We start from the raw sequence: 56,497 nt of genomic DNA, 5'->3' as shown, positions 1-56,497 counted from the left end.
TTCTCTATAGAGATGAGGTTTAAATGCTATATTTCAATGAGTTACCGTTTGGAAACTATATAATTAAGTAACATAATATCATAAGGTTTACAAAAGTAACTAGCGATCTTACCTCTGTTGTCATCAACAACAATTCTTTGAGGTAAGATCTTATGAAACTCTATTACAAAACTGGCGCCTGTTCCCTTGCATCTCATATCGTATTACACGAATTGGGCCATGATTTTGATATTGAGCAGGTTGATTCGGAGGCACAGAAAACGGAAAGTGGTGAAGACTTTTCACTCGTAAATCCGAATGGTTATGTGCCTGCCTTGAAATTAGCTGATGGCGAGATCTTAACCGAGGGGGCTGCGATCCTCCAGTATCTGGCCGATCAAAAGCCGGAATCAGGTCTGGCTCCATCTGCTGGGTCCATTGATCGTGCCAGATTGCAAGAACACCTAAACTTCATTTCATCAGAACTTCATAAAGCCTTTGGCCCCTTCTTCTCGGGCAAGGCAGAAGGCGATGCGCGCCAACCTGCGGAAGAGAATGTTGCCAAGAAACTGGCTCACTTTGAAAAAATTCTGTCTGATGGCAGAGACTATCTTCTGGGTGATCGCTTTACCGTGGCAGATGCCTATCTCTTCGTTGTGACAAATTGGTCAAATTTCGTTGGTATCAGTCTGGATAAGGTACCAAATCTGTCGGCTTACGTTGGACGTGTTGCTGCGCGTGAAAAAACACAAGTTGCCCTGGGTGCCGAAGGCCTCTTGAACTAATTCCTTGGATATTGCCCGCTATGATCCTACGGGTTCAAAGCGGGCATATCTTGTTACCCACTAGATGAGGAACCTAAAGCATGTCATCGGCTTACCTAGCAGTAGAAGAAGCCATTGGTCTCTATTTTGATGGTCTCTATCACTGTGATCTCGATCTTTTGGCAAAAGTGTTCCATCCAAAGGCGCATTATGTCTGCGCTACAGAAGAATTCCTGATGTATCTGACAATGGAAGAATACTTTCCAATCGTCAGTCGCCGACAATCGCCTGCCAGTCGGGGAGAGTTGCGGAGAGATAAAATTCTGTCCATTAGCTTTGCCGGACCCAATACCGCCCAGGTTACTTTGAACTGTGCAATTGGCGAGAAATTCTTCACAGATTTTCTGTCTCTCATCCTTGTGGATGGCCGTTGGCAGATTATATCAAAAGTATTCCATTTCGACCTTTGAGGTCGAGCCACTCATCGAGCCACTCGTTCTGAGTGGAATTCCCATCCCTAGGAGTAATAAATGCCATTCGTGAATATCAAAGTCACCAAAGAAGGTGTTACACGTGAGCAAAAATTAAAATTAATCAAAGGTGTAACGGACCTTCTTCAGGAAGTACTTAATAAGGATCCGCAAACAACTCACATTGTTATTGACGAAGTAGAGTTGGAAAATTGGGGATTTGCTGGCATGCAAACAGATGATTACAGAAAGTTGAAGTCAACCTAATTGACGCATTAAAATGTATAAGCGAGGAGGGAAGTTTCCTCGCTTTTCTATGCATGTTCATCCCAATAAGGTTCAGGGCCAAAGCTTTTGTGCAGGAAATCAATGAAAGTTCTTACCTTTGGTGGCAGGAGCCTGCTTTGGGGAAAGACGGCAAAGATACCGAGATCATCGACTTTGTAATCCGATAAGATAATTTTGAGCGCACCTGTTTTCAAATAGGGCTCTAAGACGAAACTGGGCAGTAATACGAGCCCGAGGCCCTCAACTGCGGCTGATGCCAGGGCTTCTCCGTAATTGGCATGCAGTGATCCCGTCACTTTAACCGCGTATTTTTTATCCTCTTTGCTAAAGTTCCACTCATCCCCATAGGACGAATAACTGTATTGCAGGCAATTGTGCTGCTTGAGGTCACTGGGCGAGGTGGGGATCCCGCGGTCTGCTAGATAGCTTGGGGCAGCGCAGAGGTGAATTCTACAGGGTGCGAGTTTGCGTGCAATCAGACTTGAATCAGCCAGGACACCAATCCGTATTGCCAAGTCATAGCCTTCATCGACCAAATTGACCACACGGTCGTTTAAGATCAGATCAACGGAAACATCCGGATAAGACTTTTGATAGTTTGCAATTGCTGGGGCTACGTGTCGTTTGCCAAAGGCGTGTGGGGCATTGATGCGGAGCAGGCCTTGCGGGTGGACCTGCAGGTTGCTTGCTTCACGGATTGCCTCATCTACTTGAGGGAGGATTTCCTGACAGCGGATGTAAAACGATCTTCCGGCTTCAGTAAGAGAAACCCGACGGGTGGTGCGATTGAGCAAACGCACCCCGAGTTCGTCTTCCAGGCGTTGAACCTGTTTACTGATCATGGGCCGAGAAATGTTCAGGGCCTCACCTGCCGCAACAAACGACCCGGTTTCAACAACCCGGGCAAAAGCTTCCATAAGGGTAAAGCGATCCAATATACGTTCCTTTAAAGAACTAAATATGTTCATTGTTATGTAATTGTTTCTTTTTGGATACTAACTATTTTCCTTGTAGGCCCGCAACACATAACAGGATAAAACCCGTTATTGGGGCAATTTTAAACATCGACAGGGGCAAGTCCTGTCTCTTTGTATATGATCTTAAAGGAGAAACTTAATGTTGGACCAAAAAACGGCCCCCTATGCCGCACTGTTACTCAGAGTGACCCTTGCCATCGCTTTTCTGGCCCATGCTGGGCTTAAACTCTTTGTTTTCACCCCTGCGGGCACAGCAGGATTTTTTGATTCTGTAGGCCTGCCGAGTTTTCTAGCCTATATCGTGATTTCTGCTGAAATCATCGGCGCAATCGCTTTATTACTTGGCTATAAAACCCGGGTGGTCGCTGTTGTCCTTGCGCCAGTTCTTTTGGGAGCAACAATCTTTGTTCATGGGGCAAACGGTTGGTTGTTCACTAATCAGGGCGGCGGATGGGAGTTCCCCGTATTCTGGCTAGCGGCCCTTATTTCAATGGGATTACTCGGCGATGGCGCCTATTCCCTGTCTGCAAAATTCCAGACGAGGCTAAATCCAGAACAGACTGTTTCGCGTATATAAAACCATTTTTTGGTTATAACCTAACAGTTAGTATCGGAGATATCAGTGACCAAAAATCACCCTGTATCCTATCCCAGCCTTTTTGTCTCTCACGGGGCGCCAACATTAGCACTGGAAGACAATACGGTTACACGCTTTTTAACAAACCTGGGGCAAAATTTTACCAAGCCGAAAGCCATTGTAATCGTCTCAGCGCATTTTGATCAAAGGCGCCCGACGATCGCCGCAGCATCCGAGTTTGACACTATCTACGATTTTGGTGGTTTTCCAGCAGCGTTGTATGACATTCGCTATCCGGCAAAGGGGTCTTCTGAAATCGCCTTAAGGGTGAGAGAGCTTTTGTTGGAAGCAGGGCTTGATCCAGTTATGGATGATAGCAGGGGATTGGATCATGGTACATGGGTGCCACTGGTGCATATGTATCCTAATGCGGATGTGCCAGTCGTACAGCTTTCCATTTCCATGGGGCAGAGCCCAAAATGGCATTTTGAATTAGGGCAGGCTCTATCTGGTCTGAGGGGCGAAGGTGTACTCATTATTGGATCTGGTAGTGCATCTCATAATTTACGGGAACTTATGATGGGGGGCCATGATCAAGGGGACACAGTTGTACCTTGGGTAAGTGACTTTACCGACTGGGTGACCGAAAAAATAGAAACAGGAGATTATCAGTCCGTGCTGGCGGCAATTACGGATGCTCCTGAAGGAAAGAAAAACCATCCAACTATGGATCATATTCATCCCCTGTTTTTTGCCCTGGGGGCAGGTGGTTCCAACGTTGAGGTTGGTGCACGTGGAAAACGGATACACGCCAGTACAACCTACGGCGTTCTGGCGATGGATATCTATGCCTTTGGCAACGAAGAGGAGGTATCCTCTGCGACTTAAGCCATGGTGTTTTAGGGCATAGGGTGGAACAGGCGGAGCGAACTATAGTAAGGCAGTATATTGTTCGCTCCGTTTTGATTTTTGAACTGTTTAGTTCGCGTATTCAGTACGATAAATTTCACCGATTACTGGTTGCTCAAACATATGTTTCTTGTAACGTGCGATGTTCTTGTAAGTGCCTGTGATAGACTTGCTCAGAACACCTTCCCAATGGATGCAAACCATTAGGTATAGATCAGCGAGGCTCAGTTCTTTGCCGTTGATGAAATCATTATTCCCAAGCTGGGCATCAACCATTTCAAACAGGTTGTGCAGCGCGACCTCTGCCTTTGTTTTTACATCTGCTTCGTCATCACCATAGCGGCCGGGGACAAAAGCACGGGCATAATGGGGATGAATGTTAGAATACATAAACATGAGCCATTTATAAGCTTCTGCCCGGGCCAGAGATCCTTCTTCAGGAAGAAGCTTGGCATTGGGTGCACGTTCGGCTAGGTGGAGCAGGATAGCAGCACCCTCGGTTAGAAATTCGCCGCCAACTTCAATCGCAGGCACCTTGCCCAAAGGGTTGATTTTTTTGAACTCGTCGCTGAGATGTTCTCCCTCGCCAAGATTGACCTTTGTAACCTGATAATCTGTATCGGTAAGTGCGAGAGCGGCTTTAACGGCAAGTGAACAGCTGCCTTGTCCGTGGAATAGCGTAATCATCAATTTTCCTTTCAACTTGATGTCTGGTGTAAAGATAGAGCCAAAGGCCTCGATTGATAATTCTCGACTTTTGCGGAATGTCCGTGCAAAAATGCACGGATGATAAATTGGGATGACATAAAATATTTTCTCGAAGTTGCCAGGTCCGGTAATATTACTGCTGCTGCGAAAAAGCTTGGCGTTAATCACTCAACGGTTTCTCGGCGTATTCAGGCGTTGGAAGAACAAAACGGCGTGCGGTTGTTTGAACGTATTCCAACGGGCTACGAAATGACCGAGGCCGCGAGTAATATCTATGAGTACGCCCTAGAGATAGAAGCGCGTAACCACGATATCGCCCGGGGTTTGGTCGGCCAGGACAGTCGATTACAGGGGGATATCAATGTAACCATGCCCCATGATCTCCTGGATTATTGCCTTATGGAGGAGGTGAAGCGATTTAAAGTACAGCATCCGCTAATTCGATTGAACCTTGTTGTTGCCAAGGGGGTAAAGAACCTGGCGGCAAGAGAAGCGGATGTGGCGATTAGGCTTACCCCAAATCCGCCGGATTATCTTATTGGTAAAGAGATCACAAAAATACAGCACGGCATCTATGCCAACAAACACCTAGAAATTAACTCTCATACCCCTGTTATTGTTTGGTGCGATGAAACGAACCCGCCATCCTGGGTCCAAGAACAATTTCCAAATGCGGAAATTGCTCTGCGGGTTGATGATTTATACAGCATGTATGCCGCCGTAAAAGCAGGTATCGGCGTCGCTAAAATGCCTTGTTATGTTCCCGATACAATTGCTGATGATGAGGTGAGAAGAGTAGCTATTGATATTCCACCCTCAAGCTGGGGGATCTGGATCCTCAGCCATATTGACCTTCGTCATACCGCTAGAGTTAGAGAGTGTCGATTATTTCTAGGGCAGTGCTTAGAGGTGAGAAAGGCATTGTTTGAAGGGAGGGACTCAGCTTATAAATAAAATTAAAAGTGATCCCTTATGCATTGATACTAAACAAATATAATATTTGTTATGTTGCGGAAATTGTTATTTTTACTCTAACCTGCAATGGTCTTTCTGATCTTCTGCAAGGTGCTTTCCTGTGCTAAAGAGCCGCGTAACTGTTTTAAGTATCCCTTAACTTGAGAGCCCATAGCGACAATACCATCGTTCATAAATTGCTCGTGGTTTTGCTCAATTTTACTCAGATCATATTTGTAATTCACCATGATACCAACGGCCTGAGAAATGCCTTTGTCAGAGATATCTCCCATCCAGTTTAGTTGGTGGAGCTCGGCGCCATTTTTTAAGTGAAAGCGAGCTACAGGATCCAAGGCACGCCCCCGGGGATCTTTTTCAAGGAAGTACGCAGTACAGAGCCGAAGAAGGGGGCCGTGAAGCAATTCGGTTAATTCAGTATTCTCAAACCAATTGTCTTGGTGAATACAAAAAAGAATAGCGTCCTTGGCTTCTTCTTGGTCTGTGAGTTGCCTCAGGGCCTTCAATTCTTCTCGGGTGATGGCATCTTCGATCACAGAACTATCTAGCCCTTCAAACCATTTCCTAAAGCCGGGCACGGGAGAGAGGGTTGAGAAGTTTTGAACTCGGGGAAGCTCTTTTGAAAGGTGTGGGACCACTTTCTTGATCAAGTGCTCGCCAAAACTGATGCCGCGCAGCCCTGTTTGGGTATTGGTTATGGAATAGAATATTGCGGTATCGGCATCCCTGGGGTCTCCCAGGGGGGCTGTTGTATCCAGTATATCCTGAACATTATCGGCGAGGCCTTTAACCAAGGCCACTTCGACAAAGGCGAGGGGTTCATCAGGCATTCTGGGATGAAATAGGGCGTAACAACGCCTATCTGAATCGAGTCTGTTTCTCAAATCATCCCAAGAGGTGATTTGATGCACGGCTTCATAGGTGATGAGCTTTTCCAATAGAGCTGCTGGGGTGCGCCAGGTCATCTCTACGAAGTCGAGGAACCCAATGTCGAACCAGGAGCTTAGAAGCTGCTGTAAGTCACTGTCCAGAGCTTGGAGATAGGGATCCTTGCCTTTGAAGGCGAGTAAATCTGTTCTCATATCGACCAAGAACTTTACGCCGTTAGGCAGGGCATTAAATTGCGTGAGCAGCTTAAGCCGCTCTGGAGTAGATGATTTGTGGAGCTTGTTGGCCGCAACAACCCGTTCGGCGTCAGATGTTGCGTTCAGATAATTATCCACAGATTGGCGTAATTTTCCTTCATCAGGAGAGAAGTCTTGGGCAAGGCAGGTTAAAAAGCCCTGTCGCCCTTGAGTGTTGAGATCTAGATAAGTTCGGCCCAGATCAGCTGTGCGCATGCGTTGTGAAACGTCTCCACCCGGTCCATTGATGCAACCGTCCATGAGTTGTTTCATGGCGTTTTGAGAAGTATCGGAGTGTACCAGTTTGCCCAAGCCAAGAGTACGTGCCGCAGTTTGCGCAATGTCACGCCAAGATCCGGAGATCTGCGATAAGCCCGAACCAGAGGGGAGATCTGATGGGCGTTCAAGAGGGAGTATTGTATCAGCCATAGGTAAGCTCCTAAAAAATAGGATTAAATTGCTGTTATAAATTGCAGTTATCTTGCGGCCTCAATGGAGGGTCGTGCTCAATCAAGGCCGAAAGTGTAAATGCTTAGGAATACCACTACGTCTCAAAGAGATAATTGTATTCTTGCCTGAGGATGTTTTTTTGAACCTTTCCCATGGTGTTACGGGGCAGTTCATTGATAAAGATCACCGCCTTGGGTTGTTTGAAACGCGCAAGCTGATCTTTTAGGCCTGATTTGATATCGTCTTCATGGAGCTCTTTTGTGCCATCACAAATGACGACGGCAACAACCGCTTCGCCAAAATCAGGGTGCTGAGTTCCAATAACCGCAGTCTCTTTTACGCCATCAATATCATCTATCACCAACTCGATTTCTTTTGGATAAACGTTATATCCGCCGCTGATGATCAGGTCTTTTGCACGGCCAACAATGGCAATGCGATTGTCATTAGAAATGGTTGCGATGTCTCCGGTAATAAAGAATCCATCGTCGGTAAACTCTTCAGCTGTTTTCTCAGGCATGTTCCAGTAGCCTTTGAAAACATTAGGACCTTTTATTTCTAAAACGCCGGCTTCACCTTGTTCTGTACCTCGAGGTAATCGCGCCTCTACTCCTGGCAAAGGGTATCCAACGGTACCTGCAATACGGGCGCCAGAAAGGGGATTGGAAGTGATCATGCCTGCTTCGGTCATGCCATACCGTTCCAAAATTGGCATGCCTGTACGGTCCGCGAATTGGGTAAAGGTATCTTCAAGCAGAGGGGCGGAACCTGAAATAAAGACCCGCATATTTTCACAGAGATCGTGACCAAACTCTTCTTGATCTAACAGGCGGGTGTAAAATGTGGGCACGCCCATCATAACCGTACTTTGAGGGATAAGGTCCATGACGATCTGCGCATCGAATTTTGGCAGGAACCACATCGCTGACCCGTTCATCAAAACACAATTGATCGCAACGAAGAGGCCGTGAACATGAAAGATCGGCAAAGCATGTAAGAGGACGTCGCCCTCTCTCCAGCCCCAGTACTCATGGAGTACCTGAGCATTACTGGACAGATTGTCGTGGGTCAGCATCGCGCCTTTGGATCGTCCAGTGGTGCCGGATGTGTACAAAAAAGCAGCAATGGCATCACCGGGGACATCGACAATTTCGGTGACGGGGATCGCCTCTTTATAGGCACGCATCAAACTTCCGGTTTTATCCGTATCAAGGGTGAGCAGGTGCGGAACCGAATTTTTCTCTGCAATCGGGGTGAGTTTTTCCAAGCTTTTGGGGCTGCAAACCATAATATGAGGGGTCGCGTCGCCCAGGAAATAATCTAATTCATCGGCTGTATAAGCCGTGTTGAGTGGAAGATAGATCGCGCCGATCCTCAAGCAGGCAAGGTACAAGACAACGGCCTCGGCAGTTTTCTCTACTTGTACGGCGACACGTTCGCCTGTTTTCGTGCCTAAAGAAATGAGTGCGCCGGCCATTTTCGAAGTCTGCAATTCCAACTCACCGTAACTCAGACCCTCGCCATCAGGTGACATAATGAAAGGTTGGGTTAAATCGGCTGGAAAGCGTGATTGGAAAAGAGCGTAAACATTTTTAGACATAAACAAGTCCAACTCTAGGTTAGTGTGATGAATACTTTGGGGCGATATTGGGATGATTTAGATAAGCGTTAGGCCGTTTGATCGATAATATCCATTGGTAAACTGGCAAGGAAATCATTGAAAGAGCCTCTTTGTACTGTGACGTGGGTACTTAAGAGCTGCTCTGCCAAGGTTTTATCGCCACTTATGATGGCTTCGGTTATCTCACCATGTTCGTTAAAGGAATTGGTCAGGCGATTGCTTTGCCTTAGTTGCAGGCGGCGATAGGGGGTGAGGCGGTTCCGTAAGTTTTTTGTCTGCTCACTTAAAAACTCGTTGTGGCTGCCTTTGTAAATGGCCTCATGAAAGGCAACGTTGGCCCGGTAATAACCATCGTAATCGCGCTCTTTGACCATGATCTCAGAGGCCAAGTGAAGTTCTCTCAGAGTATCGCGTTCTTCGTCCGTCATACGGTCTGCAGCCAACCTGCCGCACGTCCCTTCTAACTCAGCCATGACTTCAAACATGTCAACCAGCTCGCGCAGGCTCATTTTTTTCACAAAAGCGCCACGGCGCGGGCGAATTTCAACCAATTGCATCATACTTAGCTGTTGCAGAGCTTCACGCACGGGGGTTCTGGATACACCAAAGCGTTCAGTTAACGTGACTTCGTCCAGACGTGTTCCAGGGGTGAGTTCACCCAGCACGATTTCATGCTCAAGTTGCCTTCTCAAATCACGCGATGACATGTTTGTGGCTGATGTCTTTGGAGACGACTTATCTGGCAAATTCTGAACTCCCACCTCTTGTTTCTTAATCCGGCTGCCTATGAAAAGCAGTTATCCCTTAATTTCTCAGGGAATGAAAATCATAATACAGATTACAATGTATATTTAAAGAAGATTCTTGTATACAAAAAAGATTGACTTGTATTCTCAAGTAAGATTATTGTGTTTTCATCAAAAAATTGAGTTGTCATAAAAATAAAAAGGCCAAGCTCCCTAACATGGGGTGCGATCGTGCCTGAATAGGGAGAATACAATGAAGTTTTCTAAAAAAGCTCTCGGGCTGATGCTTGGTGGAATGGTTATGACAGGCGGCTTGCTTGCTGAAACAGCAATGGCCGCAAGCCTGAAGGCATCGCATCAATGGCCTGGTGGAAAAGGCGATGTGCGTGATGAAATGGTGCAAATCATTGCCCGCGAAGTTAACGCTGCAAATGTTGGTCTTGATATCAAGGTGTATCCTGGTAAGGCGCTGTTCAAACCTAAAGAACAATGGGGTGCCATGGTTAAGGGGCAGCTTGATATCTCAGCCTTCCCGCTCGCTTACGCTGCTGGTCGCCATCCAGAATTTAACGCGACTAACATGCCGGGTCTGGTGAAAAACCATGATCATGCAACTCGTTTGAATACCTCACCCTTTATGGATGACATCAAAAAGATCATTGATGATGCTGGCGTCGTGGTCCTTGCTGATGCCTGGCTTGCCGGTGGTTTTGCTTCCAAGAAACAGTGCATTCTTGGTCCAGACAGCATGAAGGGGCAGGTAACGCGTGCAGCTGGTAAATCGTTTGAGCAAATGCTGGTTGGGGCAGGGGCTTCCATTGCTTCTATGCCGAGTTCAGAAATCTATTCCGCGATGCAAACTGGCGTTCTAGATGCAGCGAACACATCTTCAGGAAGCTTTGTATCTTACCGTATTTATGAACAGGTGAAATGTCTAACCGCACCTGGAGATAATGCACTTTGGTTCATGTACGAACCATTGCTCATGTCTAAAAAGAGCTGGAACAAACTCAATGAAGAACAGCAAGCGGCTTTGATGGCTGCGGGCAAAAAATCAGAAGAGTTCTTTGCTGATGCTGCCAAAGGCCTTGATAGTAAATTGGTTGAAGCCTACGAGGGCGCGGGTGTTGAGGTTGTTACCATGAGTAACGATCAGGCCGCAGCTTGGTTGGCGATTGCCAAAGAGACTTCCTACAAGTCTTTTGCTGAAAAGGTGAAGGGTGGAGAAGAGTTGATTAACAAAGCTCTTGCCGTCGAATAACTGAAATTGAACATGCCCTGCCTGACGTCTTTAAAGGATTGATAGCAGGGCATTTTCTTTAAGTTTTCTTGTTCATTTCAGCTCTTATCTGGTTAGAACAACATGAATTTTTTCATTGATACCGTACGCCTGCTTTCGCGTGTATGTGGCGTATTTGCTTCTATTTTGATTGCCTCTGCAATTGTTGTCGTTTGTCAAATGGTGGTACTTCGCTATTTCCTCCAGGAATCAACAATCTGGCAAACGGACTACGTTACCTTTGCACTGGTCGCAGCAACCCTTATCGGAAGCCCCTACGTGCTTTTGATCAAGGGGCATGTAAATGTTGATTTGCTTCCACACTATTTAAGTCTACCAGCGCGGAGAATTCTTGCTCTTCTCGCGAGTATTGGGGGTTTACTCTTTACGCTGCTTCTTGCCTGGAAAGGTTTTGAGCTTTTCGAAGAAGCATTCGAAGGAGGCTGGGTAACAGATACTATTTGGGAACTCCCACTTTGGATCCCTTACTTGTCATTGCCTGTCGGGATTGGCTTATTATCGTTGCAATACGTTGCGGATATCCTGGCAATACTCAATGGCCGGGAAATGCCCTTTGCCATGGACAGCCACAGTGCGTTTGAAGGGGAATAACCATGGATCCATTATATATTGGCCTCTTGGTCGCCCTTGTTACCATCCTTGTTCTTTCCTCAGGCATTCCGGTTGCTTTTGGCCTTGGTCTGGTCGCCATGGGCTTTCTGTTTGCTTTTGAGGGCTTTGGCTCGCTTGATGTCGTCGCCGAAACTTTCTTTTCCGGTCTATCTGAATTTGCACTGGTTTCGATCCCGATGTTTATCGTTATGGGTGCCGCCGTTGCATCGTCACCCGCGGGCAAAGATCTCTATGCTGCCCTTGATCGTTGGCTGAACCGGGTACCGGGCGGGCTGATTATTTCCAACATTGGCGCGTGCTCCATTTTTGCTGCGCTCAGCGGATCTTCTCCGGCGACCTGTGCGGCGATCGGCAAGATGGGCATCCCCGAGATGCGTAAGCGTGGCTATCCAGATGGTTTGGCTACGGGTTCCATTGCAGCGGGCGGTACACTTGGTATTCTAATCCCACCTTCGATCACTATGATCGTTTATGGTATTGCGACGGAAACCTCCATTGGCCGTTTGTTCCTTGCCGGTCTGTTGCCGGGACTGCTGTTGACCTCCCTTTTCATGTGCTGGTCGCTTTATACCGCTTGGCGTAACGGTTATAGCTTTAAAGATCAGATCAATAGTTATAGCTGGAAAGAGAAGTTTGAGGTTCTGCCTCGTGTTTTCCCCTTCCTGCTCATTATCGTTGGTGTGCTTTATGTACTTTACGGCGGTGTTGCGACCCCATCAGAAGCCGCAGGAGTTGGCGCCTTGTTCTGCCTGATCCTTGTGGTCGTGATCTACCGGATGTGGCAGCCGCGAAAAATCTGGGGCATTCTTTCTGATTCCATGAAAGAGTCCGTGATGATCTTGATGATCATCGGGGCATCAGCATTGTTTAGCTACACGCTTTCTTCGCTCTATGTCACTCAATCCGTTGCAGAATATATTGCGGCACTCGATATCAACAAGTGGCAACTGCTGATCATCATCAACCTCTTTCTATTGGTTGCAGGTTTCTTTCTGCCGCCTGTCGCTGTGATCTTAATGACGGCGCCAATTCTGTTGCCGATCATTATTCAAGCGGGTTTTGATCCTTATTGGTTTGCTGTGGTTTTCACCATCAATATGGAAATCGGGCTGATCACACCACCGGTTGGGCTCAACCTCTATGTCATTAATGGCATCGTGCCCGACGTATCGCTACCCACCATCCTTAAAGGGGCGCTTCCCTTTATGCTCTGTATGGTTCTCGCCATCGCCATTCTTTGTGTCTTCCCTGAGATTGCAACTTGGCTGCCCACATACATGATGGGCGGAGGATAAAGCGAAACTCAGTTCATAGGACGTGTTGCGTGAGGAAGCCGGTTGGTCAAGAAATTGATCAGCCGGTTTTCTTTTGCTTATAGGAATAAACAAGTTGCCATGAAACCTATCTTCTATATTAAATCTTTGGAGCAGGTCTTGTAATTCTCGGATTTTATGAGGGCTATATTGCTTCAGGGTAGAGGAAATAATGGTATCTAATGGCTGAGAACTCAGTTGATTTTCAGGGTGTGCTGGCAGAAATTCAGGATGAAATCGATCCTTTTTTTGGCCAGGGAAAAAACGCCGGCTATATTCCTGCTTTGTCTGACGTACCCGGCGATAAATTTGGCATGGCAGTACATACGGTTGAAGGCGAAGAGTTTCTTATCGGAGATGCTCAAGACGACTTCTCCATTCAATCCATTTCCAAGCTTTTTACCCTTATGCAGGTGCTGGGTTTTGACGACATAGATATTTGGTCGCGGGTGGGGCGCGAACCCTCTGGAACCGCCTTTAATTCTCTGGTCCAGTTGGAGTATGAAAAGGGCATTCCCCGCAACCCCTTTATCAATGCCGGGGCTATCGTTGTCACGGATATACTGGCCAGTAGATCTGCCGATGCTTCAAGGCGTATCGGGGATTATTACCGGATGCTTTCGGGCAACCTGTCTAACCGGGTGGATGAAGAAGTTGCTTTGTCTGAACAAGATCACGGCTATCGGAATGCGGCCTTAGCGAACCTGATGCGTAGCTTTGACAATATACAAACCCCAATACCGGATCTTCTGGATATTTATTTCCGTCAATGCGCTCTAACAACGTCCTGTGCAGACCTTGCCAAAGCAGCCTTGCCATTGGCGTGCGGTGGTTATTCACCGATTGCTCAAAAACAAGTCTTGAGCACGAGAGATACCAAGCGGATAAATGCGCTACTTTTGACATGTGGCCTTTATGATGCGGTGGGCTCCTTTGCCTATAAGGTCGGGTTGCCTGCTAAATCGGGTGTTGGGGGTGGGATTGTCGCGGTACTGCCCAATAAGTTTTCTGTTGCGGTATGGTCTCCTGAATTAGACTCTTACGGAAACTCTTTGGTTGGCAGTAAGGCTCTGGAGCTTTTTACCACCAAAACCGATCTTTCTATTTTTTAAACTGCGTAAGGAGTCAATTTTTGTTGACAATATTACTTTTGTAAATAAAGATGTATAAATAATACATGTTATTAAAAGGAGAAACGTTATGACCCTATTACACTGGCTTGAAACTGGTTTTCTATATCCTGGGGATATCGTTGTTCAGAAACTTGGCGTAAGTGTTGAAGAAGATGGTGGTATCTTGCGTTCTTTCATTAACATGTGCGTCTGGGGCATCGTGACCGGGACCATCGCCTTTTATACCCTTTAATGCTGTATCGGCCGGTTCTGCCCACACTCACCAGAGAGCTATCCGGCGATAACACGCATGATGCTTTCGATCGGGCCGCGTGTGAAGAACTTGGTATATGCCCAGACATAAATTGTTGCCAGCAGACAGAACAGGATAGAAGCAAGTACTGCTTTATCTGTGGTCCCAACTGTATTTTGCCCTTCAAGTAGGCCTAAAGCTTCGAGCGTACCCATGCCAAGCAAGATATGAGCGACATAAAGAGTAAGCGTCTGACGTCCGATTTGATTACAGAGCTTTAAAATAGCGTGGCCCTTTAACCACTGGCTAAGCCAAAGGCTGATAGCCAGAACCATACAAGCGGTACTCATCCCTGCGATCATATAGAACGGCATCGGTGGGATCGGTTCAGTTGTTGCGATATCACGCAGGTCCTGTTCTGCACCGCTTAACAGGCTCAATGCAAAGGCAGAAAGCCCTTCAACCGCCATTAGGGCAATCAGGCCATAGAAGAACAGTTTTAGCTGAGTTGACGTTTGCTCGAGAGATATCCTGCTCAAAAGGATGCCAAAGAGAAAAAAGCTGAGCCAGGGGATTACGGGATGCCAGCCGTTAAAAAACAGGTTTAATATAAAACCCTCAAAGGTCCAGAAGTTCTGATAGCTATAGGCCTTCCAATCCCAGTTGAGATCGTAATCGAGGGTGAGCAGCATGACGATAAAGCCAAGCATCAGCGCAATAATAGAGATAATCAAACCTGCTGAACTCATCCGTACAAACATCACGCCAAAAAAGAAGTAGAGCGCGTAATAGTGCAGAATATCAGCGTCAAAAATAAGCGAATTTAAAAGGCCCAATACCATAAGGAAGAGGGCGCGTTTACTGGTCAGAATAAATAGCCGATCCCCCTGATCAGCCTGATTGTCTCGATTAGAGTGATTACCGAGCCCGAGAGTTTTTTGGGAGAAGGGTTTGGACGCCAAACCCAGTCCAATGCCTGCCAACACCACAAAAGTTGCCGCAGCCCGTCCCTCTAACATCCCCACAAATGTCGTTGCCCAAGCCGATCCCACTCTCTCAGCCCCCATGGCAACGGTGAAATTCACCAACACCATGCCAACAAAAGCAAGAAACCGGGCAAAATCGAGCCCTTCAACACGGGGAGCGGCAGTCATGTATAATCCTGTACTTCAAAGAACCTGCATTGGAGCGGTCTTGATTAAAGACAGTTTACACCAAGCAACGAATGAGGGGGATATACACTGTGCTAACTGACAGGTTTCTGACGATGTTAAATCAGGAAGTTCGCCAAAATTTCGTTATTGGTAATGTCCTGGAACTGGATGCCGTTTTCGTGGAACTTTTCCATTAGGGTGTCGAAGTTAGCAGGGTTCTTGGTTTCGATCCCGATCAGGATGGAGCCGAAGTTACGGGCGGATTTTTTCAGGTATTCGAAACGGGAGATATCGTCGTCATCGCCGAGCAGGAAGAGGAAGTCTTTCAGGGCGCCGGGACGCTGCGGCATTCTGAGAACGAAGTATTTTTTCAGACCTGCGTATTTCAACGCGCGTTCTTTGACTTCGGGCAGGCGTTCAAAATCAAAATTACCGCCAGAGGTTACACAGACGACATTTTTGCCTCTGAGTTCTTCCGGGTCCAGGGATTGAAGGATGTCGATGGAGAGCGCACCTGCGGGCTCCAGCACCACACCTTCAATGTTGAGCATGGTGATCATGGTGGCACAGAGGCGATCTTCGGGGGCGAGCAAGACTTTGTCAGAAGGGAAATCTTTCAAAGCCTCGAAATTGTGTTCGCCGATGAGGGCAACTGCGGCACCATCAACAAAGTTATCAACGGTCTCGAGCTTGACCCGACGGCCTTCTGCCAGGCTTTCTTTCAGGCTAGGTGCGCCTTCGGGTTCAACAAACCAGAAATTGGTATCAGGGGATTGCTCGCCCAAATAGCGGGTTACACCCGCGGCAAGGCCACCACCGCCTGTTGGCATGATCAGGGTATCAAGGGTTTTACCGCCGAGTTGTTCCAAAATTTCCAGCCCAATGGTTGCCTGGCCCTCGATAATATCGGGGTGATCAAAAGGCGGGACCATAAAGGCGTTTTCTTCGGCGGCATATCTGTGGGCAGCTTCATAGGCTTCGTCAAAGATATCGCCGACCAACTGGACATCGATATATTTTCCTCCAAAAGATTTGGTTTTATGGATCTTTTGCTGCGGTGTGGTCGTCGGCATAAAGACGGTGCCGCGCTTTTTAAAGTGATTGCAGGTATAGGCAAACCCCTGGGCGTGATTACCAGCAGAGGCGCAGACAAATTTTTCTGCATGTCCTTCTACATCGGCGAGAGCCTTGCTGAAGAAATTAAAAGCACCACGGATCTTGTAACTGCGAACCGGGGTTAGGTCTTCACGTTTGAGATAGACGTTACAATCGTACTTTGCCGATAAAAACAGGTTATGCTGTAACGGTGTTTCGGAAAAAATCGTGGAAATTTCTTCCTGTGCTTTTTTAACTGAATTCTCAAATGTGCCCATGATGCCAACCTTATAGAAACACCGACCTAATACAAATAATGGTAAATGCTATATCCCGTTGAGATGACAAAGTATAGCTGATTTGAGAATTGATCTCATGCAGATGCGGCATTTCTTCTTTTTATGGTCATTTTATCGGGCGTTGAAACGGGCCCAGAAACTTATATGAAAATAAAAAATTACTTTTTGTGACAGTTTTTTCGACTGCTCTCGTGAAAAGGAGGTCAGCAGCGATTTCCGCTGTCAGGTAGGACATTCAAAAAGGAGCAGGTAGCATGCCCGTTATTTCAACAAATACTTCCGCAAACACGGCTTTGCGGTACCTAAATAGTAACTCGGCTGAACAGTCTTCTGTAACTGTAAGGGCCTGAAATCATCCGGGCTTGGGCTTGAAATCATCGGAAATTTGGACCCGAATTAAATGAAACTATAAATTAGTCTCGGCTCGAATTAAGTGATAATGAACCCGAATTAAATGAAACTGAGCTTGAAATCATAAAGTTCGGCCCACTTTAAGTGAAACTATAATTATTGCCTCAAATGTAGTTATACAGGCAAGCCAGCATTGCGCATCTCAGAAGCAAGCTCGTCTGTTCTTTCAGGGCCCAACTTACTTTTGAGAAATGCCCTCATAATAGGAAGACTCGTTTCAAATTGTACTGCCAAATCCTTTGGCGTGTAGCCCATTCTTGCAAGCCTGGCATCAAGGTCCTGAAATCCTGGTGAAATTATTTCTTCAACAATTTCTTTTGTCACCGTTGGCTCACCAACTCTGAAAGCATTTATAAAAGACCTGTTCAGGTGTTCGCTGAACTGGAGAGGTGTTGCCAGATGTTCAGCCATAAATTCCCGTGCGTCTTCAGAGATAACCTGATCGAGCTTTGTCTCTTTAGTGAGGCATTGTTCGAGTAACCAGTCCAAAAACTGAGGCCTCTCATCTCCAATACCACTAAAGTCAAATTTGATAGTCCGATTGCCGATCTCTTCCATAGTCGGACGCTTTAGATTGTTTTGTAGTCTGGGATGGCCAACCAGCACGATCGAGAAAACGGCTGGTTCTTCATTCAAAATTTCCATGAGCCGTTTCAAACCGTTAAGTGTGTTCCCATGAAGGTCGTGAGCTTCATCAATAAAGAGAACAACCGGCTTTTTTCTTTTGCAGATCAGTTCCAGCAGTACTCGTTCCCTATTTTCAGGTCCTGGAATTTTAAAATCCAGTTTACCTGAAACATCAAGGAAAAGTGCTGTTAAAAGAGAGGGGAGAGTAACACGATTTCTTTCAACGGACAGGCTTCGGGCAACGATAATTTTCTTATCTGTTTTGATCTCTTTTCGTAACCTGTTGATCATCGTCGTCTTACCCGTTCCAATTGGCCCGGTGACGGATATTAATTTCCCGGAAAGTAAAGCTACCCGAATATCATCCTGTAGCTGTTTTAACCGAGATGTCTCGTAATATCCGGCCAGAGACCAGTCCTGGATAATACTAAAGCGTTCCATAACCTGAGCCGTTAACAATTTTAGTCTCCCTTTGCTCTGCGGATAAACCTCTTATAAACAAGGTCTTTAATCGTTTTCTTGTCTAAAGTATTCTCTAAAAGATCTGTAATGAATGTGAGGTCTTCTGGCGACAATTCAGCAAGTGGCTTTCCGAGTTGATCCGCAATCCCTCTACGAGCACTAAGTGTATTGGAGAACGTAATCTCCCCCCACGGATCCGGATCCTGAAATGTGATTTTAGGAAACTGGATAATCTCAGCAGGCAGGGTTTCCAGCTGTAATCCACTAAGGGCAGCTCTCGGGATCGTTATATTTTCAGCGAGAGAGGCGACAGTGTTTGCTCGTTTGTCCCGGGCAGAGCGGGCGTGCTTTCTGTAACGATGGAGAGGTATTGGACCTCCTGACGGTCGGTAGGGACCATAATGCTTCTCTTCCCATTCAACATAGAGCTCATGATCAAAAAGCCCCCACCAGAGAGTAACCTCTTCTCCTGAAAGGCCAGGGTCCACTTCATAGGAAGTACCTCTTATTGTTATGTGAGCATCAATCCCAACCTTCCGGTGTTCCGGCTCCCTGGCAAACACACAATAACGTTGCCAGGAACACATTTCCCGGATCCCGGTTTTTGGTAAATTTGAAAGCCAGTCTTCAATCCTGCTGTGAGGTTCCCGGCGATGATCCTTTTCATTATATCTCTTGATATAATTCACAAGCCAGAGGTTGGCCTCTGCCTCGGTTTCCGGCTTGTGAAAATGATATAAAGTTTCGTGGGCTTCCTTGACTGTCCTGAACGGACGCTCAACCTTGCCTTTTGAGCGGGCCGTTGTTCGTCGTCCGTCAGATCCAGCCGGTAGATGCGTTTTCCAGTCAACGCCCAACCGCTCCATCATGTTCTGGAAAACAAGGCTCTTTGCAACGGGACCATTATCCATGTAGATCATTTTTGGAATGCCTTGAAACGGCGTGTCTTCCTTTGGGGCCATGGCATTGTACAAAAACAGTAATGCTGTCTCAGCATCTTCGCCATATACACAGTGATATTCCTGATAGGCGACACCACTCCGGTCATCAACGACGCTGAATAGTAGAAGGGTTGGTTGTCCTTTGTCGGGATTAATCCACTCAGGTTGCTTGATATGTTTGAGATCAGAATAACTAATATCGAACTGCCAGAGTTCATTGGATTGTTTGGCTTCAAACCTGACAGCTGCAGGAGCACGGACCATTCTGGCATGGTCATAACCAAGTTCACTCATCCAACGATTTACAGTTGATTTCGTTAAGAGCCCTTTCTCAGTCTTAATATGTCCAGTTGGTGTTTCTACCCCAAATTTTTCCAGTATTTCAATAGCCCTGCCTGTCGAGATATGACGTCCCTGTTTATTACTTGTCCTAATCTTTAAGGCAGCGATAATCTCGCAGTACCGTAGTTTGTCAGCCTCATCTATTTTTCTCGTATGCCCTCTATCAGATCGACTTAGTCCTTTTGGTTGATTCAATGCCTTGAGCGCTCGATAAACTGTTACAGAACTAACATCAAATAACTTTGCAATTCGAGTAACCTCTTCTTGACGCTGCGGAGATCTTAATGGCAAAGACGCCAGCTTGGCTCGTAGAGACAATAAAGTTTCCGCTGGCAGAAGGGTTCCTTTACGGCCCATCGGAAAATTCCTCGACATAGGTGTAAAGCGTTTGTTTGGATATCCCCATTAGCTCACATATCTCTTTGACAGTGTGGTCTCGGGATTTGTAGAGACTGACGGCATGTTGGCGTTGCTTGGTCGCCAGCAATTTTGGACGACCACCCATTCGACCTCTTGCCCGGGCTGCCTGTAAACCTGCGTGCGTGCGTTCTCTGATCAGCGCTCGCTCAAATTGGGCAAGAGCGCCAAACATATGAAATACCAGTTCACCGCCGCTTGAATTGGTATCAATTGATTCTTGCAAGCTTTTGAGACCAATCCCGCGTTCACGGAGCTCTTCTGCACGAATGATAAGGTCTTTGAGAGTTCGCCCAAGACGATCAAGCCGCCAGACAACGAGAGTATCTCCATCACGGAGTTGTTTGAGTGCTTCCTTTAAACCTGGGCGATCAGCTTTGGCACCGCTTAAGGTGTCTTCAAAGAATTTTTCACAGCCACAGGCATGAAGAGCATCCCGTTGTAAATCAAGATTTTGATCATCGGTTGAAACGCGCGAATAGCCAACTAACATCAATATTGTCCGAGAAACCGTAAAAGAGGCTATTACTTATACATTGATTGCTAGTCTTAGTACATTGACTAAATTTTTGTGGATTATCAATAAAGGGGCCTGACCACCACTCAAGGGCTAGAAAACCTTCCTTTTCTTGACCATACAATATGTAGAACCAGGCACAAATGAAGTCATTAACAAGTCTAATAACGTGGTAGAAAAAATATGAAATTTGGGAAAAATTATAGTATCACTTAAAGTGGGCCGAACTTTATGATTTCAAGCTCAGTTTCATTTAATTCGGGTTCATTATCACTTAATTCGAGCCGAGACTAATTTATAGTTTCATTTAATTCGGGTCCAAATTTCCGATGATTTCAAGCCCAAGCCCGGATGATTTCAGGCCCTTACATGTAACAGCCAAGATTGCCAGTGGTTCCCGGATCCAGAAAGCATCGGATGATGCCGCAGGTCTGGCCATTGGTACCAAGATTGAGTCCGATGTCACCACATTGCAGCAGGCGGCGACCAACGCATCTAACGGTGCGTCGATCCTTCAGGCTGCTGATGGCGGTCTTTCGAACATCTCTGATATTTTGCAACGTATGAAGCAGCTTTCTACCCAGGCCCTGTCTGGTGCTGTGACCGATGATGAACGGGCGTTCATCGATGCGGAATTTCAAGAGTTGATCGAAGAGATTGATGGCATCGCAACAGGTACGCGGTTCAATGGGCAATCCCTGCTGGATGGCTCTACCGATTTTGTGGCCGGTACTGGGGTTGATTTCATGGTGGGATCGGATGTTACCGATACCATTACGGTTGAAATCGCAGATGTCGATGCAACAGCCCTTGGTGTGAACGCGCTTGATGTAACAGATACAACAAACGCGACCGCAGCAAGTACAGCTATCGATACGGCAATTGCCACGGTGTCACAGACGCGTGCCGAAGTTGGTGCGCAGATTTCTCGGTTTGAGTTCAGGGGGGATTCCATTGCCACGCAAACGGAGAACCTTGATGCCGCGCAATCTTCAATCATGGACGCGGACATTGCGTACGAACAAGCCAAGCTTTCATCAGCAGAGGTTTTGACCGAGGCATCCATTGCAGCCTTGGCCAAGGCGAACCAGACGCCAGAATCTCTTCTCCAGCTTATTCGCTGAAAGGGGGGAAATGATGATGAGAGTTAAGCCAGTTTAGTGCGTAATCGGTGGAGGGATCAAAACCCCCTTTGGCTTCCTCCACCACTTTTTAAATTTATAGCTGTTCATTCTGTACAGGGCAGCGGGAGAGAGAGATGACGTCAACAAGCGGGATCGCAACAAGTTCTTCAGGGACGGTTTATCTCGTGGGCTCTTCCAGTGGGCTGGATACCTCTGCGCTTGTGAAGCAGCAGTGGCGACCAAGATGCTTCCGGCCGATGATCTCGAAGTAAAGATTACAGAAAACGATGCCGAGATCGCTGCCTATCAGGAAATGCAAAACCTGTTGAGTGCGATCACGGACAGTCTTTATCCCATGACGAACCCCACCGGTTTACTTGGTGATGAGGAAAACGTCTTTTATCAGAAAGAAGCCTATTTAAGCTCTTCTGATGTTTCCAGCCCTACTTCGCTATTAGGAGTAAGCGTTGATTCCACCGCACCAGAAGGGGTGTATGAGCTGGAAGTTCAACAACTCGCCACCACGCACAAGGTAGCCTCGGCAGAACAATCAGATGCAGATGTCGCGCTGGGGCTCAGCGGGATTTTTGAACTTTCAAGCGCCAGCGGTACCAGTACCCAGATTACGGTGACATCTGATATGACTTTGTCTGATCTCACCGACGCCATCAACGACGTCTCGGAAACCTCTGGCGTCAGTGCCACTTTGTTACAGGTTTCTGAAGGCAGCTATCAATTGGTCCTCACGGGGGAAGATACCAACCAGGCCCTGAGCATGAGCAGCGTCAGTGGTGATGATATCCAGGTATCCCTAGGTGTACAGGATGGAAGTGGCGCATATCTGCAAGAACTTCAAGCAGCACAATCCGCCATCCTGCTTTATGATGGCCTGACAATCACAAGGGACGATAACTCCATTGATAATCTCATTGATGGTGTGACGATCGATCTCTACGGGGCGGAACCCGGGTCCACCGTTTCTCTTGAAATTGGATCTGACCTGGCAAGTGTCAAAGACCAGATCATCGCTTTTGTCGATGCCTATAATGCCTATCGCGAGTTTGCCATAACACAACAGGAAACCACCACGGCCGGGGGCGCTTCTGATGAGGCGGTTCTCTTTAGTGACAGTTTGCTCCGAAATACCAATATGGCGTTGTTTGATGGTCTGAATTCAACTCTCGATAATTCTGATTTAGTCGACTCTCTTGATGACATCGGCATTACCTTCAACGAAGACAATACCCTGGCTCTCGATGAAACTGTTCTCGACGAAGCCTTACTTGATAATGTCGATGCCGTTCAAAGCCTGTTTGAATTTGGCATGACCAGTTCCTCTGAAAAACTTCTGCTACTCGATAGTGAACCCGAACACGGTGGCCTGTCTTTTAATCTGGAAGTCACAACAGATGGAACATCCGGCGGTATAACGGGTGTAACCGTTGACGGGGCGAGTGACTTGTTCACCTATGATGGCAGCCGGCTTTTGGGTGTGGAAGGGACCATTTATGAGGGGCTCTCGCTTGCTTATTCCGGGAGTGATGCCTCTGCCACAATTGCTGTGTCTTTTGAACAGGGGATTGCAGACACACTGTACAAAGACATTTCATCCTATGACGAGGTCCTGACGACTACAATCGAAGGTATTAGTGACGAAAATGAAGACTATGAAGCCGAGATCACTGATATCGAACAGCGCGCGGCAGATTACGAAGAGAACCTGATTGATCAGTATGCGGTTATGGAAGCTCAGATTGCAGCTTCTAATGCCACGCTTGCGCAAATCAAGGCAGTCCTGGGAGTAAGTGATGATTAAAGAGGTAAACCAATGAAAGGATACTCTTCTCAATCGGTTTGTTCCGCTTATCGTCAAGCGCCAAGGTCGGTTCCCAAAACCCTGGCCATAGCGATGCTTTATGATGAAGTCATCAAGTTGCTGGGAGAGGGTAGTACAGCTTTTGAATCCGGTGAGTTTGAGGTGCATTACGACACCATGCAAAAAGCGGTGAAAATCATTCACGCCTTGGATGCCATGCTTGATTTTGAACAGGGTAAAGAGGTCGCGGTCTCTTTGCGTCGGTATTACCTATCGATATCTGCTCAAATTATCAGAGCAACAGCCCGCAGAGACGCGCCTGAGCTTTGTATTCAGATCCAAAAACAACTCGCTGTTATGAGAGACAGTTGGCGGGAAATTTCTAAAAACGAAAATGATAAAGCCTTCCAGGAAGGAACGGTTCAATCGGCAGGAGGCCCCATTCGCGACGCAAGGGTGTAATAAACCTTGATGCATTGGAGGGGATAGTGCTTAATTTACAAGAATTTGCGAAAGCGCAGATGTGGGAGAATAACGGTGTTGATTATGGTTATCTGATATGCTGGCGAACGGGGTCGTCATGCAACAAATTTTGACTCTTTCTGAGCGTCTTTTCGGGGCGCGGCAGAAGGGTGAGCAGGATTGTTCAGATCCGGCCCTTATGCGTCGTATTACAGAGGGCGATGAAGCCGCCTACCGCATGCTTGTTGAGCGCCACATCCACAAGATGTTCGCGCTGGCAAACCGTATTCTACACAATCACGATGATGCGGAAGATGTGGTACAGGATGCGTTCTTGAAAATCTGGACCAATCGTGAAAACTGGAATCACGATGGGGCAAAGGTAACGACGTGGCTTTACCGAGTGGTGACCAATCGCTGTATCGATCTTAAACGCAAACCAGCGAGTGCATCTATTGATGCGGTTACGGAGCCAAAGGATGAACGCCCGAACGCTCCTGCTCAAATTGAAAGCAGGCAAGCGAAGGAAAGATTGAACGAAGCAGTAAGCCATCTTCCGGAAAAGCAACAGACGGCCCTTATGTTATTTTATCAAGAAGGTATGAGTAATCAGGAGGTATCTGAAATAATGGGGGTTAGTGTTAATGCTGTTCACTCATTGTTGAAGAGAGCGAGACAACAGTTGCGTGTTAATCTTAAAGATAACAAGCTATAGTATGGACCTATGACGATAGACGAGCTGAAAGACCTTATTGATAGTTATGGAGCACAACTCGGGCGCTGGCCCGAAGATGAACGTGCGCGTGCCGTAGCCCTATCCATTCGTGACCCTGAAGCTCGGGAACTTTTCCAGGAAAGCCTGGCAATGGAGCGTTTCCTCAGTGAAACGGTCGACCAAGTAGCTCCAGAAGGGCTTGCAGACAGAATAGTTGCAAAAGCACACTCAAAAGGTATTCGAGAAGAAGTCCGCAAAGAGATGCGTCTTGCTGCAGCGTCTATCGCGCTTTTGGGCGATTTGTCCAAAATCATGCCCCATGGCAAAACTGTTCTCCCCGTGCTCTTTCTTCTTGGCGTTATATCAGGGGGGGTAAATCAGCTTGATATTTCAGCTGGTAATGGTGTAACTGATTTCTTGAATTTACTCATTTACTATTCATAAGAGCTTATCCGCATGGCGCTGAAGATCGAGGGGAAGAAAGAGGGATACAATAAGTTCCTCAAGATCACACTGCTTCTTTCCTTAACGATTAATATCTTTATCGCTGGTTGGTTTGCGGGCAGCTTTGTCACGAGTAAAGTATTTAACCGACCACCGCCGCCACCTTTTGATCATTTTGATGACAGGATGCCGCCTCCGCGAGGGATGATCATGCTTCCGCCGATGATCCGGCGGGGAATTGCCAACCTCAGCCCTGAGGGGCAAGAGATAATACGTTCAGCCCTGATATCTGAAAATCTCATGGGCCCGCCTCCCGGATTTATTGGACAGCATGAACGTCTGCGCAAAATTATCGAGGCCGATGATTTTGACGAGGCTGCCTTTGATCGGGAGACCGAGGAAATTCGAAAACAGGCTTTGGCGCGTATATCGGCCACTATGGATGTTTTTACCCGGTCTTTTAAAAAGCTTTCTCGTGAAGATCGCCTGATGCTGGTCAATTGGCGTGGATCGATGTTAAGAAAATTAAGTCAATAATAACAGATATTTAGTGATTTATTTATTTTTTTTACAAAGCTGGTGACAGTTTTTCCTATCCCCACCGTGTAACTCTTCATAACAAAATTATTTGTATCGGCAAGTAATTGCCTGAGGAGGAAAAATGGCTGTAGCATCTCTTATTCCAAGCACGACAACGACAACAACGTCGAGTAGTTCAGCTGCTTCGGAACAGCTTTTCTCTGACTATAATGATTTCCTTCTTCTGCTCACGGAGCAGTTGCAAAATCAAGATCCATTGGACCCGATGGATACAAACGAATTTACCAATCAATTGGTACAGTATTCTCAGCTTGAGCAGCAGATTAACACCAATGAACAACTTGAAGCGCAAACGACCCTGGATACAGCCAATACCATGACCCAGACCTTGAGTTATATCGGGGTCGATGTCGAAGTCGCCGGTAATACAGCTTATAGCGATGGTAATGGGGCCATCTGGAGTTTCTATCTCTCTGAGAGCAGCCAGAATATCACGGCCCAGGTATTGGATGAAAACGGGGATGTCGTTAGTGAAGAAGTTGTCAGTGGTGATGTCGGCGGTAATGAATATGAGTGGGATGGATTGAACGATGACGGTGATGTTGCAGAAGAAGGGCTCTATACCCTCAAGATGACGCCGCTGGACAGTGAGGGGAATACAATCACTGTTGAGCTTTCAGTTCATTCACAAGTTACCGGTGTCGATACCACAGGAACTCTACCCGTTCTTCTTTTCGAAGGTGGCCAAGCCAGCAACTTGGAAGATGTGATCTCTCTATCGAACTAGATCATATAACCGGAATGTCCGGTTAATTCTTAGAAGTATTTCAAAAATAACGTTTATTTAAAGGAGCGTGCCATGAGTTTGTCTGGTGCAATCAATACCGCTGTGTCTGGATTAGCAGCTCAGAGTTATGCTCTGGGGGTTATTTCTGACAATATCGCGAACGCCTCTACCGTGGGGTATAAATCCTCTTACACCAGTTTTTCGTCGCTCGTCACCAATAGTACGACATCATCCAGTTACGGATCGGGTGGGGTTAAAGCTTCAGATGTCGCTGGGGTGAGCCAGCAAGGATTGATTTCATCTACTCAGTCTATTCTGGATTTGGCGATAGATGGCAATGGGATGTTTATTGTGTCCAGTTCTCTGGATGCCTCTGATGCAACATATGCTTTCACAAGGGCTGGTGATTTTTCGGTAAACGACGAGGGTTATCTGGTAAATAGTTCCGGTATGTACCTGATGGGCTATCCAACTGACAGTGACGGGTCTATATCTGTTGGCGCAACAAACAGCCTGTCCGCGCTTGAGCCAATTGACGTTTATGCCGCCAGTGGCGTGGCCGTTGCAACATCAGAGCTATCTCTGGAAGCAAATCTTCCTGCTGATGCTGATATCGGTGATACCTTTACCACTTCGGTTGAAATTTTTGATTCTCTAGGTGTGTCCCAAACCGTTGATATGAATTGGGAAAAAACCGCTGCGAACGAATGGGATCTAACCTATAGCGATCCGGTAAATACGCTTGATCCCAGTGTAACAAGCGGGACGGCAAGCGGGGGGCCTGTATCGATTGTCTTTAATGATGATGGCACCTTGGCGTCAACAACGCCGAACCCGCCTGTCCTGGATGTTACGGGGTGGACCTCCGGCGCTGGAGATAGTTCGATCACCCTGGATCTGGGGACAGCGGGAGAAGCCAACGGTTTGTCTCAAGCGGCCTCAAACGAGGAAGAGCCTTCTGTTGATTTGGGATCGATTTCTCAAAACGGTACCAGTTACGGATCTTTTTCATACGTAGATATTAATTCTGAGGGTGCAATTACGGCCTATTTTGATAACGGCCAAAGCCAGTCTATCTATCAGCTTTCCCTCGCAACCTTTGCCAATCCGGATGGGTTGATCGCTGAAAGTGGCAATCTGTTTCGGCAGTCTTCTTCATCAGGTGATTTTATTCTTTCCACTCCCGGCGACAATGGCGCTGGTGTTATCTCGCCATCTTCGTTGGAGGAATCAACCGTGGATATTGCCTCTGAATTCAGCCGAATGATCGTGGCTCAACAGGCTTATTCCGCGGCTTCAACAGTTGTGACCACGGCCGATGAAATGATTAATACTCTGATTTCAGCAGTTCGATAGAGCTGATGTTTAGCGCAAGATTAAAACGGCTAGAAGCAAGAGTGGAGCATCTTTTGAGCAATGGAGCCAGCAGGCCGTCTGTATTGAGCTGTCTCGAAGAAGCAACCTCTCTGAGTAAAGCGCTGGAACAACAACGCGAAGAGCTGGGGCAGGAAATCCTCAAGCTACGCAAGTCCCGTTCAGTCACACGTTCATATTTTCAATCTATAGAGATTTTTAAGGGAAAAAGGAATTGATCATGGGTAATGGAGAAGCCAGATTTCAGGGCGTATTAGACACATTAATCACTGTTATGCGTATGGAAAATCGGTTCCTGGAATGGCGGGATACAGAAAGCGTTTCCCGGTTGCAACCGCTTAAAAAGGGGCTTGCAGATGAATATGAAACTCTAAGTCCTCCAATACTAGATGATATGAAGTCACGAGCAGCGGTTGGGGATGTCGAAGATTTTAAGGTTCTACTCGAACAAATGCAGGATTTACGTCAACTGACGCGTCGAAACATACATTTATTAAACGAGAGAAAAGTGGCTTGTGCAGAGCGCGTTGAAGCTCTGCTTGATGCAGCGGCACAACGTGGACATGCCTAAACGCAGGCATGCTTAAGGGAGCTTTGTCATGACACTGACATCTGCACTTCATACCGCAACAAATGCCCTTCTTGTAACGCAATCAGGTATATCTGTTGCGTCGTCCAATGTATCTAATGCTGGAACAGAAGGTTATACCCGAAAGACATTGTCGACTGATTCAGTCGTGCTTTCCGGGTATGGGGCAGGGGTTACATCTGGCGGTGTTACCAGCAGCGCAGATCCTTTTCTTACAGCAAGTATTGTTGAGCAGTCGTCAGATGCAGGGGAAGCTAATGTCATCGCGATGTATTTGGATTGGCTTCAACAGGGATTGGGATCTACTTCCAGTGAAACCAATTTAACCGCAGATGTGGCCTCTTTGGTGTCAGAGTTACAGTCTTTAAGCACAACTCCTGAAAGCGATAGTCAGGCCGCTTTGGTAGTTTCTGCCGCAGAGGATTTGGCTCAGGAACTCTCTACCCAATCATCCAATATTCAAGAATTAAGAGATCAGGCCAATAACGATATTGCGCAGAGTGTCTCGGATATTAATCAATCACTTGAGGTCATTGATCAGCTTAATGAGCAAATTCTTTTGGCCAATAGTCAGGGAACGTCAACCCTGGATTTGGAAGATAAAAGAGCCCTCGAGCTGGAAAAACTCGCTACAGAACTGGACATCTCCTACTTCACAACGAGTGATAATCAGACCTACGTTTATACCAGCAGCGGTCAGCCCTTGGTGGACAGCCAGGTTCACGAACTTTCCTATGACCCCGCTGCAAACGTTGATGCGGCAATGACTTATCCTGGCGGTTTTGATGCAATCACCTTGAACGGCAAAGATATTACCGAAGATATCTCTGGCGGTGAACTCGGCGGATTTATTGCATTAAGAGATGATATCCTCCCAGAGCAGCAAGAGACATTGGATGTTATGGCGCATAGCCTGATATCCGAAATTAATGCCGTCTATGAAAACGGTGTGGCCTATCCTGCGCCAGCAACAATTACGGGCACCGAGAGCTTTACAGGAGCCGACGCTTTTAGCGCAACTGGGGAAGTTCGGGTTGCCCTCGTGGACAGTGAGGGTAGCTTGCAGTCATATCAGGATGTTGATCTGTCTGCTCTTGCAACAATAGACGATGTCGTGTCTGCTCTTGATAGTATTACCGGGATCTCAGCCAGCCTTTCATCGGATGGAAATCTACTTATTGAATCTGACGATCCGTCAATGGGGATTGGTCTCTCCCAACTTGATAGTGCAGTTGGGGGCGATGCAGACAGCTTTTCCAGTTATTTTGGGGTTCAGCAGTTCTTTACCGGAACAAGTGCCTCTGATATCGCGGTTTCAGAGACCCTGAAAAATGATCCGGGGTCACTTGCAACAGGCCAATTGGATACATCCGCAACTTTAACTGTTGGGGATAATGTTATCTCGGTTGGTGATAGCTCTATTTCTGAAGCACTATACGATGTCATGACCTCAAGTACCACTTTGGGGAGTACGACAGATACCTATGAAAGCTATTCAGCTGATTATGTCGCGACCGTTGCGCAAGATGCTGCTAACGCACAAACCACCGCGGATGCCGAACAATTGTCTTTGGATAATTTGAAGACCGAACTCTCAAATAAAACGGGCGTGAATGTGGACGAAGAATTGGCTTACATAACTCAATTGGAAAACCAATATGCGGCTGCTGCAGCTATTATTGACACTTTACAATCTCTCTTTGATGAACTGATCAGTACGGTTCGGTAGGATTTAACTATGGAACGAATTTCGACCTTTGCCAATAATGCCGCTCTTATGGCTCAGGCACTTAAAGTTCAGTCCCAAGTCGCTGAAAAACAGATGGAATCTGCCAGTGGGGATAAATCTCAGGATTACAAAGGTGTCGCACAATCAGCAAACCAAATTGTAAGTCTTGAAAGCTCCCTTAACCGTTCGATGACATATGTGGATAATGGTGAGCTCGTTATTGGACGTATTGAGGTTATGCAGTCCTCTATTACATCGCTTATAGATCTTGCGAATAACTTCAAATCAGATTTAACCGCGACACTCGGTGGAGACAACGCATCAACGGTGGGCATCAACACCATTGCCACCTCAAACTTGGAAGAGGCGGCTGCTACGATCAATTTACAAGTTGGTGGCAGATATCTATTTAGTGGATCTGTAACCGATCAAGCGCCTGTAACTGTAGAGAACCCACCCTACACCGCGATTTCCAGTCCCTCAACAGCTCAGGACAGTTACTACAATGGCGACGATGACATCGCCTCTGTTCAGGTAAATGATAACTTAAACGTCGAATACGGCGTTGCTGGATCTGACAGTGGTTTTGAAAAGCTGTTACGGGCGATGAATATCTCCGCCAATGCCTCAGAAGATCCGATGGATCAGGCGGCATTTGAAGAGGCTTTTGACCTTTTGAATGAAGCGATAGATGAACTACTGGTGGTTCAAACTGAACTCACTGTTGCCTACAATACAACTGAACGTGCCTTGGATGATCAGGTTGACTACCAACTTTATGCAGGAAACTGGCTGGATGATGCAAAAACGGCCGATGTTGGGCAGACGACGTTAGAACTCTCCCAGTTAGAGGCCCAATTGGAAGCATCCTATTCAGCAACGACAAAATTGATCAATATAAGCCTGACGGATTATATTTAGAGTACCACTGCAAATGTGTTGTCTTTTACAAATTTGCAGTAGTTATCCCGTCTTATAAAGCTAGTTTAATTCAACCCCGCCATAGCTGACACCTGAAAGAGATGCCATATCACGTTTCCAGGTGGTTAAATCTTCAATAGAAAACTCCTGTAGGGAGTTATGACCACACGCCCTTGCTAGAATTTGCATGAGTTCCACCGATGCGCCGAAAAAGCGAGCAAGTCCTTGAGAAGACTGGTCGACTTTAAGTCGTAAGCGAAGGTCTTCACGTTGGGTCGCAATGCCTACGGGACAGGTATTACTGTTACAGGCTCTCATGCCAAGACAACCAATGGCCTGCATAGCAGAGTTTGAAACTGCGATGGCATCTGCGCCAAGCGCCAGTGCCTTAGCAAAATCAGCTGGTGTTCTCAGACCACCTGTGATGATCAGGGATACATCTTTATCTTGGCGATCAAGATGTTTTCTAGCGCGCGCCAGAGCAGGGATTGTGGGAACAGAGATGTTGTCTCTGAAAATAAGCGGTGCTGCGCCCGTACCCCCTCCACGACCATCCAGAATGATATAGTCCACCCCAATTTCAAGGGCTGCATCAATGTCTTTTTCGATGTGTTGGGCTGATAGTTTGTAGCCGATGGGGATACCCCCGGTTTCTTCACGAACTTGTGCGGCAAATTCTTTAATTTGAGAAGGTTCTGACCAGTCCGGGAACCGGGCAGGGGATATGGCATCATCTCCAGGATTTAATCCGCGTACCGCGGCTATTTTTGCAGTGACCTTATTGCCAGGTAAATGGCCGCCTGTTCCTGTTTTCGCAGCTTGGCCGCCTTTGAAATGAAAGGCTTGGCATTGTTTGACCTTATCCATGGAAAAACCAAAACGGGCCGAGGCTAGTTCATAAAAATAACGGGAATTGGCAGCTTGTTCCTCGGGGAGCATGCCACCTTCGCCGCTACAAATACCTGTGCCAGCGAGCTCGGCACCAATTGCGAGGGCGGTTTTGGCTTCTTCAGAAAGGGCCCCAAAACTCATATCAGATACAAAGAGTGGAATTTCTAATTTCAGTGGTTTATTTGCTTTTGGACCAATGATGGTTTCCGTCGAAACAGGGGCATCATCCAACAGGGGAGCGTTTGCCAATTGGGCTGTGATGAACTGTATGTCATCCCATGTTGGAAGTTCCGTCCTTGGTACACCCATTGCGCCCATAGGTCCGTGATGACCTAATTTTGACAATCCATTTTTGGCGAGTTCTTGAATGAACTCAATATGAGGTTCGATAGGATTACTGCTGCTGAGAGAAGGGGGCGCACTTTGTTTTGGAGTGCTCTCGGTTTTAATATTTTTGTGACTACCATCGCAAAACGGACGTTTGTTTGATTGCTGACAGCCACAGGCATAAATTGTTTTATCGTCTTCAAAGCTCATCACCTGTGGCGTGATGTCTGTACTTGCATGTGATCCATCGCAAAAGGGGCCGTTTTTAGAAAGGCCGCACATACAAAATGCTTTTGTCTCGCCTTCTTTTACATCGATTGCAAAAGGTTCGTTCTGCCAACTTGTCATGGTATCTCTCTTTTTCTCTCATAACGTTCATTTTGTTATTTTTGCGATAGTGACGTTTAGGTTTTTAGATTTATGATATATAGATTGGTGCAAAAATAAAGTCATGGTGACTAATTGGAGCTTTATTGTCTCCATTTTGTATCGAATGGAATTATGCATGGATCGCCTATCTGGTATGGAAGCTTTTATTGCTGTAGCTGAAACCAGTAGTTTTAGCGCCGCAGGAAAACGTTTGGGTATTGCAAGGGCTGTTGTGAGTAAGCGTGTCGCGGCTTTAGAAGGGGCTATGGGCGCACAGTTGCTGAACCGGACAACCAGACGGGTAAGTATAACGGGGCCTGGGGCTGAGTTTTATGAACGTTGCCGTGTAATCGTCGAGGAGTTCAATGTCGCGAGTGATGAACTGGCGCGTAACCAAGTTGAACCCGAAGGTCATATTAAGTTCAGTGTCCCCATGTCTTTTGGTCAATTACACATCGCCCCGGCATTGCTGGATTTTATGGAGATGTACCCAAAAATTGTGGTGAATATGGTCCTTACTGATAGATTTGTTGATGTCGTTGCTGAGGGATATGATTTGGTTGTCCGGGTTGGAAATCTTGAAGATAGCTCTTTGATCTCCCGCCATCTCGCACCTGTTCAACGTATTCTTTGCGCGTCACCCGAATATATAAAGGCTAACGGCACTCCTCATGAGCCCGCAGAACTCACCAATCACCGAATTCTTCATTACGGTTGGCATAGAACAGGAACGCGTTGGGATTTGGAAAGCCGAAGAGAAAAAATATCCGTGGATGTAACGGTAAACTTTAGTGCCAACAATGGAGAGGTACTTGCTGCCGCCGCTAAAGCTGGTCGAGGGATCGCTCTTATGCCCAATTTTGTTGTCGCCTCAGATATCAAAGCTGGCAAGCTTGTCAGAGTTCTGACTGAGTTCGAAGCTACCTCTGTCGGTTTGCATGCTCTTTGGCCCGCAAGTAAACTTCAGCCCACACGGGTAAGGACCTTGATCGATTTTCTTATTGATCGATTTTCAGGTGATGCCTATTGGGATCAAAGTTAGTGCCTTTTCCCAAAGGCATTGTAGCCATCGATCTTGCTTTGCTTTGACCGGGCTTTCATCTTTTTATCCAGGGTTTCTTTTCGAACAGTGGATAGGCGTTTGAGAGACTTGCCATAAGTATCAAGTGAAGAGATTAACTCTTTAAGGCGTTGGATAGAATTGTGCTCTAAAGGTCGGTCTCGCTTTTCCCTCAAATACTGCTTTAATTGATTTTCCAGTTCATCCAGTGTTTCAAGATTTTGTACTTTGCCTGAACGGAATAAGCGAGCCCAGCTATCGATCTGGTTGTTATTACTTAAGTCTAAGCTTTCAGTTGGGTGCGTGTTTGACATGATTTCCCCTTAAACATCTTTACACGATGGAGTAGGGGAAAACTGTCAGACTTTTATTCTGTGTAAATTACTTTAGGAAATTCACGGTCTCTTTTTTACCATTCAGGTTGAGTTCGGCTTGAACCGGGGCTGTTGTGCTAATAACCTTGCCTCGTCGAATTACAAACAGCCGGGCAGGGCGTAACCTTATGGCTTCGATTGGGTCTTGGGCTTGCAGGATAACCATGTCCGCAAAATTACCTTTTTCGATACCGTAATCGGGAAGGTGCATAACCTTGGCAGAGTTTTCTGTCACAGCTTTAAACATGGCCTTGGTTTCAGACACACCAGTCATCTGCCCCAGGTGAGTTGCCATATGCGCGACCTCGAGCATGTCATGGCTGCCGAAGCTGTACCAAGGGTCCATGACACAATCGTGTCCGAGTGCAACGTTGATCCCCATGGCAGTCATTTCTTTGACTCGCGTCATACCGCGACGTTTTGGATAAGTGTCGTGGCGACCTTGAAGGGTAATATTGATCAAGGGGTTCGGGATGGCTGTAATGTTGGCCTCTTTGATCAGAGGTAATAATTTACTGACGTAGTAATTATCCATGGAGTGCATGGATGTGAGATGTGACCCGGCGACCCGACCCTGTAATCCCAACCGCACGGTCTCGCTCGCGAGGGTCTCGATATGTCGAGACATCGGATCGTCGGTTTCATCGCAATGCATATCAACCAATAGGCCACGGTTTGCTGCGATTTCGCACAAGGCTTTCACCGACTTGGCACCATCTTCCATAGTGCGTTCAAAATGAGGGATACCACCGACGACATCAACGCCCATTTCCAATGCCCGTTCCAAATTCTCAGCTGCTTTAGCGTATCGGATATATCCATCTTGAGGGAAGGCGACGAGCTGGATATCTATCCAGGGGGCGAGCTCTTTTTTTGCTTCGAGTAAAGCGCCAACAGCCAACAACCGATCATCACTGGTATCGACGTGGCTGCGAATTGCAAGAGTACCGCGCGCGATGGACCAACGGGCGAGGGCGTGGACCCGTTCCTTTATAGCCTCGTGGGTCAGATGTGGTTTGAGCTCTCCCCACAGCTGAATACCCTCTAGCAAGGTGCCGCTTTCGTTCAGCCGAGGCTGCCCGAGACTGAGCGTTGAGTCCAAATGAAAATGCGGGTCAATAAAGGGGGCTGATACCAGATGACCGGCAGCATTTATAATCACAGTATGATCTTGATCTATGCCCTCTGTGATTTGGGGAGCGATCTCGACGATGCGATCTCCTTGAACGGCAATGTCGACAGTTCCTTTTTCAAAGGACCCTTGTTCATCAGGGAGAACGGCATTTTTTATAACAAGATCAAGCATTGTATTTCCGATTTGAAGTGGTCGGTTATAAGTGGTGTTGAGGGCTTAAGTTCTTTCACCCCGACGAAATGGTGTGAGCAGAGCTTTCGGGTAACTGGCTTTGCGGGCCATAATTACCATAGCCACAATACTTAGGATATAGGGCATCATCAGGAAAAACTGATAAGGGATAACAGCACCTGCGGTTTGCTGTACGCGCACTTGTAAAGCATCCAGTCCGGCAAAAAGTAAAGCACCGATCAGGGCTTTACCTGGACGCCAGGAAGCAAAGATCACCAGGGCGACGCATATCCAACCTCGACCATTGATCATACCAAAGAAGAAAGCATCAAACGCGGACATGGTGATAAAGGCACCACCAACCGCCATGAGCGCACTGCCAACCATGACTGCACCCGTTCTTATGCTGAGGACATTGATACCCTGGGCTTCAACGGCCATTGGATTTTCCCCCGCCATTCTAACGGCCAATCCGACAGGTGTTTTGTAGAGCACATACCAAACGATAGGCACGAGAATAAGGGCCAAATAGGTTAGGGGTGTTTGCGTAAAGAGAGCTTCACCAATGATGGGAATATCTGAGAGGAAGGGCACAGCATAAGGTTGGAAAGGCTCAATTTTGGGCGGTGTCGTCGCATCTGGGAGTAACATACGATAGACATAATAACTCAGCGAAGAAGCAAAGAGCGTAATTCCAATACCTGTGACGTGTTGAGATAAACCAAGATAGACGGTAAAGCCACTGTGGAGTAATCCAAACATGGCACCTAGGAAGGCCGCAAACATAACGCCAGTCCATAGATCACCGCCCATATAGACCCACATCCAGCCGGACATGGCACCCATGGTCATGATGCCTTCAATGCCGAGATTGAGAACACCAGCCCGTTCACAGATCAATTCGCCGAGGGTGCCTAGGATGAGGGGGCTGACGATGCGGAAAGTTGCCGCCCAAAATCCAGCAGAGATAAGTATGTCGAGAACATCCATCATAATCTTATCTCCAACGCAGGCGGTACTTGGTCAGCATGACACTGACCAGTATGGATAGAACGGATAACCCAACCAGAACATCAGCGATATAGGTTGGAATGTTTATCGCTCGGCTCATGGAATCAGCACCGACATAGATCACGGATATAAATAGAGCCGAGAGAATAACGGCTAAAGGATTGAGTTGAGCAAGCATGGCAACGGCAATGCCCGTGTAGCCAAACCCGGGTGAGATATCGAGTGTCAAATATCCTTTAAGGCCTGCAACTTCACTTACCCCAGCAAGGCCGGCAAGACCGCCACTGATTACGGCGGTTCTGATCACTGTCGCGTTCACGTTGATCCCGGAAAACTTGGCGGCTGAGGTATTGAGACCGACTGCACGGATCTCATACCCCCAAACCGTAAACCGCATCATGGCCCAGCAAAGAACAGAACCAATAATGGCAAATATAAAGCCAAAGTGAAGGCGGCTTTTATCAACTAGACTTGGAAACAGACCTTCATCAATGATCGGCTCTGCTTGTGGCCAGCCCATGGACATCGGGTCTTTTAAAGGACCTTCGAGGAAATACCCGACAAAAAGTAATATCACAAAATTCAACAGAAGGGTGGTTACTACTTCATCAACTTTGAGATGGGTTTTTAACATGACGGGAATAGCAAGGGCTGCACCGCCAGCAAGGGCCCCAACAAGCATCAAAAACGGGATCATTAACAAGGGAGGTAAGGTGATCAACCCGGTACCAAAGAAGGTAGCGGCTAAGGCACCACAGTATAACTGTCCCTCGGCGCCAATATTATAGAACCGGGCGCGAAACGCGATCGTTGCAGCGAGACCTGTGAATGTTAAATGACCCCCGGCAAAGCCGGGGGCTTAAGCGGGTGAGCCCCTTAAAGGGGCAAATTGGGAACCGCTAAAGCGGTTATGGATTGAATATATCCATTTGGTCAAAGTACTTATCACGCTCTTCTTGCGTTCTGATATACTCCCTCACCATCTGTTCATCGAGCCCTACAGTTGAGACGAAATATCCACGGGCCCAAAAATTTTCACCCTTGAAATTCCGTGCTTTATTTTTGAATTTTCGAGCTATGGCAATCGCGCTTTTTCCTTTTAGGTATCCAACGACTTTTGAAACAGCATGTTTGGGCGGTATGCTGATACACATGTGAATGTGATCCGGCATCAAATGGCCCTCCTCAATCTTACTTTCGCGATGCCCGGCCAGTTCATGGAAAATTTCACCAAGATACTGACGTAGGTTGCCATAGATAACTTTTTGCCTGCGTTTAGGGATGAAAACCACGTGGTATTTACAATCCCATCTCGTATGTGCAAGGCTTTTGTAATCTCTCATCGGCTAATTCCTTTGTTATTTTGGTCAATAAACAAAGAAATGTAAGACCGTGGGAACGGTCAAACCATTGAGAGTCCCCCGGCATAGCCGGGGGTTTACCGGATTAAATTAAAGGGATAGAGCGGGTCAGGGTTTCTGTTATAGCAAAGGTGGAGCCAATGGCGCCTTTGACCAGAAGGAGATAAGCATCACTAACCGATGCGCCAACCCAAAGGATCAGAATTGATCCCAAACCAAGGGAGACCATGACAGCGGCAAAAGGAGCAAAGGCAATGCGCCAAGGGGCCACGTACTGACGTGGTTCAATTTGCATGGCTTGGCTCCTCTACAGGTGCATTTAAGGTGTTGGGTACTTGATCGAGTGTCTGGCTTAGCGTTTGCCCTGCCATCATCAAACCGACCTGGCTGGTACTCACGGACTTTGCATCAAAAGGCTGCGTGAGTTTGCCGTGGTACATAACGCAAATACGATCACATAGAGAAAATAGTTCATCCAGATCTTCTGAAATCAGTAATATCCCAGCACCCCGTTTACGTGCAGCCAATAGCTGTTCGTGTACATAAGCAATAGCTCCTTCATCGAGGCCGCGAACAGGTTGGTTGGCTAGAATGAAGGCGGGTTCAGGTGAAAGGGCACGAGCAAGAATGAGTTTTTGCATGTTGCCACCAGAGAGCAGTTTGGTTTCTGCATCTGGTCCTTCGCAACGTATATCGAATGTTTCTATGAGCCTATTGGCTCGCTCAAGACATGCTTTGCGATCAATGACGATGCCTGCTTTGGAAACCGGTGTATTTCGTAGATCTTCGCTGATCAGGTTTTCCCAAAGTTCCATTTCTCCAACAACACCAGAGCTATGGCGGTCTTCAGGAATTCTACCAACGCCACGGTGGACAATGTTTGAGGGAGACGCCTGAGTTACTGGGACATCCAAAAGGTCAAAAGTGCCTTCACTTGGTATTGTGAGACCTGAAAGAAGGTCTGCCAAGACTGACTGACCGTTTCCAGCAACTCCTGCTATGCCAATAATTTCATGTTGGTGAATTGTCAGGTTCACTTGATCAAGTTTAGGAACAGCGCTTGCATCCCGGCCAGTGTCTTTAAGTGTGACAGCGTTTAATCTTACGACGGGCTTGCCGCATTCCATCGGTTCAAGACTTGGACGTTCGACCTTGCGGCCAACCATCATTTCCGCAAGCATTGCTCTATCAGCGTCCTTTGTTGCAACCGATCCAACGATTTTTCCACGCCGTAAAACTTCTACCCGGGTACTGATGTGTAAAATTTCATGGAGCTTATGGGAGATAAAAATAATGGCAAAGCCTTGTTTGGTCAGGCTTTTTAGGGTTTTGAACAGGCTTTTTGCCTCTTGTGGGGTCAGAACGGCGGTCGGTTCGTCGAGGATTAAGACCCGAGCGTCCCTGTAGAGTGCTTTTAATATTTCAACTCTCTGACGCTCCCCAACGGAAAGGTCTGCAACACGGGCATTGGGGTCGATTAATAGGCCGTAATCTTCTGACATCTGGGCCAGTTTGGCTTTGGCTGTGGTTTGTTTTAGAGACAGAGACCAAAGACTTTCAGTCCCGAGTATAATGTTTTCCAGAACGGTCAGATTTTCAGCCAGTGTAAAATGCTGATGGACCATACCGATACCAGCCTTGATCGCTGCGTCGGTTTGACCAGAAGGGAGTTGTTTACCATCGACCTCTATGTGGCCCTTGTCGGCAGTATAGTGGCCATAGAGAATATTCATCAGGGTGGTTTTACCTGCCCCGTTTTCTCCAAGTAGAGCGATCACATCACCCTTTTCCAAGGAAAAAGAAATATCGTTGTTTGCCACCAAGGGGCCAAATGATTTTGTAATGTTATGAAAGGCAAGCAAAGCCATTTAACGTCCCCCAAAAAACGAGTAACGAAACGTCGTTTAAAACGAACAATTTACTCCAATGCGTTGGTTCTATTTATGAACCATATTCAAGGCGCCCAAAAAAAGACCCCCGATCTCGGGAAAGTAAAAGAGATCAGGGGCCGGAAGGCGGCTAGTAGGTCGACTTTGGCTCGTTGTCGTCAATTTCGACAACGAACTTGCCTGAGAGGATATCTGACTTTATCTGTTCGACCTTAGCCTTGGCGTCGGCGGGGATTTTTGCCTCGAACTCATAATAAGGGGCAAGGGAAGCGCCTCCTTTTTGCATCATGGTCCATTCTTTGTAATCAGCTGCTTTGAAGGATCCGGCCTTTACCTGTGCAATGGCGTGTCCAATAGCTGATTCCATATGCCAAAGAGCAGATGTAACCACCACGTCTTTGCCATTTTCTTCCTTGTTCATGTCGTTCACGTTACCAAAGGCCAGTATACCTTTGTCACGAGCTGCATCGACAACACCTGCACGTTCAGCATAAAGAACGTCGACACCTGTTTCGATCTGGGCAAAGGCAGCTTCTTTTGCTTTCGGTGGATCGTACCAGGAACCAATAAAATTCACTTTGAATTGAGCACGGATTAACCGACCTGACAACACCTTTCGATCTGGGCAAAGGCAGCTTCTTTTGCTTTCGGTGGATCGTACCAGGAACCAATAAAATTCACTTTGAATTGAGCATTCGGATTAACCGAACGCGCTCCGGCCATAAAGGCATTGAACAAGCGGTCTTCGCCGATAGGGTAGCCACCGACCATTCCAATTTTGCCTGATTTACTCATGCTTCCAGCCAGAATACCCATGAGATAACAAGGTTCGTGTATGTAGTTATCAAATACTGAAAAATTTTCGCCATGGGGTTTGAAAGGATCACCCATGAGGAAGGCGATGTCTTTGTAATCGTCTGCAACTTTACGTGCTTCGCGAGATATACCGAATGCTTCGCCCACGATTAGGTCGGCTTTACCTTCTGCATATTCCCTGAGAACACGGACGTAATCAGTGTTGGCGACCTTTTCAGAAAAGACGTATTCGATTTCACCAGCTTCCTTTGCCGCAACCAATGCTTCGTGAAGACGTGCATCCCATTTTTGTTGAATTGGTTGGGTGTAGATACCAGCAACTTTTAATGTCTTGGCAAAGCCGGGTGTTGAGCCCAATGCCACACTTGTTAGTCCTGCCGCAGCAAGTGCGAGTACGGTTCTTCTGGATAAACCTGTCATGTTATCCCTCCCTGGATTGATGTAAAACAGCCCTGAAAGCGCCCAAATACAAGTTCGGTATTTCACCGTTAGTCGTTGTTCTTTAAATGCTTTCAGAAACGGATGTTCCTGTTGGTACGACTTGTACAGAGCTCTTTACTTCATCAGCCCGGACACATTGGTGTGTCTCTATTTATACTGATAATGAATGCTAATATTTTTTTGATCAGTTGGTCAAATAAAACAGGTGTAAAAGTAAAAATAATTTTAACCATGACAGGTGATTTGGAACGTATATAAGCATGTACGCAAAGGGTAACTCTTTTTAAATATTGAACTTACGGTGTGAGTTCCCCTAAAAATGCATAGAAGATGTGCAGTGTAAAAAGACAGGAATACTTGACCTCAGCGCTCAAGTAGTTAAAAGGGGGCAACAGATTTGGGCTTAGCTTAGTTAAATGCTCTAATAGCCAGATGTTAAAGCCCTTAAGATAACGTCAGCGAGAACAACGTAAGGCCTGAGTTATGCTCGAAGCCCAAAATACAGTCCCAAAAACGAACAAGACAGAAGATAAGACCCCAGCAAAAGTTTCAGGGAAGGCAAAGGCTGAGATTGAAGCCAAGAACCTTTTCTCTTATCGCAAGTATTGGGCCCAGCGTTTTGGTATTGCACCTTTCCTACCAATGTCCCGGGAAGAGATGGATCTTCTAGGGTGGGATAGTTGCGATGTAATTCTGGTTACCGGGGATGCCTATGTGGATCACCCAAGCTTTGGCATGGCGATTATTGGGCGACTTTTGGAATCTCAGGGTTTTCGCGTAGGTATAATCGCTCAACCGGAATGGAGCAATCCAGAGGCTTTTAAGGCACTGGGTAAGCCAAATCTCTATTACGGGATTACTGGCGGCAACATGGACTCAATGGTTAATCGTTATACTGCTGATAAACGCGTGCGTCATAATGACAGTTATACCCCAAACGACGAAGGCGGTAAGCGTCCGGATCGTTCGGTCATTGTGTATTCCCAACGCTGCCGTGAAGCTTACAAAGATGTTCCAATTGTTGTTGGGGGTATCGAAGCATCTCTTCGTCGAACAGCACACTATGATTACTGGTCTGATAAGGTTCGCCGCTCCGTCCTGATCGATAGTAAGGCTGATATCCTGCTCTACGGAAATGCAGAACGCGCTGTTGTCGAACTAACACACCGAATTGCCGCGGGTGAGCACCCGAAAGAAATTCAAGACATTCGTGGTACCGTCTACGCGAGAAAGTATACGCCAGAAGGGTGGACTGTTGCGGACATGTCCTCCATTGATGATGAAAACGATCTACATCATATTCCTGATCGTGCCGAAGCACGTAAGAAATTACGTGAAGCTGATAAGGATAAAATAGCTGTTCGCCTACCTTCCTATGAAGAGGTCATTGCTGATAAAGCCTTATACGCTCAGGCATCGCGTGTGGTTCATCTCGAAAGTAATGCGGGCAATGCGCGGGCGATGGTTCAGGGCCATGGCGATCGCGATATCTGGATCAACCCGCCACCGATCCCTTTGACAACACCGGAAGTGGATGGTGTGTTTGATCTGAACTATCAACGCGCCCCACATCCGGTTTATGGCGATGCCAAGCTTGCTGCGTGGGATATGATCCGTTTTTCAGTTAACATCATGCGTGGATGTTTTGGCGGTTGCTCTTTCTGTTCTATTACAGAGCACGAGGGACGTGTTATCCAGAGCCGTTCTGAAAAATCTATTCTTAAAGAAATTGAAGACATCCGTGACAAGGTCGATGGCTTTACAGGTCAAATAACCGATATGGGTGGCCCTACAGCCAATATGTACCGTATGGCCTGTAAGGACGATAACATCCAGAAAGTGTGTCGTCGTTTATCCTGTGTCTATCCTGATGTTTGTAAAAACCTGGATACCAGCCACGAAAGCCTGATCCAGCTCTACCGTAAAGCCCGTGATATCGATGGCGTGAAGAAAATCTCCATTCAGTCCGGTCTACGTTACGATATTGCAGTCAAAAGTCCGACTTACATCAAAGAGCTCGTAACCCACCACGTCGGTGGCTATCTGAAGATTGCGCCTGAACATACTGAAGAACGTGCACTTTCAAAAATGATGAAGCCGGGTATCGGGACTTATGATCGTTTTAAGTCTATGTTCGATGCTGCAGCTAAAAAAGCGGGTAAAGAGCTTTATCTCATTCCTTACTTCATCGCAGCGCATCCAGGCTGTGAAGACGAAGACATGATGAACCTTGCGATCTGGCTGAAACAAAATGGTTTCCGTGCGGATCAGGTTCAGAACTTCATTCCATCACCAATGGCATTGTCCACGGCGATGTACCACAGCGAACGTAATCCATTACGTCCGATCCGTCGCCATAGTGGTGAAGTCGTCAATACAGCCAAAGGTGTGAAACAGAGTCGTTTGCACAAAGCATTCTTGCGTTACCACGATCCTGAAAATTGGCCCATTTTACGTGAAGCATTGCGTGATCTTGGTCGTGCAGATTTAATTGGCCCGGGTAAAAAGCATCTGGTGCCTTCGTATCAACCGATTGGAACCGGGGATAACAAACCTGGGGCCAAGGGGTATGCCAAAAAGAAAGATCAAAAGAGCTTCTTTACCACACACGCAGGACAGGGACGCCGTCGCGCGGATGATAATACTTCCAGTCGTTCTGCTGGTGGTCCGGCTACTGGCGGTCCCGCTGGGGCGCGTAAATCTTCGGATGGGCCCTCAAGTAATGGCAAACCTTCAGGAGCGAGAAAATCCTCTCGGGGTAAACCATCGGGTAAGAGAAGACGTATTAGATCCTAAGATCTCTTCGTAAAATATTTGAAACCTGATAAAGGCGTCCAGTTGTTGAACAGGGCGCCTTTATTGATTCTTTAGAAGGGGTACTTTTTATTAAAGGTGTTTGGCCTCTACCAAATAGACGATTTCTGAATAGACGCCCTGGATCTCAACATAGTGAGCGTCACCCGTGCTCCGGTTCTTTTCTACCCGGTGCCAGAACTCGTGATAATGGTCTCTTATTTCGGTTTGAAAAACACCAATGATTTTATAACTAAACCCTTTCGCGTGAGCGTAGTTGGCTGCTTTGTTAATCGAAGAAAGGCTGGTCTGGAGAAAGAAGATTTGCCCACCTTGTTCAAGGTCTGTCTGACAAAAATCAAACAGGTCTTCAATCATGTCTATGCCATATATACCCCCGGAAAAAAACTCTTTTCCAGCGGATTTTGGGGTCGGTAATGACGCCGGATTTGATAGGATCAAATCATATTTTTCATCTATATCAGCGGTTTCTATTAGGTGAGTTTCAAAATTAAGACAATCATTTAAGGTAATGTTATCTTTACTTAATATGATGGCGTCCTGGTCGATGTCGAGGCCTGTGACTTGCTTGGCACCTCGCTTATCCGCATAGATACCCAACACACCTGTGCCACAACCAAAATCACAAATTCGGGCATTGGTGAAATCAATATTTTCCAGATATAATAGAAGAAATTCAGAGTATCGAGTTACACGTATTTTTTCATTTTCTAAAATACGCAGTTCTTGTAATCCAGCACTGAAAGTCTTCATATAAATTGGTTTCCCTTTAATAGTGTCCCTTGAATTTATATTAGGGATTATAACGCAAATCGGGATTTGAGGAGTGAATACTCCTCAAATACGCGTGAATTGAGGCTTATGCAATGGGTTATACTTAGGACGCCAAAGCATGTACTCAAAATATTTACATGTCATTATTTAAGGTTTTACTAAACACATAACTTAATAATATAAAACTACGTTCTCTTCTCTGAGTTTTATTCGAAAGTGTAAGAGCCTAATTCACAAAGATCTAAATCATAGTCTTCCACGACTTCTCCATCTTCAAAATCTGCTCGGATATCGTATTCGCATGTTTCCATGCCATCTGCGATCAAGACATCGATTTCATATCCGGAATCAAGAATACCGCCTTCCATAAGATTGCTTTCCCATTCGCCGGAACTCGCCGAAGAAACATGAAACGCAATAATGGGACTACTTGATTGATTTGATAGTAAAAATTCGAGATCTTCAGCCGATGCAGCGCCCGCCCAAACTAGACAAACTACAGCTACCGTTGCTTTAAAACAATTTATCATCAAAGCATTATTCCTTAAGGACAATTCATATATATTGAGAAAATACCTCATTTCTATTCGACGACAAACCATTTCATTAAGGTAAATGAATTTAGTCAAATTCATCCTTCTCATGCTCTTGACAATTTCAAGCCCAATTGTTGAAGGTTTCTGTACGGTTAGAAAGAGGTTAATTTAGTTGTTCTCGTAATGTTTCCTGAACAGCTTGATCGAAAGAGTCTATTTCATCTGATGCTTCACTTGCAGATTTAATTTTATCAGCAACATAGTCGTCATATTTCTTAATCAGTCTGCTCATATCTGCTTCAAGCTCAGCTCTGGCGGCAAGCTTTTCTTCTATATAACTCTGTTTCTCCTCCGAGTTTAAACTCTGAAGATCGGAAGGCAGTTCTTTTTCTTCCACTTTATCCAGAGTTATCACGCCGTTTTTAATGTCACCGATTAAATCTCCACCGCCCGTAATAACTTCCTTTGAAGACGTACGTTTGGAATAGAACTTTGAGTTTTCAACCTGAACTGATTCCGGGGCTTCGGATTTAGTCGACATCTTTTCGCGTACTTTTGTCTGTTCATCATCCGATCCATAAGGGATTACAGTTTCATCGATACGTTGTTGCAAGATGATGATATCGCCATCAAACGGGGTTTCAATTACTGTAATCCGGCCACCATCTTGGGGGATCGGGATATATTTACCACGCCCTCGTTGCGCGATTTCTTTCCAGACCTTTCTGGTTTCACGGTCTCCACCAGCTTGAATGGCGTTGACGACGATATCGTGTTTGTTAGCATATTTAATGATTTCAGGGTATTGAGGGGTATTTTCATAGTCCATGTGAGGCGGAGCGTCACCGACAAGGAAGACAATCCGCTGGATATCTTCACCCATACTCCAATCCAGATCTCTCATAGATGCATTTAATGCCTCATTGACGGCCTCTGGTGTATCGCCTCCACCGTCAGCCTTGAAACGGATAAGATTGCCATAGAGACCTTGAATATCGGTACTCATATCAAAAGTTTTGAGCATGTAATCATCCCCGATATCGCGATAACCGATCAGGGCCATATTGATTTCTGCGCCAGGATGAATATCAACAATGGTATTGGCAATTGACCAGATCTTTCGTTTAGCCCCATCGATTAAATCCACCATGGAGCCGGTGGTATCCAGGACAAAGGCAACTTCGATGCGCTCTTTCCCACCGATATTGTCAGCATGAACAAGTACGGGGAATGAGATAATAGCCGCTGTGGTGGCGAGGCCGGTAATGAATTTATGAACTGATTTTTTCATCAGACTACCCTATCTCTTTTGTGAAAATAGGAGCCTATGGTCGCTTGCCAATGTGGTGTGAAAAAGTGACTATCATGGCAAAAGGGGCAACGGGATCTCACTCTTGCCCTAATTAATAAAGCAGTTTGTACCTTTATAGGGAAATCAGATGAAACTTTGTGGGATTGAACTCAAGGGAAACGAAGCTGTACTCGCTGTTCTCGAAAATACGGGGGAGGGGCCAAAACATTTGGACTTGCCTCCGCGAAAGATAGCGTTGGGTGATAGCGATAAGGCGAGTGAGATTGTTGCTTTTCAAAATAAAATTGTCGAGTTCTTTCAAGCTAATAGTATCTCAAAAATCATTATCAAAAAACGCGCCAAAAAAGGAAAATTTGCTGGTGGCCCCGATACTTTCAAGATGGAAGCCCTTATTCAGATTACCACTCAGTTTGTACCGGGCTTAGAAGTTTTTTTGGTTACCCCACAGGCACTCGCTGCCATGGAAAAGAAGAACGATATCGGGATGCCTGTAACATTGAATAAATACCAACACGTGGCATATCTGTCCGGGGTTTATGGGTTTTTGCATTCGTGAAGCCTTACTTTAGACTTTCACGGACGAATGAAGAGAAGTTATTCCTGCGCCAAAGGCAATGTGAAACTGAAAGTTGAGCCCTTTCCAACTTCGCTATCCACGGATAATTTTCCACCCTGTTTCTCAAGTAGTTCCTTGCAAAGGTGAAGCCCAAGTCCTGTGCCAACCTCACCTGCTGTTCCCTTTGTGGATGTTTTTACATCAAGATCAAACAACTGCAGCACCTTTTCCGGGGGAATACCAACGCCAGTATCTGAAATGGATATCACGGCATCTAAATTTTTTGTTGTTGCGTTTAAAAGGATCTTACCTCCTTCAGGGGTGAATTTGATCGCGTTGTTTATCAAGTTACGGATAACCGTATCGACGATGTGGAAATCAGAAACGGCCTCTACGGGACTGTCTTGGAGCATTTGAAGGGTGAGGGACTTCTCTTTTGCAAGCGGAGTAAACAAGGCAATGTTATCGTTGATGATCTCAAGTAAATTGACTGGTTTGGGCTCGAATTGTAATCGTCCCATCTGAACAAGTGACCACTCCAGTAAATTTTCTAATAACCGGAATACTCTGGTCGCTGAAGCATGTACGTCATTGCTGTATTCTTCGATTTTTTCACGATCGAAATTCGACGAACTGGTTGCCAACATACCCGAAAATCCAAGCAGCGCATTGAAGGGGCCTTTCAAATCGTGAGAAATGATAGAGAAAAACTTGTTCTTCTGTTTATTCATTTCCAAGAGTTCATCGCGCTGGATCGTAATTTTTTGCTCTGCCTGATCAATGGTGTCGACCATGTTGTCAAATGATTGGGCAAGTTGACCGAGTTCATCATTAGAGCGATAACCTGTCCGTGCCAGTCTGTCCCCGGCTTGCCGGGATTTTACCACCGTGTGAAAAATATCCACCGGGTTAAGAATAATTCGCTGAAGCGCCAACAGCACGACGAGGAGAATGAGCAGGCTGAGCAGAATGGTTGAGACCATAGCGTAACGAATGCTGGTTGCTCCATTCTTTGAGATGTCTCTGGGTAACCGAGCTTCAAGCCGTAATAGGGGAAGTTCATCAAGGCCCGTGATGATGTTTGAAACCTGAAGGTAATCTGTATCTATTTCCGAAATTATATAGTTAGAGGTCAGGTCGAGTGGTTTCGTATCTCCTGCCAAAGGCGTGATGGCTCTTCTCCGCTTTGTTGAGTAGAAAAAGATGCCGACCGCCAAGTAACCTGTTGATATGTATGGTTTCTGATAACTTTACATAGAGCAGGTATATGACAATCAACATCTCGCAGCATATTTTAGGCCTCAAAGGGCAACGTGTAAATGAAATTAAACTGGATGACGGCGGTGTTAAGATTGTCATTCACTGCAGCCGAGACGCGCGTAGGAGGGCTATAGACCCTGCTACAGGCCAGAAGGGAAGCATCAACCAGCATGTCCGCCGACAAGTAAACGACATCCCCCTTTTTGGGTATCCTTGTGTGGTCGAGATTGAGCTGGCGCAGGTTTATATTAACAAGGGCGAACGCCGCATTGAGGGGTGTGATTTTGTTGATAAAGGGTGCCGTTTCACTCACCGATTTTGCCGACTGATCAGTGGATTATGTCGGCATATGTCTATTCAAGCGGTTTCCAGACATTTGGATATACGATGGGAAACGGTCAAGAATATCGACAGGGCATACCTTATTGAAACTCTCCCTACGCTTGATCCTGCAGAGCTAACTGGCTTGGAATATATTGGTGTAGATGAAGTTGCCCGGGCGAAAGGTCATGACTACATGACGGTGGTCTACGATATGGTTGGCGGTCATCTGATCTGGGTTGAAGCAGGCCGAACTGCCGAGGTTTTTTCAAGGTTTTTGAAACAACTGCAACCAGATACAGCCTGCAAAATAAAGGCCGTAGCGATGGATATGGGGCCTGCCTACCAAAAGGCTGTCAGAGAGTCCTTGCCGTTGGCCGACATAGTATTTGACCGTTTCCACGTCATGAAAAACTACAGCAAAGCTATCCATAATCAGCGTCGACTTGAGTTCAGAAAGGCCGATCCAAGTGGTAAAGAGTTGATGAAAGGGACGCATTATCTGTTGCTCAAAAATGCGGATAAGTTGAGTGAAAAACAAAGTGACAAGCTGCAAAGGTTGCTGGAGAGCAATAGCAACCTGAATGCACTTTACGTCTTGAAAGAACAGCTTCAGCTGCTGTGGAGTGCCGCTTCATTTGAGGCGATGGCGGAGCAACTGGAACGTTGGTGCCTGATAGCAGATCAGTCACAGATGCTCTATCTAAAAAAGTTCGCGAAATCCCTACGGAAACATTGTGTGGGCATCTGCAACTACGCCAAACACAAGCTCACAAGCGCCAGGATAGAGGCTGGTAATGTCAGTATAGGAATGATCCGTAAGCGAGCCAGAGGCATCAAGGATACCGAATACTTCAAACTCAAAATTAGACAATCATCCATTCCAGATAATCAATCTATGCTCTATTTGAAATCCTAAATCTACTCAACAAAGCGGAGAAGTGCCGGCGTGATGCTAAAATCAATCCTGGTCTGTTCACGAATTTCCTGGAGGATACTTTCGGTCAGAAAGCGCCCAAATACCACAAACCCCCGTGTCGGGCCCTCGTTGTCAGAGGAGAGAGCAGACCTGGCGCTGATTATAACCGGAACACCCTCTATCATCATAAGGCCAAGCAGAGGCGCCTTGTCACCTTTATCCTGTTCTCTGTATGTCGGAATATTCGGCAATAATCTATCAGTCACGATTTCAATAAAAGGAGTCTTAATAAGCTCTGTCTCAGTATCCAAATCGAGCACTTTACCCCAAACCAAATTATGGTCCAGATCGTAGAAGGTCATGAAGTTGAGATCTGAGTTATAAAGGGTTTCATCAACCAGGTTTGAATTGATATATTGCTGATTATGATCCTCTATGAATTCAGCGGTATCATCCCAGTTTGCCCAATCACTGTTGAGAATGTCGAGGTTATCGGCACGGACCTTGATCGCCTCGTTAACGCGATCAATATTGGTCTTTGCCTGTTCTTGTTCGAGGTCAATAAAACTCGGATAAACAATGAATTTTTGCACACCAAACTGAAGTGCACCGAAAGCTACAAACAAGGACAGCAGAATAAACAGAATTTTTGTTTTAAGCTGCATTACATAAATTCTCCCAAACCATCCCCTGGCTTCCATGCCTTTGTTAAGGAGATTATCCCACAGTTATTTTTGATATTCGTTAATGGAAGAAGAGAATGTAAACTGGCCTTGAATGGTGATTTACATTCTTAGGCAGAGGTTTTGTGTTTGAGTGTTTGACGGGGCGTTAAATGTTCAACCAATTGAACCGTGGATGAGAGTGCTATTTCAGGATAGTGTTCCTGCATACCTTCCAGCATGATCTGGTCAGGCCATTCTATCTCTTTTCCAAGATAGGCTGGGACATATGAAAGCAGCATATCGGTACATTTGGTCACCCATACGTCTACAGTTTGACTTAGGTTGTCCTCATTTACATAAGTCATCAAGCCAGGCTTAATTTTAAGCTCTCTCCACCGGATGGTAGAGGTTTTCTCGCCCGATAAAATTTGTGGGAAAAGTCGCCCAACGACATCAAGTTTTTGCATGAAAGCTCCAAACTTTGACAAGATAATTGAGTACTATTGGTTCTCATCACTCAACTAATGTTTTAATAAAAAAATCCCCCGAAGACTTTCTGTCATTCGGGGGATTTTATCAAGTTAGCTGTGTAAATCTAACCCAGTATTAGACTTGGAAGCCACAGTACAATTTGAGGGAAAGCTATTAAAACCCCAATGGTCACGGCATCAGCAACGAAGAAAGGAGATGCCCCTTTGAACACATCCTGTACCGAGATATCCGAGCGTACACCCGCCACCACGAAACAGTTGAGACCAATAGGCGGTGTAATCAGGCACAGCTCTGCCATTTTTACCACGATAATCCCAAACCAGATTGGATCATAACCCAGAGCCATCACGGCAGGGAACACCACAGGTAAGGTAAGAAGCAACATACCGATGGCATCCATGAACATGCCTAAAATCGCATAGGCCGCAAGGATCATGAGCAAGGTAACAATAGGAGGCTGATCCAATCCTGCAATCCAAACCTCGAATACGCCAGGAAGGTCAGCGAAACCGAGGAAACGGACATAGAGTAAGACGCCCCAAATGATGGTGAAGATCATCACCGTCAGCTTTGCGGTTTCAAGTAAGGCGTCTTTGAGATTACCCCATTTCATGCCTTTCCAAAACGCCATCAGCAGAACAACAAATCCGCCCAAGGCACCTGCCTCGGTTGGGGTGCCCCAACCGCCATAGATACAGAAGATGATGATGAAAACAACGAACAGGATCGGGAAGGCGCCTGGTAAGGTTTCAAAACGTTCCATCCAGGTAAAACCTGTGACAGGAGGGCCGAGGTCTTTGCGGGTTTTGGCCATAAAAATAACCAAACCGCCATAGATCAGAGCTGATACCAATCCGGGTAGAAAGCCTGCAAGTAATAGAGCTCCCACAGATTCTTCGACGATAATTGCATAGATAACAAGGATCGCCGAAGGTGGAATAAGCGAAGCCAAGGTACCACCGGCCGCGACGACACCCGCTGCGAATTTCTTGTCATAGCCAAGCTTTAACATCTCGGGGATGGCGATCCGGGCAAAGACAGCTGAGGTGGCAACCGAGGCGCCGGATACGGCAGCAAAGCCTGCAGTGGCAAAGACCGTCGCGACCCCAAGTCCACCAGGTAACCAGCCGACCCAACGTTTGGCCGCCTCGAATAAGGCTTTGGTCAAACCCGCATAGTAGGCGAGATAGCCAATTAATATGAAGGTCGGGATCAGGCTCAAAGCATAGGTTGTTGCTTTTGAATGGGGAACGGTACCCGCCATTTTAACTGCGACAAGGAAGCCTTTCTCAAGGCCATATTTTTGGCCGAAAATAGCGACCAACCCCATAAAGCCAATGAATGCAGCGGCAAAAGCAACTCGCACGCCCATAATGACAAGAACGACAAGCAGCCCGGATAACCAAAGGCCAATATCAATAGGATCCATTATACTTTTCCCCCATTTTCTTTATCAAAGCCAGAAACATGTTCAGCTTCATGTGCTGCTTGCTCAGCTGCATCTTCTATGAGCGGCACCGCCACTGGCTCACTCTCTCCGGAGATCACCGCGCGCGCATAACCAATTACGTGAATTAAAATGCGTAAGGCCAAAATGGACAGTGCAAGGGGAACCATTAATTTCGCAGGCCATAGGGGAAGTGCAATATCAATAGAGCTATCGCCGTTTTTAAAAGCCCGCATGAAATGAAGCCAAGACCCGTAGGTCAGTGCAGTGATCAAGAACAACATTATGAGAGAGGACAGTAGTTCTGACGCCCACAACAAACGTCCCTTTAAGTGGGATACAACGATATCCATTCGAATGTGACCGCCAAGACGATGGCAATAGGCTACCCCAACGAAAGCAAAGACGGCCATGGATTGTTCAACCCAGTCAATAAAACCAGGCACAGGGATATTGAAAAGTTTGCGGCCTAAAATCTGTGCCACGGCAAGCAACATCAAGGCGAGAATGATCAGTCCTCCCACCAGCGCAAGCTTGCTTTCGATTGAAAATAAGGCGCGGTCCAATCGGCTTAGGCCGGAATTATCTTCTCGCACCATCGATGAACTTGACATCGTGTGCCCCTCTCGAAATTTCTAATGAATTTAAGAATTTAGATAAAAAAGAGCCCGTCTCGTAAAATTACGAGACGGGCTTTTTCATCTGTTCTTTACTTTGCAACCATATTTGCAACGATATCATATAGTTCCTGAGCAGGAATGCCTTTTGCGGACATATCCTTGATCCATGCATCTTTTGCAGGGCCAGCAACAATTTCTTTGAACTTTGCTAATTCAGCGTCATCAAATGTGATGCTTTTAATGCCTTTTTCTTTCAGTACAGGACCCCATGCATCCATGGTTTTGCCGTTGTAGTTAGCAATATAATGGTCCAGGGACTCATCAAGAGAACTCATTAGGGCATCACGATGTGCATCAGGCAGGTCGTTTAAAGCATCTGTATTTGCAACAACCGGGCAGTTTACAGTGCCTGGGTTCAAGTTAGTGGTCCACCATTCCGCGATATCAACCGTACGAAATGCCATATGCGCATGAGGTGCAAAGGCAACCGCAGAAACAACGCCAGATTCCAATGCGTTATATACTTCCGTTGCAGTCATGGATGTTGGTACACCGCCAACAGTTTTCATGGCTTTACCCACACCACCAGTGGCGCGAACGCGCATACCATCAAAATCGTGCAGGAAGGTTGGGGCCTCACCAACACCAGCCAGGTTATACTGTGGCATTGGGGTCGGCATCAGGATTGTAGCATTCCAGCGAGCGAGGTCTTTAACAACAGCTGGGTGCTTGTAGACAGCTTTGGCTATTGCTGCTTCTTGATCTAGAGTTTGTACGCCGAGGAATGGCAATTCCATTACGGTTATGGTCGGGTTTTTGTCACGATGATAGCCGGCACAGAATTGTGCCATTTCAAACGCGCCAATGGAAATACCATCAAGGTTTTCTTTATTCTTGGATAGACCACCATAAGAGATGTTCAATGTGAAATCGCCATTGGTCTTTGCGGATACCAATTCAGCCAGCTTCTCAACATGCTCAGTGAAAGCGCGACGCTTACCCCAAAGTGATACGTTCCACTCAGTTGCCATAGCCTCGGCACTGAAAGAAAACGCTACTGTTGCCAGCGTAAGCATTTTTAGGTTTTTACTAATCATTTTTATCTTGCTCCCTAGATATTTTTGACTGTTCCGGGATGTAATCCTGGTCGTCGCCCATTATATAATCTGTTCATCTTTGTTTTGGCTTGTTGTTTTTATTGCCAAATATAACGCCTATTGTTGCAGGAAGAATGCCAGTTTGGATCTCGCGAGGCAATAAAATGGAATTTCCATGTAATGCTTATTTTCCGGGGCGGCCACGGCAATCGTATTTTGTAAATTTAAAAGGCTATGATGCGGCGCACTTGCGGATATCCGCAAGATGCCAAAAATGGCCTGCGGATATCCGCAGGCTACGAGCTAAATTTTAAATAAAGTTGGTGCGATTGATATCGTATTTGACCAGCTTTTCATTCAGGGTTCGCCGACCGATGCCAAGGGCACTCGCGACAGTTTCCATATCCCCAACATGATTTTCCAAGGCTTTAATAATCAACTGGCGCTCGTAGCTGTTCATTGCATCACGTAGGTTTTCAGGCTCGTCGGTATTTCCTGTGCTGAAAGTCAAAGCATCGGATACGGTGCCGCGGCCACGACGATTAGCGAGAACACGGCGCTCAGCCACCTGGCGTAATTCGCGTACATTACCAGGCCATTCATGAGACAGAAGCGTGAGCACATCCTCTGAGTTCAGTGATGGCACCATGGTGCCATAGGTAGCCGCATACTCGGTGAGGAAATGGGTGAAAATTAGAGTGATATCATCACGTAAACTACGCAAAGGTGGCAAATCTAGCACCAGTGTGTTCAGGCGATAATATAGGTCTTCACGAAAACGGCCCTCAGCAACCGCTTCTTCTAAATTCTCGTTGGTCGCAGAAACGACCCGAATATCGATCTTCTCTGCGCGCGTACTGCCAACCGCGATTACTTCACGCGTTTCCAAAGCTCGCAACAACTTTGCCTGTTGGTCAAGTGGGCAGGCCCCGAGTTCATCAAGGAAAAGCGTTCCCTTGTTTGCACTGGCGAAATAGCCTTTTGAAGCATTGGTCGCCCCCGTAAAGGCGCCAGCCACATGACCAAACATACTGGCTTCGAACAGGTTTTCAGGAATGGCCGCACAATTAACGGCCACAAAGGGTCCCGACACGCGGGGACTGAGGTCATGAATGGCACGGGCGACCACTTCTTTGCCTGTTCCAGTTTCCCCCAGAACCATGATGGTGGCTTCGGTATCGGCGACATTGCGAATATCTTCTTTGAGATCCACCATGAGTGTTGTATCGCCTAACAACACATGATCGAGCCCTGAAAGCTGTGAAATACGGTCTCGCAAAGAGTTATTTTCCAGCGCCAACCGATGTGCTTCGGCTGCATGACGCAAGGCTGTGACTAAGCGTGCGGGCTCAAAGGGTTTTTCAAGGAAACTATAGGCCCCTTTCTGCATGGCCTCTACCGCCATAGGAACATCCCCATGGGCGGAGATCAGCAAAACGGGTAACAAAGGATGTTCTTTTTGCAGGTTATCTAGTAGTTCCAGGCCGCTCATCCCGGGCATGCGCACATCGGTAACCAGGACATCCGCCGTCACGTCTGAGCCTAGACCTTCAAGTGCAGCCTTGCCATTGGCAAAGAAAACTGTGTCACAGCCAGCTTTCCCCAGAAAAAGTTCCAAAGATTCTCGCATTTCACGGTCATCATCAACAATTGCGACGAGAAAATTTTGGCTCTCTTGTTTATCCATCTAAATTCTCACCTGTCATGATTGCGGGAATAATCATTGAAAATTCAGCCCCACCAGTTTTACGTGTTCTTGCTTTTAACTCGCCGCTATGGTCTTCGACGATAGACGCCGAAATTGCAAGCCCAAGCCCCATACCTTCGCCAGAGGCTTTGGTGGTGACAAAGGATTCAAAGAGTTGATCTGCCAACTCTTCGGGAAGGCCGGGGCCGCGGTCCAAAACATTTACATAGACTTTACCTGTGTCGCTCAACAGTTTGATTTCCAATGAGTGTTCGTTATTTTCCTTCATTGCATCCAGACTATTACGAAGAAGGTTGATCAATACTTGCTCCAGACGCAATCGATCCCCACGTACAATCAAAGGGGTATTGGGCTGATCGATGAGCATTTCCACCTGAGCCAAATGGATATCCCCCGCCATGATTTCACGCACACCTGAGATGACATCCCGTAGATCAACATCTTCGAATACGTCTCCACCGGGGCGGGCAAAAAATTTCAATTGTTTGGTGATCTGTCCCATGCGAGCCACAAGACGGTTTAAACGCTGCATCACATCGCGGGATTCATTATCCATGTTACTACCGGGTAAATCTGCCACAGCCAAATAGTTCTGCATGGCTGAAAGTGGTTGCCCTAACTCGTGTGACACAGATGCGGATAATTCCCCTAATGCCGCAAGCTTACTCGCCTGTTTCAATTCCTTTTGCGTACGTGCCAATCGTTTTTCGGCACGGCGTCGATCTTCAATTTCTCTCTCGAGCTCTTCATTTAAAATTCTGAGGCTTCGGCTATCTTCCTCTGAGGCCCGCAGGGCACGTTTGATCCGCTCTGAACGCAGGATCAAATAGGCAGCCAGAAACAAGCTCATGATAATACTGGCAATCAATAATGCGCGTTGGCTTCTTTGAAGTATCACATCCTTGTCAGCCAGATAGTGAAGCTTCCATTTCATATCAGGAATTTCAGAGACATGGTGAAGGTAATTCACTTTCCCCAAACGCATTTCGTCGTGATCCAAAAATGCCACATCCAAAGGAGAGAGAGGTTTATTCGCGAATTGGCGTTCCTCTTCTATATGAGCACGGGTTCCCGCACTCAAAGGCTCAAGTGTTTGGTAATTCCATGAGGTATTTGAGGAGAGCACGACAACGCCATCCTCGTTTGAGGCAAACAGTTTCTCGCCGCCCTCAGACCAGGAGTCTGTTAAG

58 protein-coding genes and 1 pseudogene (1 of these 59 only partly in view) are annotated in these 56,497 nt (G+C 46.6%); 27 read left to right on the top strand and 32 right to left on the bottom strand.

Features of this window, described 5'->3' with window-relative positions; all coding sequences use genetic code 11:
• Nucleotides 1–152: 152 nt before the first annotated feature.
• From gstA to ACOGW3_RS20210, 3 genes are all read left to right on the top strand, one after another.
• Nucleotides 153–764 carry a glutathione transferase GstA gene (gene gstA / locus ACOGW3_RS20220; RefSeq protein ID WP_419904603.1) on the top strand — a complete coding sequence of 204 codons (612 nt, stop codon included), beginning with the start codon at nucleotides 153–155 and terminating at the stop codon, nucleotides 762–764.
• 80 nt (nucleotides 765–844) lie between these two features.
• Complete coding sequence (locus ACOGW3_RS20215; RefSeq protein WP_419904602.1) at nucleotides 845–1,213, top strand: nuclear transport factor 2 family protein; 369 nt, start codon at nucleotides 845–847, stop codon at nucleotides 1,211–1,213.
• Between the two features lie 60 nt (nucleotides 1,214–1,273).
• A complete protein-coding gene (locus tag ACOGW3_RS20210; RefSeq protein ID WP_419904601.1) occupies nucleotides 1,274–1,480 on the top strand; it encodes a tautomerase family protein in 207 nt (68 codons plus the stop codon).
• A 47-nt stretch (nucleotides 1,481–1,527) separates the two neighbouring features.
• On the opposite strand, the gene ACOGW3_RS20205 is transcribed toward ACOGW3_RS20210, so the two are convergent.
• Nucleotides 1,528–2,436 carry a LysR family transcriptional regulator gene (locus tag ACOGW3_RS20205; protein WP_419904600.1) on the bottom strand — a complete coding sequence of 303 codons (909 nt, stop codon included), beginning with the start codon at nucleotides 2,434–2,436 and terminating at the stop codon, nucleotides 1,528–1,530.
• A gap of 181 nt (nucleotides 2,437–2,617) precedes the next feature.
• On the opposite strand from ACOGW3_RS20205, the gene ACOGW3_RS20200 reads away from it, so the two are divergent.
• The gene (locus tag ACOGW3_RS20200) at nucleotides 2,618–3,055 is read left to right on the top strand and encodes a DoxX family protein (RefSeq protein ID WP_419904599.1); all 438 of its coding nucleotides are present in this window, start codon (nucleotides 2,618–2,620) and stop codon (nucleotides 3,053–3,055) included.
• A gap of 45 nt (nucleotides 3,056–3,100) precedes the next feature.
• Nucleotides 3,101–3,943 (top strand): DODA-type extradiol aromatic ring-opening family dioxygenase, encoded by an 843-nt coding sequence (locus ACOGW3_RS20195; protein ID WP_419904598.1) that lies wholly within the window; start codon nucleotides 3,101–3,103, stop codon nucleotides 3,941–3,943.
• A 90-nt stretch (nucleotides 3,944–4,033) separates the two neighbouring features.
• Here the strand turns inward: ACOGW3_RS20195 and ACOGW3_RS20190 are convergent, their stop codons facing one another.
• Nucleotides 4,034–4,651, bottom strand: coding sequence for a glutathione S-transferase family protein (locus ACOGW3_RS20190; RefSeq protein WP_419904597.1), 618 nt, complete (start codon nucleotides 4,649–4,651; stop codon nucleotides 4,034–4,036).
• Between the two features lie 99 nt (nucleotides 4,652–4,750).
• Here ACOGW3_RS20190 and ACOGW3_RS20185 point away from each other — a divergent pair, with 99 nt between their 5' ends.
• A complete protein-coding gene (locus ACOGW3_RS20185) occupies nucleotides 4,751–5,626 on the top strand; it encodes a LysR family transcriptional regulator (protein WP_419904596.1) in 876 nt (291 codons plus the stop codon).
• Nucleotides 5,627–5,703: 77 nt separating this feature from the next.
• On the opposite strand, the gene ACOGW3_RS20180 is transcribed toward ACOGW3_RS20185, so the two are convergent.
• The 3 genes from ACOGW3_RS20180 to ACOGW3_RS20170 form a co-directional block, all read right to left on the bottom strand.
• Nucleotides 5,704–7,197 (bottom strand): malonyl-CoA decarboxylase, encoded by a 1,494-nt coding sequence (locus tag ACOGW3_RS20180; protein ID WP_419904595.1) that lies wholly within the window; start codon nucleotides 7,195–7,197, stop codon nucleotides 5,704–5,706.
• A gap of 115 nt (nucleotides 7,198–7,312) precedes the next feature.
• On the bottom strand, nucleotides 7,313–8,818 hold the full coding sequence (locus ACOGW3_RS20175) for a malonate--CoA ligase (RefSeq protein ID WP_419904594.1): 1,506 nt from the start codon (nucleotides 8,816–8,818) through the stop codon (nucleotides 7,313–7,315).
• Between the two features lie 68 nt (nucleotides 8,819–8,886).
• Nucleotides 8,887–9,585, bottom strand: coding sequence for a GntR family transcriptional regulator (locus ACOGW3_RS20170; protein ID WP_419904593.1), 699 nt, complete (start codon nucleotides 9,583–9,585; stop codon nucleotides 8,887–8,889).
• Nucleotides 9,586–9,838: 253 nt separating this feature from the next.
• Between ACOGW3_RS20170 and dctP the strand changes: the two genes are divergently transcribed.
• The 5 genes from dctP (at nucleotide 9,839) to ACOGW3_RS20145 (ending at nucleotide 14,175) form a co-directional block, all read left to right on the top strand.
• Nucleotides 9,839–10,846: a TRAP transporter substrate-binding protein DctP gene (gene dctP, locus ACOGW3_RS20165; RefSeq protein ID WP_419904592.1), complete on the top strand. Its 1,008-nt coding sequence runs from the start codon at nucleotides 9,839–9,841 to the stop codon at nucleotides 10,844–10,846.
• 102 nt (nucleotides 10,847–10,948) lie between these two features.
• Entirely contained in the window at nucleotides 10,949–11,476 is a 528-nt protein-coding gene (locus ACOGW3_RS20160) for a TRAP transporter small permease (protein ID WP_419904591.1), read from the top strand.
• A 2-nt stretch (nucleotides 11,477–11,478) separates the two neighbouring features.
• Nucleotides 11,479–12,792 (top strand): TRAP transporter large permease, encoded by a 1,314-nt coding sequence (locus ACOGW3_RS20155; protein WP_419904590.1) that lies wholly within the window; start codon nucleotides 11,479–11,481, stop codon nucleotides 12,790–12,792.
• Between the two features lie 200 nt (nucleotides 12,793–12,992).
• Nucleotides 12,993–13,922, top strand: a complete 930-nt coding sequence (locus tag ACOGW3_RS20150) for a glutaminase (protein WP_419904589.1) — start codon at nucleotides 12,993–12,995, stop codon at nucleotides 13,920–13,922.
• An 88-nt stretch (nucleotides 13,923–14,010) separates the two neighbouring features.
• Nucleotides 14,011–14,175, top strand: coding sequence for a hypothetical protein (locus ACOGW3_RS20145; protein WP_419904588.1), 165 nt, complete (start codon nucleotides 14,011–14,013; stop codon nucleotides 14,173–14,175).
• Nucleotides 14,176–14,213: 38 nt separating this feature from the next.
• Here ACOGW3_RS20145 and ACOGW3_RS20140 read toward each other — a convergent pair whose 3' ends face one another.
• From ACOGW3_RS20140 to ACOGW3_RS20120, 5 genes are all read right to left on the bottom strand, one after another.
• Nucleotides 14,214–15,329, bottom strand: coding sequence for a DUF418 domain-containing protein (locus tag ACOGW3_RS20140; protein WP_419904587.1), 1,116 nt, complete (start codon nucleotides 15,327–15,329; stop codon nucleotides 14,214–14,216).
• A 116-nt stretch (nucleotides 15,330–15,445) separates the two neighbouring features.
• A complete protein-coding gene (ilvA, locus tag ACOGW3_RS20135; RefSeq protein WP_419904586.1) occupies nucleotides 15,446–16,702 on the bottom strand; it encodes a threonine ammonia-lyase IlvA in 1,257 nt (418 codons plus the stop codon).
• 546 nt (nucleotides 16,703–17,248) lie between these two features.
• Nucleotides 17,249–18,220, bottom strand: a complete 972-nt coding sequence (locus ACOGW3_RS20130) for an AAA family ATPase (protein ID WP_419901193.1) — start codon at nucleotides 18,218–18,220, stop codon at nucleotides 17,249–17,251.
• Nucleotides 18,221–18,222: 2 nt separating this feature from the next.
• The gene (locus ACOGW3_RS20125) at nucleotides 18,223–19,842 is read right to left on the bottom strand and encodes an IS481 family transposase (protein WP_419902480.1); all 1,620 of its coding nucleotides are present in this window, start codon (nucleotides 19,840–19,842) and stop codon (nucleotides 18,223–18,225) included.
• A 10-nt stretch (nucleotides 19,843–19,852) separates the two neighbouring features.
• Entirely contained in the window at nucleotides 19,853–20,416 is a 564-nt protein-coding gene (locus ACOGW3_RS20120; protein ID WP_419901194.1) for a recombinase family protein, read from the bottom strand.
• A gap of 353 nt (nucleotides 20,417–20,769) precedes the next feature.
• Between ACOGW3_RS20120 and ACOGW3_RS20115 the strand changes: the two genes are divergently transcribed.
• The 12 genes from ACOGW3_RS20115 (at nucleotide 20,770) to ACOGW3_RS20060 (ending at nucleotide 30,941) form a co-directional block, all read left to right on the top strand.
• A complete protein-coding gene (locus ACOGW3_RS20115) occupies nucleotides 20,770–21,564 on the top strand; it encodes a flagellin (RefSeq protein ID WP_419904585.1) in 795 nt (264 codons plus the stop codon).
• Nucleotides 21,565–21,698: 134 nt separating this feature from the next.
• Nucleotides 21,699–21,836 carry a hypothetical protein gene (locus ACOGW3_RS20110; protein ID WP_419904584.1) on the top strand — a complete coding sequence of 46 codons (138 nt, stop codon included), beginning with the start codon at nucleotides 21,699–21,701 and terminating at the stop codon, nucleotides 21,834–21,836.
• On the top strand, nucleotides 21,809–23,380 hold the full coding sequence (gene fliD / locus ACOGW3_RS20105) for a flagellar filament capping protein FliD (protein WP_419904583.1): 1,572 nt from the start codon (nucleotides 21,809–21,811) through the stop codon (nucleotides 23,378–23,380). The genes ACOGW3_RS20110 and fliD overlap by 28 nt, the downstream gene beginning before the upstream one ends.
• A 12-nt stretch (nucleotides 23,381–23,392) precedes the next feature.
• Nucleotides 23,393–23,842, top strand: a complete 450-nt coding sequence (locus ACOGW3_RS20100; RefSeq protein WP_419904582.1) for a flagellar protein FliS — start codon at nucleotides 23,393–23,395, stop codon at nucleotides 23,840–23,842.
• A gap of 118 nt (nucleotides 23,843–23,960) precedes the next feature.
• Nucleotides 23,961–24,557: an RNA polymerase sigma factor gene (locus ACOGW3_RS20095; RefSeq protein ID WP_419904581.1), complete on the top strand. Its 597-nt coding sequence runs from the start codon at nucleotides 23,961–23,963 to the stop codon at nucleotides 24,555–24,557.
• A gap of 9 nt (nucleotides 24,558–24,566) precedes the next feature.
• Nucleotides 24,567–25,001, top strand: coding sequence for a hypothetical protein (locus ACOGW3_RS20090; RefSeq protein WP_419904580.1), 435 nt, complete (start codon nucleotides 24,567–24,569; stop codon nucleotides 24,999–25,001).
• A gap of 12 nt (nucleotides 25,002–25,013) precedes the next feature.
• Entirely contained in the window at nucleotides 25,014–25,538 is a 525-nt protein-coding gene (locus tag ACOGW3_RS20085; protein WP_419904579.1) for a hypothetical protein, read from the top strand.
• 124 nt (nucleotides 25,539–25,662) lie between these two features.
• Entirely contained in the window at nucleotides 25,663–26,328 is a 666-nt protein-coding gene (locus ACOGW3_RS20080; protein ID WP_419904578.1) for a flagellar hook assembly protein FlgD, read from the top strand.
• Nucleotides 26,329–26,400: 72 nt separating this feature from the next.
• Nucleotides 26,401–27,684: a flagellar hook protein FlgE gene (gene flgE / locus ACOGW3_RS20075; protein WP_419904577.1), complete on the top strand. Its 1,284-nt coding sequence runs from the start codon at nucleotides 26,401–26,403 to the stop codon at nucleotides 27,682–27,684.
• 238 nt (nucleotides 27,685–27,922) lie between these two features.
• Nucleotides 27,923–28,273, top strand: a complete 351-nt coding sequence (locus ACOGW3_RS20070; RefSeq protein WP_419904576.1) for a hypothetical protein — start codon at nucleotides 27,923–27,925, stop codon at nucleotides 28,271–28,273.
• A 28-nt stretch (nucleotides 28,274–28,301) separates the two neighbouring features.
• On the top strand, nucleotides 28,302–30,020 hold the full coding sequence (gene flgK / locus ACOGW3_RS20065) for a flagellar hook-associated protein FlgK (protein WP_419904575.1): 1,719 nt from the start codon (nucleotides 28,302–28,304) through the stop codon (nucleotides 30,018–30,020).
• Between the two features lie 9 nt (nucleotides 30,021–30,029).
• Entirely contained in the window at nucleotides 30,030–30,941 is a 912-nt protein-coding gene (locus ACOGW3_RS20060; protein WP_419904574.1) for a flagellin, read from the top strand.
• Between the two features lie 60 nt (nucleotides 30,942–31,001).
• On the opposite strand, the gene ACOGW3_RS20055 is transcribed toward ACOGW3_RS20060, so the two are convergent.
• Nucleotides 31,002–32,507: a glutamate synthase-related protein gene (locus ACOGW3_RS20055; RefSeq protein WP_419904573.1), complete on the bottom strand. Its 1,506-nt coding sequence runs from the start codon at nucleotides 32,505–32,507 to the stop codon at nucleotides 31,002–31,004.
• A 157-nt stretch (nucleotides 32,508–32,664) separates the two neighbouring features.
• Between ACOGW3_RS20055 and ACOGW3_RS20050 the strand changes: the two genes are divergently transcribed.
• Nucleotides 32,665–33,570: a LysR family transcriptional regulator gene (locus ACOGW3_RS20050; protein WP_419904572.1), complete on the top strand. Its 906-nt coding sequence runs from the start codon at nucleotides 32,665–32,667 to the stop codon at nucleotides 33,568–33,570.
• On the opposite strand, the gene ACOGW3_RS20045 is transcribed toward ACOGW3_RS20050, so the two are convergent.
• From ACOGW3_RS20045 to ACOGW3_RS20005, 9 genes and pseudogenes are all read right to left on the bottom strand, one after another.
• Nucleotides 33,567–33,902 carry a hypothetical protein gene (locus ACOGW3_RS20045; protein ID WP_419904571.1) on the bottom strand — a complete coding sequence of 112 codons (336 nt, stop codon included), beginning with the start codon at nucleotides 33,900–33,902 and terminating at the stop codon, nucleotides 33,567–33,569. The two genes, ACOGW3_RS20050 and ACOGW3_RS20045, sit on opposite strands and share 4 nt — an antisense overlap.
• Before the next feature lie 67 nt (nucleotides 33,903–33,969).
• The gene (locus ACOGW3_RS20040) at nucleotides 33,970–35,268 is read right to left on the bottom strand and encodes an amidohydrolase family protein (RefSeq protein ID WP_419904570.1); all 1,299 of its coding nucleotides are present in this window, start codon (nucleotides 35,266–35,268) and stop codon (nucleotides 33,970–33,972) included.
• A gap of 45 nt (nucleotides 35,269–35,313) precedes the next feature.
• On the bottom strand, nucleotides 35,314–36,261 hold the full coding sequence (locus tag ACOGW3_RS20035; protein ID WP_419904569.1) for an ABC transporter permease: 948 nt from the start codon (nucleotides 36,259–36,261) through the stop codon (nucleotides 35,314–35,316).
• 4 nt (nucleotides 36,262–36,265) lie between these two features.
• Nucleotides 36,266–37,102, bottom strand: a pseudogene (locus ACOGW3_RS20030) (ABC transporter permease); the annotation flags it as partial.
• A gap of 85 nt (nucleotides 37,103–37,187) precedes the next feature.
• Complete coding sequence (gene tnpA, locus ACOGW3_RS20025) at nucleotides 37,188–37,622, bottom strand: IS200/IS605 family transposase (protein WP_419901154.1); 435 nt, start codon at nucleotides 37,620–37,622, stop codon at nucleotides 37,188–37,190.
• Between the two features lie 103 nt (nucleotides 37,623–37,725).
• Complete coding sequence (locus tag ACOGW3_RS20020) at nucleotides 37,726–37,935, bottom strand: hypothetical protein (protein ID WP_419904568.1); 210 nt, start codon at nucleotides 37,933–37,935, stop codon at nucleotides 37,726–37,728.
• Nucleotides 37,925–39,508, bottom strand: coding sequence for an ABC transporter ATP-binding protein (locus ACOGW3_RS20015; protein WP_419904567.1), 1,584 nt, complete (start codon nucleotides 39,506–39,508; stop codon nucleotides 37,925–37,927). Before ACOGW3_RS20015 ends, ACOGW3_RS20020 begins: the two co-directional genes overlap by 11 nt.
• Nucleotides 39,509–39,659: 151 nt before the next feature.
• Nucleotides 39,660–40,142, bottom strand: coding sequence for a BMP family lipoprotein (locus ACOGW3_RS20010; protein ID WP_419904566.1), 483 nt, complete (start codon nucleotides 40,140–40,142; stop codon nucleotides 39,660–39,662).
• Nucleotides 40,124–40,765 (bottom strand): BMP family protein, encoded by a 642-nt coding sequence (locus tag ACOGW3_RS20005; RefSeq protein ID WP_419904565.1) that lies wholly within the window; start codon nucleotides 40,763–40,765, stop codon nucleotides 40,124–40,126. Before ACOGW3_RS20005 ends, ACOGW3_RS20010 begins: the two co-directional genes overlap by 19 nt.
• 504 nt (nucleotides 40,766–41,269) lie before the next feature.
• Here ACOGW3_RS20005 and ACOGW3_RS20000 point away from each other — a divergent pair.
• Entirely contained in the window at nucleotides 41,270–43,582 is a 2,313-nt protein-coding gene (locus ACOGW3_RS20000; protein ID WP_419904564.1) for a YgiQ family radical SAM protein, read from the top strand.
• 90 nt (nucleotides 43,583–43,672) lie between these two features.
• On the opposite strand, the gene ACOGW3_RS19995 is transcribed toward ACOGW3_RS20000, so the two are convergent.
• The 3 genes from ACOGW3_RS19995 to ACOGW3_RS19985 form a co-directional block, all read right to left on the bottom strand.
• Nucleotides 43,673–44,353, bottom strand: coding sequence for a 50S ribosomal protein L11 methyltransferase (locus ACOGW3_RS19995; RefSeq protein ID WP_419904563.1), 681 nt, complete (start codon nucleotides 44,351–44,353; stop codon nucleotides 43,673–43,675).
• Between the two features lie 227 nt (nucleotides 44,354–44,580).
• A complete protein-coding gene (locus tag ACOGW3_RS19990; protein WP_419904562.1) occupies nucleotides 44,581–45,003 on the bottom strand; it encodes a hypothetical protein in 423 nt (140 codons plus the stop codon).
• A 70-nt stretch (nucleotides 45,004–45,073) separates the two neighbouring features.
• Nucleotides 45,074–46,201, bottom strand: coding sequence for a vWA domain-containing protein (locus ACOGW3_RS19985; protein WP_419904561.1), 1,128 nt, complete (start codon nucleotides 46,199–46,201; stop codon nucleotides 45,074–45,076).
• A gap of 148 nt (nucleotides 46,202–46,349) precedes the next feature.
• Between ACOGW3_RS19985 and ACOGW3_RS19980 the strand changes: the two genes are divergently transcribed.
• The gene (locus ACOGW3_RS19980; RefSeq protein ID WP_419904560.1) at nucleotides 46,350–46,778 is read left to right on the top strand and encodes a DUF3010 family protein; all 429 of its coding nucleotides are present in this window, start codon (nucleotides 46,350–46,352) and stop codon (nucleotides 46,776–46,778) included.
• Between the two features lie 38 nt (nucleotides 46,779–46,816).
• On the opposite strand, the gene ACOGW3_RS19975 is transcribed toward ACOGW3_RS19980, so the two are convergent.
• Together ACOGW3_RS19975 and ACOGW3_RS19970 are read right to left on the bottom strand one after the other, a co-directional pair.
• Complete coding sequence (locus tag ACOGW3_RS19975) at nucleotides 46,817–47,761, bottom strand: HAMP domain-containing sensor histidine kinase (RefSeq protein ID WP_419904559.1); 945 nt, start codon at nucleotides 47,759–47,761, stop codon at nucleotides 46,817–46,819.
• Between the two features lie 142 nt (nucleotides 47,762–47,903).
• Nucleotides 47,904–48,059, bottom strand: a complete 156-nt coding sequence (locus ACOGW3_RS19970) for a hypothetical protein (protein WP_419904558.1) — start codon at nucleotides 48,057–48,059, stop codon at nucleotides 47,904–47,906.
• On the opposite strand from ACOGW3_RS19970, the gene ACOGW3_RS19965 reads away from it, so the two are divergent.
• Entirely contained in the window at nucleotides 48,046–49,278 is a 1,233-nt protein-coding gene (locus tag ACOGW3_RS19965) for an ISL3 family transposase (protein WP_419901077.1), read from the top strand. The genes ACOGW3_RS19970 and ACOGW3_RS19965 overlap by 14 nt on opposite strands.
• 2 nt (nucleotides 49,279–49,280) lie before the next feature.
• On the opposite strand, the gene ACOGW3_RS19960 is transcribed toward ACOGW3_RS19965, so the two are convergent.
• The 7 genes from ACOGW3_RS19960 to ACOGW3_RS19930 all read right to left on the bottom strand — a co-directional run.
• Entirely contained in the window at nucleotides 49,281–49,943 is a 663-nt protein-coding gene (locus tag ACOGW3_RS19960; RefSeq protein WP_419904557.1) for a CHASE4 domain-containing protein, read from the bottom strand.
• Nucleotides 49,944–50,071: 128 nt separating this feature from the next.
• Nucleotides 50,072–50,410, bottom strand: a complete 339-nt coding sequence (locus tag ACOGW3_RS19955; RefSeq protein WP_419904556.1) for a hypothetical protein — start codon at nucleotides 50,408–50,410, stop codon at nucleotides 50,072–50,074.
• A gap of 128 nt (nucleotides 50,411–50,538) precedes the next feature.
• Complete coding sequence (locus ACOGW3_RS19950; protein WP_419904555.1) at nucleotides 50,539–51,864, bottom strand: TRAP transporter large permease; 1,326 nt, start codon at nucleotides 51,862–51,864, stop codon at nucleotides 50,539–50,541.
• On the bottom strand, nucleotides 51,864–52,496 hold the full coding sequence (locus ACOGW3_RS19945) for a TRAP transporter small permease subunit (RefSeq protein WP_419904554.1): 633 nt from the start codon (nucleotides 52,494–52,496) through the stop codon (nucleotides 51,864–51,866). The genes ACOGW3_RS19950 and ACOGW3_RS19945 overlap by 1 nt, the downstream gene beginning before the upstream one ends.
• Before the next feature lie 95 nt (nucleotides 52,497–52,591).
• Nucleotides 52,592–53,599, bottom strand: coding sequence for a C4-dicarboxylate TRAP transporter substrate-binding protein (locus ACOGW3_RS19940; protein WP_419904553.1), 1,008 nt, complete (start codon nucleotides 53,597–53,599; stop codon nucleotides 52,592–52,594).
• A gap of 310 nt (nucleotides 53,600–53,909) precedes the next feature.
• Nucleotides 53,910–55,286: a sigma-54-dependent transcriptional regulator gene (locus tag ACOGW3_RS19935; protein ID WP_419904552.1), complete on the bottom strand. Its 1,377-nt coding sequence runs from the start codon at nucleotides 55,284–55,286 to the stop codon at nucleotides 53,910–53,912.
• Nucleotides 55,279–56,497, bottom strand: the 3' portion of a protein-coding gene (locus ACOGW3_RS19930; RefSeq protein WP_419904551.1) for a sensor histidine kinase. The gene runs 476 nt beyond the window's last position; 1,219 of the gene's 1,695 nt are visible here — the last part of the coding sequence; its start codon lies beyond the right edge, outside the window; its stop codon occupies nucleotides 55,279–55,281. The genes ACOGW3_RS19935 and ACOGW3_RS19930 overlap by 8 nt, the downstream gene beginning before the upstream one ends.

Origin of the sequence: Kiloniella sp. (assembly GCF_965205715.1) — a bacterium.
Lineage (GTDB): Bacteria > Pseudomonadota > Alphaproteobacteria > Kiloniellales > Kiloniellaceae > Kiloniella.
This window is presented reverse-complemented; position numbering and strand designations above follow the sequence as displayed.

Excerpts from the sequence above, each read along its gene's own strand:
- ACOGW3_RS20160 (WP_419904591.1), top strand. The coding sequence starts at position 10,949 with ATGAATTTTTTCATTGATACCGTACGCCTGCTTTCGCGTGTATGTGGC.
- ACOGW3_RS20085 (WP_419904579.1), top strand. The coding sequence starts at position 25,014 with ATGGCGCTGAAGATCGAGGGGAAGAAAGAGGGATACAATAAGTTCCTC.
- ACOGW3_RS20150 (WP_419904589.1), top strand. The coding sequence starts at position 12,993 with ATGGCTGAGAACTCAGTTGATTTTCAGGGTGTGCTGGCAGAAATTCAG.
- dctP (WP_419904592.1), top strand. The coding sequence starts at position 9,839 with ATGAAGTTTTCTAAAAAAGCTCTCGGGCTGATGCTTGGTGGAATGGTT.
- ACOGW3_RS19980 (WP_419904560.1), top strand. The coding sequence starts at position 46,350 with ATGAAACTTTGTGGGATTGAACTCAAGGGAAACGAAGCTGTACTCGCT.
- ACOGW3_RS20120 (WP_419901194.1), bottom strand. The coding sequence starts at position 20,416 with ATGTTAGTTGGCTATTCGCGCGTTTCAACCGATGATCAAAATCTTGAT.
- ACOGW3_RS20020 (WP_419904568.1), bottom strand. The coding sequence starts at position 37,935 with ATGCAAATTGAACCACGTCAGTACGTGGCCCCTTGGCGCATTGCCTTT.
- ACOGW3_RS20140 (WP_419904587.1), bottom strand. The coding sequence starts at position 15,329 with ATGACTGCCGCTCCCCGTGTTGAAGGGCTCGATTTTGCCCGGTTTCTT.
- ACOGW3_RS19955 (WP_419904556.1), bottom strand. The coding sequence starts at position 50,410 with ATGCAAAAACTTGATGTCGTTGGGCGACTTTTCCCACAAATTTTATCG.
- ACOGW3_RS20035 (WP_419904569.1), bottom strand. The coding sequence starts at position 36,261 with ATGATGGATGTTCTCGACATACTTATCTCTGCTGGATTTTGGGCGGCA.
- ACOGW3_RS20180 (WP_419904595.1), bottom strand. The coding sequence starts at position 7,197 with ATGGCTGATACAATACTCCCTCTTGAACGCCCATCAGATCTCCCCTCT.
- ACOGW3_RS19950 (WP_419904555.1), bottom strand. The coding sequence starts at position 51,864 with ATGGATCCTATTGATATTGGCCTTTGGTTATCCGGGCTGCTTGTCGTT.
- ACOGW3_RS20155 (WP_419904590.1), top strand. The coding sequence starts at position 11,479 with ATGGATCCATTATATATTGGCCTCTTGGTCGCCCTTGTTACCATCCTT.
- ACOGW3_RS20000 (WP_419904564.1), top strand. The coding sequence starts at position 41,270 with ATGCTCGAAGCCCAAAATACAGTCCCAAAAACGAACAAGACAGAAGAT.
- ACOGW3_RS20145 (WP_419904588.1), top strand. The coding sequence starts at position 14,011 with ATGACCCTATTACACTGGCTTGAAACTGGTTTTCTATATCCTGGGGAT.
- ACOGW3_RS20185 (WP_419904596.1), top strand. The coding sequence starts at position 4,751 with ATGATAAATTGGGATGACATAAAATATTTTCTCGAAGTTGCCAGGTCC.
- ACOGW3_RS20110 (WP_419904584.1), top strand. The coding sequence starts at position 21,699 with ATGACGTCAACAAGCGGGATCGCAACAAGTTCTTCAGGGACGGTTTAT.
- ACOGW3_RS19970 (WP_419904558.1), bottom strand. The coding sequence starts at position 48,059 with ATGTTGATTGTCATATACCTGCTCTATGTAAAGTTATCAGAAACCATA.
- ACOGW3_RS19935 (WP_419904552.1), bottom strand. The coding sequence starts at position 55,286 with ATGGATAAACAAGAGAGCCAAAATTTTCTCGTCGCAATTGTTGATGAT.
- ACOGW3_RS19975 (WP_419904559.1), bottom strand. The coding sequence starts at position 47,761 with ATGGTCTCAACCATTCTGCTCAGCCTGCTCATTCTCCTCGTCGTGCTG.
- ACOGW3_RS20005 (WP_419904565.1), bottom strand. The coding sequence starts at position 40,765 with ATGACAGGTTTATCCAGAAGAACCGTACTCGCACTTGCTGCGGCAGGA.
- ACOGW3_RS20175 (WP_419904594.1), bottom strand. The coding sequence starts at position 8,818 with ATGTCTAAAAATGTTTACGCTCTTTTCCAATCACGCTTTCCAGCCGAT.
- ACOGW3_RS20100 (WP_419904582.1), top strand. The coding sequence starts at position 23,393 with ATGAAAGGATACTCTTCTCAATCGGTTTGTTCCGCTTATCGTCAAGCG.
- ACOGW3_RS20060 (WP_419904574.1), top strand. The coding sequence starts at position 30,030 with ATGGAACGAATTTCGACCTTTGCCAATAATGCCGCTCTTATGGCTCAG.
- ACOGW3_RS20080 (WP_419904578.1), top strand. The coding sequence starts at position 25,663 with ATGGCTGTAGCATCTCTTATTCCAAGCACGACAACGACAACAACGTCG.
- gstA (WP_419904603.1), top strand. The coding sequence starts at position 153 with ATGAAACTCTATTACAAAACTGGCGCCTGTTCCCTTGCATCTCATATC.
- flgE (WP_419904577.1), top strand. The coding sequence starts at position 26,401 with ATGAGTTTGTCTGGTGCAATCAATACCGCTGTGTCTGGATTAGCAGCT.
- ACOGW3_RS20215 (WP_419904602.1), top strand. The coding sequence starts at position 845 with ATGTCATCGGCTTACCTAGCAGTAGAAGAAGCCATTGGTCTCTATTTT.
- ACOGW3_RS20045 (WP_419904571.1), bottom strand. The coding sequence starts at position 33,902 with ATGTCAAACACGCACCCAACTGAAAGCTTAGACTTAAGTAATAACAAC.
- ACOGW3_RS20115 (WP_419904585.1), top strand. The coding sequence starts at position 20,770 with ATGATTTCAAGCCCAAGCCCGGATGATTTCAGGCCCTTACATGTAACA.
- ACOGW3_RS20040 (WP_419904570.1), bottom strand. The coding sequence starts at position 35,268 with ATGCTTGATCTTGTTATAAAAAATGCCGTTCTCCCTGATGAACAAGGG.
- ACOGW3_RS20070 (WP_419904576.1), top strand. The coding sequence starts at position 27,923 with ATGGGTAATGGAGAAGCCAGATTTCAGGGCGTATTAGACACATTAATC.
- ACOGW3_RS19945 (WP_419904554.1), bottom strand. The coding sequence starts at position 52,496 with ATGTCAAGTTCATCGATGGTGCGAGAAGATAATTCCGGCCTAAGCCGA.
- ilvA (WP_419904586.1), bottom strand. The coding sequence starts at position 16,702 with ATGGGCACATTTGAGAATTCAGTTAAAAAAGCACAGGAAGAAATTTCC.
- ACOGW3_RS20090 (WP_419904580.1), top strand. The coding sequence starts at position 24,567 with ATGACGATAGACGAGCTGAAAGACCTTATTGATAGTTATGGAGCACAA.
- flgK (WP_419904575.1), top strand. The coding sequence starts at position 28,302 with ATGACACTGACATCTGCACTTCATACCGCAACAAATGCCCTTCTTGTA.
- ACOGW3_RS19985 (WP_419904561.1), bottom strand. The coding sequence starts at position 46,201 with ATGAAAAAATCAGTTCATAAATTCATTACCGGCCTCGCCACCACAGCG.
- ACOGW3_RS20190 (WP_419904597.1), bottom strand. The coding sequence starts at position 4,651 with ATGATTACGCTATTCCACGGACAAGGCAGCTGTTCACTTGCCGTTAAA.
- fliD (WP_419904583.1), top strand. The coding sequence starts at position 21,809 with ATGCTTCCGGCCGATGATCTCGAAGTAAAGATTACAGAAAACGATGCC.
- ACOGW3_RS19995 (WP_419904563.1), bottom strand. The coding sequence starts at position 44,353 with ATGAAGACTTTCAGTGCTGGATTACAAGAACTGCGTATTTTAGAAAAT.
- ACOGW3_RS20055 (WP_419904573.1), bottom strand. The coding sequence starts at position 32,507 with ATGACAAGTTGGCAGAACGAACCTTTTGCAATCGATGTAAAAGAAGGC.
- ACOGW3_RS20200 (WP_419904599.1), top strand. The coding sequence starts at position 2,618 with ATGTTGGACCAAAAAACGGCCCCCTATGCCGCACTGTTACTCAGAGTG.
- ACOGW3_RS19965 (WP_419901077.1), top strand. The coding sequence starts at position 48,046 with ATGACAATCAACATCTCGCAGCATATTTTAGGCCTCAAAGGGCAACGT.
- tnpA (WP_419901154.1), bottom strand. The coding sequence starts at position 37,622 with ATGAGAGATTACAAAAGCCTTGCACATACGAGATGGGATTGTAAATAC.
- ACOGW3_RS20095 (WP_419904581.1), top strand. The coding sequence starts at position 23,961 with ATGCAACAAATTTTGACTCTTTCTGAGCGTCTTTTCGGGGCGCGGCAG.
- ACOGW3_RS19960 (WP_419904557.1), bottom strand. The coding sequence starts at position 49,943 with ATGCAGCTTAAAACAAAAATTCTGTTTATTCTGCTGTCCTTGTTTGTA.
- ACOGW3_RS20050 (WP_419904572.1), top strand. The coding sequence starts at position 32,665 with ATGGATCGCCTATCTGGTATGGAAGCTTTTATTGCTGTAGCTGAAACC.
- ACOGW3_RS20210 (WP_419904601.1), top strand. The coding sequence starts at position 1,274 with ATGCCATTCGTGAATATCAAAGTCACCAAAGAAGGTGTTACACGTGAG.
- ACOGW3_RS19940 (WP_419904553.1), bottom strand. The coding sequence starts at position 53,599 with ATGATTAGTAAAAACCTAAAAATGCTTACGCTGGCAACAGTAGCGTTT.
- ACOGW3_RS20015 (WP_419904567.1), bottom strand. The coding sequence starts at position 39,508 with ATGGCTTTGCTTGCCTTTCATAACATTACAAAATCATTTGGCCCCTTG.